Below are 57,671 nucleotides of genomic sequence, written 5' to 3' on the forward strand. Positions count from 1 at the left end.
GCCAGCCCGTCACCAGCAGCATTACCCTGGTCGCCCATTGGAGCCCTGCAGACATCGGCAGCTGGGCGATCAGCCCGAATAATGGCGATGCCCAAGGCGGCCAGCAGGTGACCATCACCCCGCCCAAAACCAGCCGGGGCATCCGCTTCAACCAGATAAGCGCCAGCGATAATTTTGCCGGTTTTTCTATAGGGGTGACCAGCGATGGGAATGCCTACGCCTGGGGCGGCAACGACTACGGGCAGCTGGGCCAGGATCCGAGTACGACGGCCACACAGTACGCGCCGACCAAGGTCCCCCTGCCTGACGGCGCAGCTACCGGGTTCACCTACACGCAGGTCGCCGCAGGCGGAACCCACGTGCTGGCCATCGGCTCCGACCAGACCGTCTACAGCTGGGGACAAAATCAATATGGCCAGCTTGGCGACGGCAGCAGGCAAGACCACTCCAAGCCACAGCCCGTCAAGGGCCCAGACGGACAACCCTTCAAGGCCACCCAGGTGACCGCCGGCTTCACCGATTCGGCAGCCATCGACCTGAATGGGCGCGTCTACGTCTGGGGCAGCGAAACCAAGGACCAGGACACCTATAGCGCGCCCAAACTGACACCGGCCCTGGCCAAGGATCCCAGCGGCTCCGACAAGGGGCTGAAGGCGGTCCAGGTAAGCGCAAGATACAGCTTCCTCATGGCCCTGGACGCCGACGGCAACGTATACACCTGGGGATACAACAACCACGGACAGTTCGGCAACGGCCAAAGCACAGGAAAATACAGCACCGCATATGCTACCGACCCAGCCCCCGTGCCCGATCCCAAGAACGCCAGCAAGACCTTTAAGGCCAGGATGATCAGCAGCGGTGAAGTCCACGCACTGGCCATCGGTCAGGACGGCACAGCTTGGGCATGGGGAATGAACGCGGATGGCCAGATCGGCGATGGCACGCTGACCGACCGGTCCACACCCACGCAGGTAAAAAACCCTGCCGATGCCAGCCAGGGATTCCAGGCCGCACAAATCATCGCCGGAGCCACATATTCGCTGGCTATCGACCAGAGCGGCACAGCCTGGGGATGGGGAGAAAACACCTTTGATCAGTTGGGCAGCAACCAGGGCACCTCCGAGCTGCTCGTCCCCTCACAAGTGTCACTCCCCGCAGGCCAGGACAACGCAGGCAAGGGGTTCGCGGTCGCGCGGATCAGCGCAGGATCGGCTTGTTCCCTGGCCATCGGTCAGGACGGCAACCTCTACAGTTGGGGATACGACTTCCGTGGGCAACTCGGCACGGGCAGCAACAACGGCACGAAGATCATTACGCCGACGCTGGTGGCGCTATATCCGCCGCCGCTGATTACCGGCGTCAGGTTCGACCAGACACCCGCCGGCAGCCTGCAGCAGAACGCGGACGGGTCGGTCACCCTGACCACGCCAGCCCACAATCCGGGACTGTCTGACGTGATCGTGGACTGGTCCCTGGGTCCCGCCAACCAGACCCCGACCCACCTCAGCTATACCTTCAAAGGCATTCTGCCCCTCACAGGCAACACGGGGGTACTCCTCCTGCTCGCCTCAGGCCTGCTTGCCGCCGCCGGCGCCCTGGCAGCCGGACGCCACAGGCATGAATTCACTTCGCTCGAGTAAACGGCCGGGCCGCATCCCAAGAACGGCCCGGCCATGATGGGTGGCTCCGCACCCCCCAACATCAGGGAGCCACCCATTTTCATTTTTACCTCTGCGCCTAGAGGAAAATATCGGCGTCCCAACTTGACATAATATTTTTTACTCGTTTTATCCGAGTGTTGCTCCCCTCCAGACCCGAACCTGCATGCTAGCGTTCTTTCTAGCTACCGGGAACGTGCCCGGCATGCGACCGATGAAAAAACTTGGGGTTTTCATCATCGGATTGCCTTACCTTGGGAAAGGGGTTTGTAGCGATCATGTGCCATCCGGACGTGTCTTCCCGGTCAGCCATTGTTGTAGACATTTTGAAAGTTATTGTCATTCTTCCAGCCAGCATGATTTTCGGCGGGCTCACTGCGGCCGACGCCATCGCGAAACCGATCGGCCCGGCCCAGCCGACCAGACTGGAAGAAACCGCAGCAGACCAGAAAACAGACGCATCCGTCGGTACCGCAGCCAGCCGTGCTCAGTCAGGTTCAACTTCGTACCAGGTCGTCTTCAACAGCGCAGACGGCAGCAGCATCGACTCCCAGAACGTCAAGGACGGTGCTTTGGCCAGCCGTCCCGAACAAGACCCGACCAGGGACGGCTACCTGTTCGACGGCTGGTTCGCCAAAGACGCCAAGGGCGACTCCAAGGTGGCCTACGACTTCACCCAGCCCGTCACCACGGATCTCACCCTGACCGCCCACTGGACCAAGGGCACCAGCGCCTGGAGCCTCTCCCCCGCATCCGGGAAGACCAGAGGATACGCCAAAATCACCCTGACCCCGCCCACCAAACCAGACATACGCTTCAGCCACATCATCCCGGCAAAAGAAGAAGGTTCCCAGGCCATCGCCTCGGACGGCAACCTCTACCGGTGGGGAGACAACAACTACAAATTGGAGACTCCTGAAGACGAAAAGCGCACGCCAAGCCTGGTCAACCCGCCGACCGGCGTCCACTTCACCCAGGTCAGCACAGGCTACTCCCATTTCCTGGCCATCGGTTCAGACGGCAATCTCTACAGCTGGGGGCACAATGCCGACGGAGAACTGGGACGCGAAACTGTCAGCACAACACCAAAAGACAACCCCCAGATAGACAATCAGCCGAAGCTGGTCACTCCACCGGCCGGCGTCCACTTCACCCAAGCATGTGCAGGCAAATGGCATTCCCTTGCACTGGGATCGGACGGCAACCTCTACAGCTGGGGAGAAAACAAGTACGGCGAACTTGGACGTGACACGGGTTCTGCCATATACGACGTCAAGCCAGGCAAGGTGAACTTGCCGAAGGGCATCACAAAAATCACTCAAATCAGCGCAGGAACCTTCTACTCCATGGCTCTTGACTCGGACGGTGACCTTTACAGCTGGGGCGACAACACTTATGACGAGCTGGGACGCTACGCCGGCGGATATCCCTTCCGTGACCGTTCACCGCGCAAGATGATCATGCCAGCAGGCGTCAAGAAATTCACTTGGATCAAGGCTGGAGAGTGGACATCCCTGGCCACCAGCTCAGACGGCAGTCTCTACAGCTGGGGATGGAACGAATATGGCCAGCTAGGACGCAACACCGCCCCGGCGAGGCAAGACCGCACGCCGCGCAAAGTGACCATGCCGGCAGGCGTCACGAAATTCACCCAGGTCAGCACAGAACACAGACATTCCCTGGCTTTGGGTTCGGATGGCAACCTCTACAGCTGGGGACTAAACGATTGCGAACAGCTGGGCCGCGACACCGGGTCAGCCAAATACGACGTCAAGCCGGGCAAAGTGCCTACACCAGCAGGTGCCGCACAATTCACCGAGGTCAGCGCCGGCTATTCCCACTCCCTAGCCATTGGCTCCGACGGTAACCTGTACAGCTGGGGCCAAAACAAGTATGGCGAACTGGGACGCCCCACCAGCGGCAAGTACGACAGGAGCCCCGGCATGGTCGCATTCCCCGAGGATCCCAAGCCCGTTAACGTGAGTTTCGGCGGGGCACCCGGAACCAACCTCGACCCCAACTCGGACGGCACCTGGAGCGTCACCACGCCCCAACATGACCGTGGCAGAGTTGATGTAGTCATCACCTGGAAGATGAACGGTGAGCGTCCAGATGCGCATCTGTCCTACAGATACCTGGACAATTACCTGATCATTTTCGACCCCGACGGTGGCAATGGGTTCGGTTTCCAAATCGTGACCGAGGGAAACCGACTGAAACCCCCCGCCAAGGATCCAACCAAGAATAAACACCTGTTCGACGGCTGGTTCGTCGGCAACATAGCCTATGACTTCAGCAGGCCGGTCACCGGCACGGCGACTCTGACCGCCCACTGGAGCAGTGCCGACAGCAACAGGTGGAAGCTCGACAAGGACAACGGGCCTGAGACCGGTGGCCAAACCGTCACGCTGACCCCGCCACCGGAACGCGGTATCCGGCTCAGCCAAGCCGATGCAGGAGACCTCCATTCCGCTGCCGTGGGCTCCGACGGCAGCCTCTACACCTGGGGGGACAACGACAGCCATGGGCAGCTGGGCCGCGACACCGCCGGCAAGCAGGACAGCCACCCGAGCAAGGCGGATACCCCTGCAGGCGTCAACTTCATCCATGTCAGCGCGGGCTACGGATTTTCCGTGGCCCTGGGCTCCGACGGAAGCCTCTACAGCTGGGGAGACAACGCCCACGGCGAGCTCGGGCGCACAGTCACCAGCGGCACCCCAGCCAACAGACCCAACAAGGTTGAGACCCCGGCAGGCATCACCTTCGTCCAGGCGAGCGCAGGAGGATCTCATGCCGTGGCTCTGGGCTCGGACGGCAACATCTACACCTGGGGTGACAGCGGCACCGGCCGGCTGGGACGTACCGTCACCAGCGGCTCCCCCGCTGACAAACCCGACAAGGCTGACACCCCGGCAGATGTTACTTTCACCAGTGTCAGTGCAGGCCAGGGCCACACGGTGGCCGTGGACACACAAGGCGAGATATACACCTGGGGAGACAACACCCACGGCGAGCTCGGGCGCAACACCACCAGCACTCCGGCAGACAAGCCCGGCAGAGCCGACACCCCGGCAGGCGTCACCTTCACCCAGGCCAGCGCAGGCGGAAGCCACTCCGTGGCCGTGAGCGACGACGGCAGCCTCTACACCTGGGGCAATGCCGCCAACGGACGCCTGGGCCGCGACGCCAACAGCACTCCGGCAGACAAGCCCGGCAGAGCCGACGCCCCGGCTGGCGTCACCTTCACCCAGGCCAGCGCAGGAGGCAAGCATTCCATCGCCTTGGGTTCCGATGGCAGCCTGTACACCTGGGGCGACAGCGGCAAAACCTCGGCAGGCAGGCCCAACAAGGTGGATACCCCGGCAGGGATCACCTTCACCCAGGCCAGCGCAGATGCATCGTACTGCCTGGCCCTGGGATCTGACGGCAACCTCTACAGCTGGGGGGACAACGCCAAGGGCCAGCTGGGCCGCGACACCGGCGACACCTGGTCCGCCAGTCCAGCCAAGGACAACTTCCCCGAACTAGGCATCCCCACGCATGTCCTGTTCGACAATGTTGAAGCCTCCGACCTGACCAGGAACCCCGATGGCACCTGGACGGTTGCCACGCCGGCGCATATGCCCGGCATATCAACCGTCACCATCGAATGGAGGCTGAGCGGAGCAGACCAGACCCCCGACACCAGCAACACGTATCGATACAACTCCATCAGCGTGTTGCCTAGGGCCGGCGGAGGCGGCCTGGTCCCCCTGCTGATCGCCGGGCTGCTCGCTTTCGCATGCGCCGCAGCAGCCAGGCGCCACCGGCTGGAAACCCTCAGCCGACAACAATAAAGACTTCCCTCGTGTAAGCAGGTCCGGGTTATCACTATCCCCAAACACAGGCCCGGACCACACGGGTGGCCCCAACTCCCCCAACGCAACGGGGCCACCCATATTCTTCCGCCAGACAGCTTTGGCATCGCATGGCGGCATTGCCGGAATGGACAATATGTGTAGCGCTACAATTATCATCAGCAATGCCGCCGACTCCGCCATCGCAGGCCTGTCCGAACGGCACCGCAAGGAGGAGCCATGACCGACGCGCGCCATCAATCCCAGTCCATGCAGAACCGTCCCGGGTCGGATGCCCACTTCAACCCATCGCAGGTCCGTCTGACCCCCGGCAGCATCTACGCCGATGCACAGCAGGCCGGCGCGGACTATCTGCTGAGCCTGGATCCCGATCGCCTTCTGGCCCCCTACCAGCGCGAGGCAGGCCTAACCGCCACAGCGGATCCATACCCCAACTGGGAATCCATGGGTCTGGACGGCCACATCGGCGGCCACTACCTGTCCGGACTTGCGGCCTACTGGCAGAGTCTGCAAACCTGGCCCTTCCTGGAGCGCGCCACCCGCATGCTGACCGGCCTGCTCGAGTGCCAGGAGGCCTCGGGCGACGGCTTCCTGGGCGGCATGCCTCACAGCGCCGAGCTCTTCCGGAACCTGCGGGAGGGTCACGTTCAGGCCCAGTCCTTCGATCTGCTGGGCGCCTGGGTGCCCCTCTACAACCTGCACAAGCTCTTCGCCGGCCTGCTGGATTGCTGGCAGTCCTTCCAAACCAAGGCCGCCTCCGAAATGGCCCGCGTCATGGTCCTGCGCCTGGCCGACTGGTGGTGCGACCTGGCGGACAATATCGACGAACAGGATTTCCAAACCATGCTGACCTGCGAGTACGGGGGCCTGAACGAGGCCTTCGCCCGCCTCTATCAGCTGACCGGAAAGGACCGCTATCTCCACCAGGCCCGTCGCCTGACCGACCGCCCCTTCTTCGAACCGCTGGCCGCAGGCAAGGACCAGCTGACCGGCCTGCACGCCAATACGCAAATACCCAAGGTCCTGGGCTACGAGCGTCTAGCCGAGGTCACCGGAGACGAGACCTTCCGCACAGCCGTGGACACCTTCTGGCATGGGGTGGTGGACAAGCGCACGGTCTCCATCGGGGCCCACTCCATCTCCGAGCATTTCAATCCGCCGGACGACTTCTCGGCCATGGTCACCTCCCGCGAGGGCCTGGAGACCTGCAACAGCTACAACATGGCCAAGCTGGCCCTGCGCCTCTACGACCGCACCGGACAGGCCCGCTATCTGGACTTCTATGAGCGGGTCCTGGTCAACCATCTGGTCTCCACAGTGGGCATCCGCGAGCATGGCTTCGTCTACTTCACCCCCATGCGACCCCGGCACTATAGGGTCTATTCCAGCACCCAGCGCTCCTTCTGGTGCTGTGTGGGCACCGGCCTGGAAAACCACGCCCGCTACGGTGCCATGATTTTCGAGCGCCGGCCCGGAAAGAAATCCAGCCAGGAATCCGAGTCCCTGGCGGTCAACCTCTTCATCCCCGCCAGCCTGGACTGGTTCCAGCGCGGACTACAGGTCAGCCTGGCCTACGCTCCCGGCCCTGGAGCCACCAACCTGGGCCGTCTGGATCTGGAGGCCAGCGACAAGAGTCAGCAGACCTTGGACCTCAACATACGCCATCCCTGGTGGCTGAAGGGCGCCGAGTACCGGATCGCGCAAGGCCAGGCGGACATGACCGTCGAGCCAGCGACGTCCGGTTCGGATGGCAGCCCCCGCTTCGACCACCTGCATCTGACCTGGACCGGCCAAGTGAGCCTGGAGCTGAGCCACCAGGTTCGGGTGACCGCCGAGCCCCTGCCGGACGGTTCGGACTGGGTCAGCCTGCTGCGCGGTGTCAAGGTCATGGCCGCCCGCAGCGACGATACCGACCTGATTGGCCTGAAGGCTGACGACTCCCGTGCCGGGCACATCGCCTCCGGCCCCCTGCGTCCGCTGGGCGATCTGCCCGTGCTCCAGGGAGCGCCCCAGGACTTCCTGCTGCCCCACCCCCAGGATGATGGCGCCATAGAGGTGGCCGTCTCCAGACCCAAGACCGGAAAACAAGGGTGGACCGATTCACGCCTGCTGCTGGTCCCCTTCACCTCCATCGAGGCCTCCCGATATTCGGTCTACCTGCCCTGGGCGCAGGATGGCGATACGGACCGCGTTCACCGGGCCCTGGAAGAGACCGATGCACAGGAGCAGGCCCACGAGCTGCAGGTCTGCGACCGGGTGGACTGCGGGTCCCAGCAGTCCGAAATCGACCACGAGTATCAGGGCAGGAATGACCGGCAGGAGCTGATTGAGGGAATCAACACCCGTCACGCCCTGGCTGGGGGCTGCTTCTCATACCGTCTGCGAGATGCCACCGGCGGAGCGACAATGCTGGAGGTGACCATGCGGGACCAGGACAGCGCCGCACCCTACTCCTTACGGACGGAAGGCCTGGAATTGGGCGAGCCCGTAAGAAGCCAGGAAAACGGCAGAATACTGGACCACTACCCCCTGACCGGTCGTGGATTGGACGCCCTGCCCGACCGGGCCGTCAGGGTACAGGTCCAAGCCGGAGACGAAGGTCCCACCCCTGACCTGCTGACACTGGCGCTGATTCGCGGTTGACGAGTTCAAGACTGGGCTGTGCTACCAGCCTCCACCAGCGTGAAGGGAAGGTGCACCTGCTCAGGCTGATGTCTGCCGGGTGGATCCTTCATCCGAGCCATGAGCAGTCGCAGGCACTCGGCCGCCACCCGGTCCGTATCTACGCGGATGGTCGATAGTGAGGGTGTGAGGAAGCGGGACACTTCCAGCCCATCGAAACCAATCAGGGCCACCTGCTCGGGTACTCGCACCCCATGTTCCCCCAGCGCGTGCAGAGCCCCGATGGCCACCACATCCGTCAGGGCGAAGACCCCGTCAAAATTCCTGCGACGAGCCAGCAGTACGGCCATGGATTGATCCGCGCTGCCCTGTTCCCAGTCGCAGTCGACCACATCTTCAGGTCCTAGGCGAATTCCATGGACTTGTGCTGCCTGCATGGCCCCCAAGAGCCGCTGGTCTTGCCCTAGGCTGGACTGAGCCAGTTGGTCTGGGGCTTTGTAGGAAGCTCCAAGAACCAGAATCCGCCGGTAACCATGGTCTATCAGATGCTCCACTGCCGCCTGGGCACCCTTGCGGTTAGGACTGCGCACGGTGTCCACGGACCGGTCCAGTTGAGGACCGTCGAAAACCACCAAGGGATAGCGCCGATTGAGCGCGGCAATAGAGTCAGCAGACAGGGCCGGCGCAGACAGGATGGTCCCTTCGCAGAATTGTGTGGCGATGTCTGCCACCATGGATGACTCGTAGCCGGCCATCTGCCTGGTCTGCTGGATCAGTGTCTGATACCCCATGCTGACGGCCTGATCTGATACCGCCGCCGCCAAGGCCGCCGAGAAGGGCGAACGATCCAGTTCCACAGTGGAGAAGCCGATGATTCCGGACCTGCCCGAGCTGAGCCGCCGGGCCGCCAGATTGGGCCGGTACTCCAGACGTTTCGCTGCCTCCAACACTCGACGCGCCGTGGCGGGCTTGACCGAGGATTTGCCCCGTAGGGCATTGGATGCCGTCATCCTCGACACCCCGGCCTCGCCGGCCACATCATCCAAAGTCGTCACTATAGCCGTCGCTTCCCTCGCGCCTGATTCGTCAGCCCATTCTATCGCCGGGCAGAAGATGGCTTCAGGGGAGGGAAATACGGGTTGCGGTACGATATTTGCTCGCTTTGTCTTCAGTGAGGCAGTAAACAGGAGCACTGTGCTGGCACGGAGCCCGAAGCAGGCTTGACCTATATGGATCCGATATCACAAACGGCGTCGTGTGTTCTTGTTTTTTCAGGTAGCATGATGAATGTAGTGGTGTTGGGGAGTTGGCTGGGTTTCGATATGGCTTGTACGGCTGGCGCTGGGGCGGCTTGAGGACTGGGGAACTGGACGGCTTCCTGACGGATGGAACGTTGTAAGCAGGGATTCATCGGCACCTTCCTGGGGATGTTCGAAGCGGCTGTGTCCGGTGTGGGCGAAAGGTTGTCGGCTTATGCATCAGGGTACCCGTCTGCGTCGCGCCTCGGCGACGACGATCCTCCTGCTGGGCCTGCTGGCAGGCCTGGGCGCCGCGACCGCCGACGCGGACGCTCCCCCATCCATCAAGGGGGGCCGCCAGACCCCCCACACAGCTGGACAAACCCCCGGCATCCCCACCGGCAGCGCAGCCAGCACCCCACTGCCCTCGCCCTCGCCCTCGCCAATACAAACCACCACACCATTAAGCCCAAGAACAAGCCCAGGAACCCCATCATCGACGACGGGAACACCCGACAACACAGGATCTGCTTCAGCCAAGCCATCCGATACCGCTGATCAAACTTCGCATGTGGTGCGCTTCGACCCGGATAACGCGAGCACGCCTACCCAATCAACTGTGGAAACCGGCACCCTCGCATCCCCTCCACGGCAGAACCCTGTGCGTGGGGGCTTCCGGTTCGACGGGTGGACATACAACGGCCAGCCCTATGACTTCCGGACCCCCATCCTGCAGGACACGACCCTGAAAGCCCAATGGGCCAAGGCCACGGACTGGACGCTGAGCCCGGACCACGGGCCCGCCACCGGCACCCGGCTGACCATCAAGCCACCCAGCCCGCAGGAGCCCTGCTATGTCAACGTCCAAGCCGCAGGAGAGCAGATCCTCGGCCTGACCGGGGACGGCCGCATCCACACCTGGACACAGGACCACACACCCAAGCAGGTGCCCGCCCCCGCCCAGGCCGCCGCCGGGTTCCGTTACCTGCAAGGCCGCAGCAGGCAGCCGCCGGCAGGCCGCACTCGGATCCGACCAGCGGATCTACACCTGGGACAGCAGACAAGCGGCACCCACGCTCCTCGACACCGGCAAGAACACCCGGTTCACCAGCATCAGCATCAACGACGACCGGCTCCTGGCCGTGGACCGGCAGGGACAAATCCACGCCTACCAGGCCAGCGATGCCGATAGCCGGAATCCGAAACCGAAACCCGCCGAACAGGAAACAACCAGCCTGCCCGGACAGGCGCAAGCCGTCCTTGCCGTCGCCTCCGCCAGCCGGACCCTCATCGTGGACGCGAACGGGCAAGCCTGGACCTGGGACACAAGCAACACACGCAACATCAAGCCCGAACGCATCAGGCAGGACCCGGGCATGCGCACCGTCCAGGCGCAGGCCCTCAACCAGGGGTTCCTCCTCCTGGACGAGGACGGGCAGGCCTATCACCTGGCCTATGGCAAGAGCAGCCCCACAGCCGTCAGTCTGCCCAACAGCGAGCAGATCGGCAGAATCAACAGCGGCGAAGAACAGACCATGATCGTTGACAAAGACGGCCACATCTGGGCTTGGAAGCCGGGAAGCAAGCCCATCCGGGCGGACGATGGGAGCAGGCAGTACATGCAGGCCGCAAGCACCGGCAGCAGGGTCACCGCCGTCGACCGGCAGGGTGGAATATATAGGCAGGGCCAGCCCGGCAAGCCCGTCAGGCCCGACACCATCTCCGAGTCAACCCTGGAAACAGCCAGCATGGACGGCCAGCCGCTCACGCTTGCCAGGAACAACGGCTCATGGCAGACGGACATGCCCGCCCGCAAGCCCGGACCAGCCATCATCACCATCACCGGCAAAGAAGACAACCGGCCCTTCACCAGAAGCCTTACGTACACGGTCGACCAGCCGCTGACGCGGGACGTCGAACCACGATCCACATTTACGGTCCGATTCGACACGGGCGGAGGAGACCCCGGACCAGCAGACCAGCATTTCCCCGCCCCGTACGGCAGGGTGAAGCGGCCCTCCCCCGATCCGGCGCGCGAATGCTTCCTGTTCGACGGGTGGTTCATCAGGCAGGCCGCCTACGATTTCAGCAGGCCCGTCACCGACAACCTCACCCTCACCGCCAAATGGACCAGCAAAAACCCCAACACCTCCTGGAGAATCAACCCAGACCGGGGCAGCCAGCTGGGCAACGAGGCCACCACCATCACCCCGCCGGACAGCACCAGCGGCATCAAATTCAACCAGATCAGCGGAGGAAAAGACTATACCTATGGTTTTTCCTTGGCGGTGGGCAGCGACGGGAACGCCTACGCCTGGGGAAGCAACCAGTACGGGCAGCTCGGCGACGGGACGACCGCCGACCGGGCTACGCCGGTCATGGTGAAAAAGCCTGCAGGCGTGCCGACCGACTTCACTTATGTACAGGTCGCTGCAGGCGGCTACCACTCGCTGGCCATCGGCAGCGACGGATACACGTACGCCTGGGGATTAAACTGGGCTGGCCAGCTCGGCAATAACACCAGCGGTGGCTATATGACTGTTCCTGTGCGGGTGTGCGATCCCAACAGCCCCTACGATGCGAGCAAAGGACTGAAAGCCATGCAGGTCAGCGCCGGACACGATTATTCTCTGGCTATTGGTAGTAATGGATACCAATATGGTTGGGGATGGAACGGTCTAGGCCAGCTCGGCAGCATCATCAACACCAACACAAGCAACCCGAATCCTATCCCCATGCAGGTGCTGCTCGATCCCAATGATGCAAGCACAGGACTGAAAACCATGCAAATCAGCGCCGGAGACTCGCATTCGCTGGCGATTGATCAGGATGGAAGCGTCTGGGCATGGGGGTTCAACTATCATGGCGAAATCGGCAACAGCATCAACAACAGCATGGAAAACAAGGCGAATCCTATTCCCATGCAGGTGCTGCTCGATCCCAATGATGCAAGCACAGGACTGAAGGCCAAACAAGTGAGTGCGGGGGGCAATCATTCGCTGGCGATTGACGAGAACACAAATATCTGGGCATGGGGGTTCAACCATAACGGTGAACTCGGCAACAGCATCAACAAGGGCACCATCGACCCGAATCCTATCCCCAGACAGGTGCTGCTTAATCCCAATGATGCAAGCACAGGGCTGAAAGCCAAACAAGTCATCGGCGGAGGCAATCATTCACTGGCGATTGACGAGAACGGAAACATCTGGACATGGGGAAGCAACGAATATGGTCAGCTCGGCAACGGCAGCATCGGCAGTTGGACTTCGAATCCTACCCCCAAACAGATGATGCTCGAACCCAATAATGCAAGCACAGGACTGAAAGCCATGCAGATTAGCAGTGGATACTATCACTCCTTTGCAGTCGACGCGAACGGACGTGCACTGGCATGGAGTAGAAACAATACTGGCCAGCTTGGAAATCCTGAGGCAGGAAATCCGAGCCCAACCCCGGTGCCGGTGGTGTTCAACCTGTCTCCGGTAATCAACGGCGTTACCTTCGATACCAGCCCCGCCACGGATCTGACCCCTGTCAGCAACAGCAACAGCGTCACTGTGCTCACGCCCGAACACCTGCCTGGCCCGGTCACGGTCAGCGTCGCCTACACGATGGGCGGTGCAGGACGCACCCTGACCGACACCTCCCTGACTTACACATACCTGCCTGCAGGAGTGCTTCCCCGCGCCGGAGGGGAGGGCATCCTGCTCGCCCTGGCCACCGGCATGACCGGCATGGGAGGGGTCCTGGCATCACGCCAACACCGGCGGGAAACACACCAACTGTCACATGCTTCGCACGAGCAAGACAGACCGGGTGGCGGATCAATCTTCCCGCCCCGGCTTACAGGGGGCGCACGGAGGCAAGTGTCACTGAAGGCTCAATCCCCCAGTGAGCCGACACCCCCTTGCGCCCCCACCACACATATGTTTACTTCTTCCAGACCGGCATCGGCATCATGTACACGGCCATAAAACAGGCTGGTTCGGGATTGCCAAATCAGACTCGATTCTGAGCGTCTCCCGACTCCCATCTGCTGACGTACAACCGGCAGACCCCTACAATCTGCGGGCCAGATTAGCTCATGTCCAGCCACAGGACAGCAAATCCAGGACGCCTATTTCCACATATCAGACTACGGTTTCTTCACCTGCACCATCCTTGACGACTCGAGATACCGACCACCAGTCAAACCAAGTCAGGCCTGACCACACGGCATTCCGCGCCTTGACCGCCCGTATCAGACCCGCCAAAATCCAACGATAACCCAGCAGGACTGCCATAACCTACCCCGCGCCGGTCTGGCCAGCACTCGCCTGGTCGGCGCTTGCGCCATCCCTGCACCCTAGGAACACTGATTAACGAAGCAATACTTATATGTATATGCTGTTTACCTTTGTCGGTCAGGCGATTAGCTATATCCTATGAATACGGTTAGGCATAGTGACCAATCGAGCCTTGGTTAACAGTTCGATACATTTCTCATGAATTGCTCCGCGCGTGTTTCTTTTTCCAGTAGCATAATAAGTGCAATGTTGTTGGGGAGTTGATTGGTTTTCAATGTGGTCTGAATGGCTCCCTGACGGATAAGGCGTTGTAAGCAGGGGTCATCGGCACGTTTGGGGATGTCGGAAACGGTCGTGTCCGGTGTTGACGAGGGGGTTTCGGCTTATGCATCTGGTTACCCGTCTACGTCGCGCGTCAGCGACAATGATCCTCCTGCTGGGCCTGCTGGCAGGCCTGGGCATTACATCCGCCAACGCGAACGACACCGCGTCCGCCGGCCCTGCGGACGCTTCTGTGCCCATCAAGGTGGAGGGAGGTAGTCAGACCCCCCGCAAAGCTGAGCAAACCCCCGCCATTACCCCCGGCAGTGCAACCAGCACCCCCCTGCCTTCCTCCTCGCCACTGGAAACCACATCACCACTGACCCCCACGACATCGAGCCCAGCCACCTCGTCATCGCCGACGAACGATACAGACAGCGCAGACCCCACTTCAAACGAGCCATCCGATACCAGTGAGCAAGCTACACACGCGGTGCGCTTCGACCAAACCGACGGCAGCAAGCCTACACAATCAACTGTGAAAACCGGAACTCTGGCTGTCCCTCCGGAACATAATCCTGTACGTGCAGGCTTCCTATTCGACGGATGGACCCACGACGGCCAGCCTTTCGACTTCCAGACCCCTATCCTCCAGGACACGACCCTGAAAGCCAAGTGGACACAAATAACAGATTGGACGCTGAGCCCGGACCACGGGCCCGCCACCGGAGCACAGCTGACCATCAGCCCGCCAGACAGGCAGGAGCCTCAGTTCGTCAGCATCCAAACTTCAGGAGACCAGATAGTCGGCCTGACCGGCGACGGACGCATCTTCACATGGACGCAGGACAGCACGCCAACACAGGTTTCCTCCCCCATCCAGGCTCCCGACAGGTTCCACTACCTGCAAGCCGCAGCCAACGACCAATGGCAGGCGGCACTCGGATCCGACCAGCACATCTACACTTGGAACAGCCAACAGGCCACGCCCACCATCCTTGACACCGGCCAAAACACCCAATTCACCAGCATCAGCATGAACGGCGACCGGCTGCTGGCCGTGGACCGGCAGGGACAGGTCCACGCTTTCCGAACCAGCCAGGCCAATAGCCAAAATCCGAACTCAAAGCCCATCGAACATGAAACAACCAGCCTGCCCGGGCAGGCGCAGGCCGTTCTTGCAGCCGCCACGGCCAGCCGGATCCTCACCCTGGACGCGGACGGGCAGGCATGGGCCTGGGACACGAACAAGGTTGGAAGAGCCAAGCCCGAGCGCATTGAGCAAGACCCGGGCTTGCGCATCGTCCAAACCCAACCCTTCAACAAAGGGGCCCTCCTCTTGGGCGCAGGCGGGCAGGCCTATTACCTGGCCGACAACACCACCAAGCTCGTAGCCACCGGCCTGCCAGAACAGCTGAAAGCCAGCCGGATAACCGGCAACGACAGCCAGGCCATCATCACAGACAAGGACGGCAAGGTCTGGGCCTGGGAGCCCGGCGAAACACCCATCCGTGCCGACAACGGGAAGCAGGCCTACACGCAGGCCGCCGCTACGGGCGGCAGAATCACCGCCGTGGACAGGCAAGGCAACGTATACCAGTGGAGCCTGGACAAGCAAGGCCGGCCCAGCAAGCCGGCGAGAATCAACACCACCCAGGCGCCCGCCCTGGAATCAGCCAGCATGGACGAACAAAAATTGACTCTCAGCAAGAAAGACGGCTCCTGGCAGACGGCGGTGCCCGAACACCAGCCTGGACCAGCCGCCATCACGATCGCCGGTAGGCAGGACGGCCAGCCCTTCACCAGAAGACTCGACTACACAGTCGCCCAGACACTATTTAGGGACTTCCGGCAGGCATCCGTCTACACAGTCGGCTTCGACTCAGATGGCGGAAGCCTGAAGCCGGACCCACAGCAGGTGTCCTACCCGCTCGGAAGGGTGCAGCGTCCCACACCCGACCCGGTGCGCGAAGGCTATCAGTTCGACGGATGGTTCAGAGACAACATCGCCTACGACTTCAGCAAGCCCGTCACCCAGAATTTCACCCTCACCGCCCACTGGACCGTCAAAGACCCAAACAACGTTTGGAGGATCAACCCCAACAAGGGCAGCCAGCTGGGCAGGCAGCAGACCACCATCACCCCGCCCGCCAACAGCCAGGACATCAGGTTCAACCAGATCAGCAGCTCAAAAAGCGACGGAGTGGCGACTTCATTCTCTTCGACGGTCGGCAGCGACGGGAACGCCTACGCCTGGGGTTACAACAGTTCCGGCCAGATTGGCGACGGGACGAGATCACAGCGGAATTCACCGACACCAGTGAAGAAGCCCGATCGCACAACATATCCGGACCGGCCGGCGGATTTCACCTACGTGCAGGTCACCGTCGGAGGCAAGCATTCGCTGGCCATAGGCAGCGACGGATACGTGTACGCCTGGGGAGACAACGACTACGGTCAGCTCGGCAACCGCACCACCGGCGGATATTCGGCCGTCCCCGTGCGCGTATTCAATCCCGCCACACGTTCCAACGTGAACACGGGGCTGAAGGCCATACAGGTCAGCGCCGGAAACGGGGTTTCGCTGGCCATCGACACGGACGGGAACACCTGGGCATGGGGACGCAACGACTATGGCCAGCTCGGCAACGGCACCACCAGCAATTCCAGCCTTCCCGTACGCACACAATACCCCGCGAGCGCGGGCACGGTGCAGGCCGTACAGCTGAGTACCGGGTATTATCACACCGTGGCCATCGACACGAATGGGAACACCTGGGCATGGGGACGCAACATCGAAGGCCAGCTCGGCAACGGCACCGGAAGCTATTCGAGTGTTCCCGTACGCGTGCAATACCCCGCGAGCGCGGGCACAGTGACAGCCGTACAGGTCAGCGCCGGCGGCTATCATTCGGTGGCGATCGACACAAAAGGAAACACTTGGGGATGGGGAGGAGACTGGTTTGGACAGCTCGGCAACGGCACCAACGTTAACAGCGTGACCGTACCCGTACGCGTGCAATACCCCACGAGTGCGGGCACGGTGACAGCCATACAGGTCAGCACGGGAACCTGGCATTCGCTGGCGATCGACACGAACGGGAACACCTGGGCATGGGGACGCAACTACAATAGCCAGCTCGGCGACAACACCACGAGCGATCGGTATACCCCGGTGAAAGTGCTTGCTTCTGCACAGTCCACGAGCTCGGCCGGCCCCTGGCTAAATGTCGTGCAGGTCAGCGCCGGACGCTTACATTCCCTGGCCGTCGACAAGGAAGGGCACGCCAGGGCATGGGGACAAAACTCCTCCGGCGAGCTCGGCAACACCGACATCCCCACAGGAGACTCCCCCAGTGCCAGACGCATGGCCCCTGTGTCGGTGATGTTCCCCCTGCAGCCGGTGATCACAGCCGCCAGGTTCGACACCAGCCCCGCCACCAACCTGACCCATGTCATCAACAGCAACAGCGTCACCGTGCTGACACCTGCGCACCTACCTGGCCCGGTCAGGGTCAGCGTCGACTACACGATAGGCGGAGTAGGGAACACCCTGACCGACACATCCCTCACCTACACGTACACGCCTGCCGGCGTGCTCCCCCAGGCCGGAGAGGAGGGCATCCTGCTCGCTCTGGCCACCAGCATGACCGGCATGGGCGGTGTCCTGGCTTCACGCCGCCATAGGAGAGAAACACACCAACTGTTGCACACTTCGCACCAGTAAGACCGGCCGGACGGCGTATCAATCCCCACGCCCCCGGCCCAACTAGGCGGGAGCAGGGTGGAAAAGTGCCATCTAAGGCTCAACCCCCAGGGAGCCGACACCCCTCCCGCGCCCCCACCATCCATATACTTGCTTCTGCAAAACCGGCATAGGCATGATACGAGCAGCCACGCAGCGGGCCAGTTCGAGACAGCCAAATGAGCCTGGGCTCCGACCGTCTCCCGGCTCCCGCCGGCTCGAGAACGTGCTGATGTCAACTGGCGGACCCACAAACAGTTCGGGTCGGATTAACCCATGCCCAGCCACAGGACAGCTAAACCTAGGCCACATATTTCTTTACAAGAGACATCGAATGCTTCGCCCCCCCCCCATCCTTGGCGACTAGAGCACACCGGCCACCAGTTGCGCATGCCTGGCCCGGCCCTGCGGCAGTCCGCGCCTCGACAACTTGTAGCTGACACATCGAATCCTACGGTAACCCAGCAGGACTGATCCAGTCGGAAACTGTCAAAGACCTTGAGTGGATAGCATCGATAAACTGCCACGCAAGGCCTTGGATGCCGCCATCCGCGGCTCCCCGACCTCACACCGGCAATCTCCGTCCAGAGCCGTCACCACCCCGCCGCTTCCCCCGCAACTGACCTGCCGAACCAATCCACTCCTGGACAGACAGAGAGCTTGGGAATCGGAGCACCAGGTAACGAAGCGATACCCACCTGCTGTCTCTTTTGCAAAAGAGGCGATTAACCAGGGATACGCTCAGGCATGGGGATCAAACAAGTCCTGGACTATATTTCGAAGCAATTATTGTGAGTTACACCATGTGCGGTGCTTTTTCGGGTAGCATGACAATGTTGTAGGGCAATTGGTTGGGTTTCAATGTGGCTTGAGGGGTCACTTCCTGACGGATAGGACACTATAAGCAGGGGTCATCGGCACACTCTCGGGGTTGTTGGATGTAGACGTGTCCGATGTGGGCGAAAGGTTTTCGGCTTATGCATCTGGGTGCCGGTCTACGGCGTATCTCGACGATGATGATCGTCCTGCTCAGCTTGCATGCGGGCCCTGCAGCGGCATCCACCGACGCGGACGGTGACGCACCCCCCACTCTCCCCAGCAGCGCCACCAGCACTCAAGTTCCCTCGTCATCGTCCCTGAAAACCGCATCACTGCTAACCCCTGCAACAACTTCAGATGCCCCATCAACGTCGACGAGCATTCCGGACAGCACAGAATCGGCTACTTCAGCCAAGCCATCCGATAAGACGGACAGTCAAGCCATGCATACTGTGCGCTTCGACCCGGCCGATGGAAGCACACCCACCCAGGCGACCGTGAAAACCGGGACTCTCGCCGCTCCCCCGCAAGAGAACCCTCAGCGCCCCGGCTTCCGGTTCGACGGATGGACACTTGACGGCCAGCCCTTCGACTTCCAAACTCCCATCCTCCAGGACACGACACTGGCCGCAAAATGGACCAAACCCACGGACTGGACGTTGAGCCCGGACCACGGACCCGCCACCGGCGCCCGCTTGGCCATCAACCCGCCCGACAGGCAGGAACCCTACTACATCAGACTCCAAACTGCAGGCGAGCAGACTGTCGGACTGACCGGTGACGGCCGCATCTACACATGGACGCAAAACAACATACCTGAACAGGTACCTTTTCCCATCCAAGCCGACGACGGGTTCCATTACCTGCAGGCCGCAGCCGGCAGCCTATCGCAGGCAGCGTTGGGATCCGACCAGCACATCTACACCTGGACCAACCAACAGCCCAAGCCCGTGATTCTCCACCCCAGCACGAACATCCAGTTCACCAGCATCAGCATGAACGGCGGCCGGCTCATCGCGGTGGACCAACAGGGCCGCGTCCACGCTTTCCAAGATGACCAAGACGAGAGCCGGAATCCGACTCCAAAACTCGCCGAACAGGCTACAACCAGCCTGCCCGAACAGGCGCAAGCCGTCCTCGCCGTCGCATCTGGCAGCCGAACTCTGGCACTGGACTCCGACAGACAAGGCTGGATATGGGATACGACCAACAATGAAGAAACCAAACCCATAAGCATCAAACAAGACCCCGGAATCCGCATCATCCAGGCCCAAGCCCTCAGCAAAGGGTTCCTCCTCCTGGACGCGGACGGGCAGGCCTATTACCAGGCCGGCAACACGGCCAGCATGACCCCAGTCAGTCTGCCGGACGGCGTGCAGACCAGCAGGATCGCCGCAAACGGGGATCAGACCATGATTACCGGCAAGGACGGCCACGTCTGGGCCTGGAAGCCCGGCAAGACGCCCACCCGCGCAGACAACGGAAAGCAGCGTTACATGCAAGCGGTCCGCATCGGTAGCAGAATCACCGCCGTGAACAGGCAGGGCAGCCTATACCAGTGGAACCTGGACGATCAGGGCCAGCTAAGCAAACCAGACAGATTCAACACCACACAGGCGCCCACCCTGGAATCAGCCAGTATGGACGGCCAGCCGCTTACACTCACCAAGAACAACAACTCCTGGCAGGCGGACACACCCGCCCGCCAGCCAGGGCAGACCACTATTCTCATCGTTGGCAGGCAGGACAGCCAGCCCTTCACCAGAAGCCTCAACTACACGGTCGACCAGACCCTGACCAGAGACGGCCAACTGGACTCCACATACACGGTCCATTTCAACACGGGCGAAGGAGGCCCGACCCCCCAGGACCAGAGCATCCAGCCAGTCTACGGCAGGATCCATCGGCCTACCCCCGACCCGACGCGCGCAGGCTACCAGTTTGACGGATGGTTTATCGGGCAGGTCGCCTACGACTTCAGCAGTGCTGTCAGCAAGGACCTGACCCTGACCGCCCACTGGACACCCACCAAACAGAACAACCAGTGGAGCATCAGCCCCGACAAGGGCAGCCAGCTGGGCAAGGAAACCACCACCATCACCCCGCCAACCAACACCAGCCGGGGCATCAGGTTCAGCCAGGCCAGTGGCGGAGGATACCTCTTCGCTGATCAGACGGGGTATTCGCTTGCTGTGGGCAGCGACGGGAACGCCTACGCCTGGGGCAACAACAAGTTCGGCCAGCTCGGCATCGGTACGACCGCCCGGCAGAACACACCCGTCCCGGTGCCGAAGCCTGCAGACGCACCCACGGATTTCACCTACGTGCAGGTCGTTGCCGGAGGCTATCATTCGCTGGCCATCGGCAGCGACGGGTACGTGTACGCCTGGGGGCTCAACGACCACGGGCAGATCGGCAACAACACCACATCCAATTCGTCGCTACCTGTGCGCGTGCACGGGCCAAACAACTCCGGTGAAGGCCTGAAAGCCATCCAGGTAACCGGCGGAGCCTGGAACTCCATGGCGCTAGGCGCCGACGGCACCGTATACACCTGGGGCAGCATATCCAAAGGATACGATCGTAACGGCTCAAGCCAGCAAACCTTCCCCGCTGCAGTCAAAGACTCATCGGATGCCAGCGGCGTCTTCCACGCCGTACAGATCAGCACCGGCTGGTCCTTCGACATGGCCATCGGCCAGGACGGTTACGTGTACGTCTGGGGCTACAACACCAACGGCCAGTTCGGCAACAACACAAATAACGGGACCAGTGCCAACATCTTCAACCCGACGCCCGGCCGCGTGTTCGCCTCCAGCAAGTCCACGGCTGCAGCGGGCCCCTGGCTGAAGGCGGTGCAGGTGAGCGCTGGATACTGGTATGCGCTGGCCATTGACACGGACGGGAACACCTGGGCATGGGGACAAAATACGTATGGTTCACTCGGCAATGGCACCAGCAACGGAGAATACGATGCAAATCCTGTCCCCGTGCGTGTAAAATACCCGGTAACTGCAGGCCCTGTGACAGCCAAGCAGGTGAACGCTGGAGGTTATTATGCGCTCGCCATTGACACGGACGGGAACACCTGGGCATGGGGGCGCAACGATTTTGGCCAGCTCGGCGACAACACCACCAGCAATCGGTATACCCCGGTAAAGGTGTTTGCCTCCGCGCAGTCCACGAGCTCGGCCGGACCCTGGATGAACACCGTGCAAATAAGTGCGAGATGGCAGCATTCACTGGCGATTGGCACGAACGGATACGCCAAGGCATGGGGAGACAACCAGTACGGTCAGCTCGGCAATCCCAATGCAGGAAGCCGGAGTCTTGCTCCCGTTCTGGTAGCGTTCAACCTGCAGCCGGTGATCACCAGCGTCACCTTCGACACCAGCCCCGGCACAAATCTGATTCGCGGCGATGGCAGCAGCGCCAGCGTGACCACGCCTGCACACCTGCCGGGCACGGTTACAGTCAGCGTCAAATACACGCTGGGCGGCGCAGGAAACACCCAGACCGACACCTCCCTCAGATACACGTACCTGCCCGCAGCGCCTACAGTCGTGCTTCCCAGTACCGGCGGGGCAGGCATCCTGCTCACCCTGGTCACAGGAGTCGTGAGTATGGGCAGTGTGCTGGCCTACCATCACCACAGGAGGAAACAGCATCGGCTGTCGCAAACTTAGCATGAGTAAGACCAGCCAGGGGCGGGTCAATCTCTCGGCCCTGGCTTACCGGGGGCGCACGGAGGCAATCGTCATACAAGGCTCAATCCCAAGTGAGCCGACACGCCTCCCGCGCCCCTCCCACCACACTTAATGCTTACTTCTGCCGGATCGGCATCATGCAGGCAGCCTCGCAACAGGCCGGTCGGGACAGCCAACTTAGTCAGAATTCCGACCATCTCCCGGACCCCATGCACTGGCGGTCAATGGCAGGCACAATCTTGGAGATTGAGATACTGGCAACAGTACGATGTCTGCTCACTTTTTCATCAGTGAGGCAGTAAACAGGAGCACTGCGCCGGCACGGAGCCCGAAGCAGGCTTGACCTATATGGATCCGATATCACAAACGGCGTCGTGTGTACTAGTTTTTTCAGGTAGCATGATGAATGTAGTGGTGTTGGGGAGTTGGCTGGGTTTCGATGCGGATTAAAGAGTCGCTTCCTGACGGATGGGACGTTGCTAGGCAGGGATTCATCGGCACCTTCCTGGGGATGTTCGAAGCGGCTGTGTCCGGTGTGGGCGAAAGGTTGTCGGCTTATGCATCAGGGTACCCGTCTGCGTCGCGCCTCGGCGACGACGATCCTCCTGCTGGGCCTGCTGGCAGGCCTGGGCGCCGCGACCGCCGACGCGGACGCTCCCCCATCCATCAAGGGGGGCCGCCAGACCCCCCACACAGCTGGACAAACCCCCGGCATCCCCACCGGCAGCGCAGCCAGCACCCCACTGCCCTCGCCCTCGCCAATACAAACCACCACACCATTAGGTTCCGCAACACCGAGTCCAAGCACTCCATCATCGACGACAATCAATAAAGACGGCACAGACCTCGCTCCGGCCAAATCAGCCGAAAAGACAGATACTCAAACTTCCCTTACGGTGCGCTTCGACCCGGCCGACGGAGGCACGCCCACACGGGCGAGCGTGGAAACCGGCACCCTAGCATCCCCTCCGCAACACAACCCTGTGCGTGGGGGCTTCCGGTTCGACGGGTGGACGCTTGACGGCCAGCCCTACGACTTCCGGACCCCCGTCCTCCAGGACACGACCCTGACTGCAAAATGGACCAAGGTCACGGACTGGCGGCTGAGCCCGGAGCACGGGCCCGCCACCGGCACCCGGCTGACCATCAGCCCGCCCAGCCCGCAGGAACCCTGTTACACGAGCATCCAGGCCGCAGGCAGCCAGACTGTGGGCCTGACCGGGGACGGCCGCATCCACACCTGGACACAGGACAGCATTCCCGAACAGGTGCCCGCCCCCGCCCGGGCCGCCGCCGGGTTCCGTTACCTGCAGGCCGCGGCAGGCAGCCGCCGGCAGGCCGCACTCGGATCCGACCAGCGGATCTACACCTGGGACAGCAGACAAGCGGCACCCACGCTCCTCGACACCGGCAAGAACACCCGGTTCACCAGCATCAGCATCAACGATAATCGGCTCCTGGCCGTGGACCGTCAAGGCCGGGTCCACGCCTACCAGGCCAACGATGCCGACAGCCGGAATCCGAATCCGAAATTCACACAACAGGCCACGACCGGCCTGCCCGAACCGGCGCAGGCCGTCACCGCCGCCGCCTCCGACAGCCGGATCCTCATCGTGGATTCGGACGGGCAGGCCTGGACCCGGAACGCGAACAACACGGTAAAAGCCAAGCCCGAACCCATCAGGCAGGAACCGGGCACGCGCATCATCCAGGCCCAGGCCCTCAACCAGGGATTCCTCCTCCTGGACACTGACGGGCAGGCCTATTTCCTGGCCGACAGCACAACCAGCACCACAGTTTTAAGCCTGCCAGGACAGCTGAAAGCCAGCAAAATCACCGGCAACGACAGCCAGGCCATCATCACGGACAAGAACGGCAAGGTCTGGGCCTGGAAGCCCGGCCAGACACCCATGCGCGCCGACAACGGGAACCAGCCATACACGCAGGCCGCCGCTACGGGCGGCAGAATCACCGCCATCAGCAGACAGGGCGGCATGTTCACGTGGAGCCTGGACGGGCAGGGCCTGCCCGGCCAGCCAGCCAGACTCAGCACCACCACAACACCCATCCTTGAAACAGCCAGCATGGACGGCCAGCCACTGACACCCGACAAGACCGGCGACGCCTGGCAGACGGAGGTTCCCGCACGCCAACCCGGACAAGCCACCATTGTTATCACCGGCAAACAAGACGGCCAGCTTTTCACCAGAAGCCTCACCTACACGGTCGACCAGCCCCTGTTAAGAGACACGAGACCGGCCTCCACCCACACGGTCACCTTCGACACGGCAGGAGGGAGCCCGACACCCGGCCCCCAGCAGGTCGCCTATCCCTACGGCAGGGTCCAACGACCCTCCCCCGACCCGGTGCGCGAAGGCTACCAGTTCGACGGATGGTTCATCAACAAAGTCGCCTACGACTTCGGCAAACCCGTCACCGACAACCTCACCCTCACCGCCAAATGGACCAGCAAAACCCCCAACACCTCCTGGAGAATCAACCCCGACAAGGGTGGCCAACTCGGCCACGAAACCACCACCATCACCCCACCAGACAGCACCAGCGGCATCAGATTCAACCAGATCAGCTCCGGCGGATACGTTATGAATGATCTGATGGGGTTTTCGCTGGCTGTGGGCAGCGACGGGAACGCCTACGCCTGGGGATACAACGGCTTTGGCCAAATCGGCGACGGGACGACCACCAACCGGGCTACGCCGGTCATGGTGAAAAAGCCTGCAGGAGCGCCGACCGACTTCACTTATGTGCAGGTCGCTGCAGGCGGCTACCACTCGCTGGCCATCGGCAGCGACGGATACACGTACGCCTGGGGGAATAACGATTTCGGCCAGCTCGGCAACAACACCACAGGGAATTCGTCAGTCCCTGTGCGCGTATACAGCCCAAACGGCTCCGGTACAGGTCTAAAAGCAATCCAGGTCTCCACCGGAATGCGAAGCTCCATGGCGCTGGGTGCCGACGGAACCGTGTACACCTGGGGAAGCTTATCCGCAGGCAACGGTCAATACACAAGCCAGCAGACCGTCCCCGCCGCGGTCATGGACCCTGCTGATGCGAGCGGGGTCTTTCATGCCCTGCAGATAGGCACTCAATGGTCTTTTAATCTCGCCATCGGCCAGGACCATTACGTGTACGCCTGGGGCTACAACAACTACGGCCAGCTCGGCAACAATACGAGCGACGGGCTTAATACCAATACCGCGCACCCAACACCCAAGCGTGTATTCAGTTCCAGCCAATCCACGGCTGCTGCGGGCCCCTGGCTGAAAGCGACCAAGGTGAGCGCCGGCGGCTGGCATGCGCTGGCCATCGATGAAGACGGGAACACCTGGGCATGGGGGCGCAACATCGCTGGTCAGCTCGGCAATGGCAGCAACAGCGGCGATGACCCGAATCCTATTCCCCAAAAGGTGCGATACCCGACGGATGCGGGCACAGTGACAGCCATACAGATCAGCGGCGGAGACAGTCACACGTTGGCTATCGACACAAACGGAAACGCCTGGGCATGGGGAATCAGCAACTACAATCAGATTGGCGACAACGCCGGGTACAACCGGTATTCTCCTGTAAGGGTGTTCGCCTCCGCGCAATCCACTAGCTCAGCCGGCCCCTGGCTGAAAGCCGCGCAAGTAAGTGCCGGCTACTTTCATTCTTCGGCAATCGATACGGACGGATATGCCAGAGCATGGGGAGACAACCGATATGGCGCAATCGGCAATCCCGACGCAGGAAGCCCGAGCCCGGCTCCCATGCCGGTGATGTTCAACCTGTCTCCGGTGATCAGCGGCGTTACCTTCGATACCAGCCCCGGCACGGATCTGACCCCTGTCAGCAACAGCAACAGCGTCACTGTGCTCACGCCCGAACACCTGCCTGGCCCGGTCACGGTCAGCGTCGCCTACACGATGGGCGGTGCAGGACGCACCCTGACCGACACCTCTTTGACATACACATACCTGCCTGCAGGCGTGCTTCCCCGCGCCGGAGGGGAGGGCATCCTGCTCGCCCTGGTCACCGGCATGACCGGCATGGGAGGGGTCCTGGCATCACGCCAACACAGGAGAGAACAACACAAGTTGTCAAACATTTCTCACGAGTAAGACAAGCCGGGTGGCGGATCAATCTTCCCGCCCCGGCTTACAGGGGGCGCACGGAGGCAAGTGTCACTGAAGGCTCATCCCCCAAGGGAGCCGACACTCCTCTCGCGCCCCCACCACATTTATCATTCAATCGCCCGACAGCAATAGTGAAAACAGCTGCTTTTACCGCGCGCGGCCAGTCGGTTATCTTGCATCAGGAACAAAACCCTAGGGCCGGTCTACTCCTGGCTGGCAAGCTTGAAATAGATGGTTTTCAGTCTTAATCAGAGGCAGGTTGCTGCAGTCGGCGACCCCAAGACACTGAAGCGGTCCAAACTAGGTCTGCCTTACAGTCTTCTATCGCCGAACAAATGCTGAACTTCACAATGGAAATGAGAATCAATAGAACGATACTTATACGCCGTTTTCAGTAGTGATGCAATTACTCAGAAATACAAAACCGATTACCACATGGTCGTCTATGGCGAGATCACCCATCACGATCCGTATCGTGTGTTATCTGTGGGCTAGGTGGTATGGTGAAAAGCGGGGAATGTCGAGAAGACGACTGGCTTTTGTCGTGGCTTGTGCAGTTTGCTGCAGAGGCTGGTATTGAGCTATGGACGGCTTTCCGACATGAAGAACTTTGAATAGGCAAGCGGCGTTTGTTCCGCTTGGTGTTTGTGAAGGGGTTTTGGTTTCATGCATCTGGTTTCCCGTCTGCGTCGCGCGTTGGCGATGACGACCGTCCTGCTGGGCCTGCTGGCAGGCCTGGGCGTCGCATCCGCCCAGGCGGACGCTCCCATACTCACCGGGGGGGGGGTCGTCAGACCCCTCGCGTAGCTGAGCAAACCCCCGCCACTGTCCCCGGCAACGCATCAAATATTCCACTTTCCTCGCCATCGCCGATACAAGCCACCCCACCGTTGAGCCCAGCAACGCCAAGCCCGCACACCCCGTCACCGCAGACGAACACACATGAGGGCACAGGCTCCGCTCCGGCCAAGTCAGCAGGGAAGACGGCTGATCGCGCCACGCACACGGTGCGTTTCGACCCCGCCGACGGCAGCAAGCCCACACAGGAGACCGTGAAGACCGGCACCCTCGCCACTCCCCCGCAGCAGAACCCTCAACGTGATGGCTTCCGGTTCGACGGATGGACGCTTGACGGCCAGCCCTACGACTTCCAGGATCCGATCCTGCAGGACACGACCCTGAAAGCCCAGTGGACCAAAACCACGGACTGGACGCTGAGCCCGGACCACGGACCCGCCTCCGGCACCAGGCTGACCATCAGCCCGCCCGACAGGCAGGAGCCCTACTACACGAGCATCCGCACGGCAGGAGACCAAACCGTCGGCGTGACCGGCGACGGCCGCATAAACACATGGACACAGGACCACACACCCGTGCAGGTTCCCTTCCCGGCCCAGGCTCCCGACGGGTTCCGTTACCTGCAGGCCGCGGCAGGCAGCCGCCGGCAGGCGGCACTCGGATCCGACCAGCGGATCTACACCTGGGACAGCCGACAGCCCGCGCCCACGCTCCTCGACACCGGCCAGGACACCCGGTTCACCAGCATCAGCATCAACAATGACCTGCTCCTGGCCGTGGACCGGCAGGGACAGGTCCACGCCTATCAGGCCGGTCAGGCCGACAGCCAAAACCCGAACCCGAAACCCGCAGCACAGGAAACAATCAGCCTGCCCGAACCGGGGCAGGCAGTTCTTGCCGTCGCCTCGGGCAGCCGGATCCTGGCACTGGATTCGGACGGGCAAGCCTGGGCATGGACCGCAAGCAACACCGGCAACGTCGAGCCCGAACGCATCAAGCAGGACCCGGGCATGCGTATCGTCCAAGCTCAATCCCTCAATCAAGGGTCTCTCCTCCTAAGCGAGGACGGGCAAATCTACTACCTGGTTGACAGCACAACAAAACCGACAACCGTCAGCCTGCCAGAGGGCATAAAAGCAAGCAGGATCAGCACCGACAAGAATCAGGCCATCATCACCGACAAGGAGGGCCACGTCTGGTTCTGGAAGATAGCCGGAACTCCCATCCGTGTGGACAACAGCAACCAGACATACACGCAGGCCGTCCTTGCAGGTGACAGGATTACCGCCGTCAGCAGGCAAGGCAGCATGTTCGCATGGAGCCTGGACGGGCAGGGCCGGCCCGGCCAGCCAGCCAGACTCAGCACCACCAAAACACCCATCCTTGAAACAGCCAACATAGACGGCCAGCCGCTGACACTCAACAAGAGCAACGATGCCTGGCAGACGGATATGCCCGCCCACACGCCAGGAGAGGCCACCATTGTTATCACCGGCAAACAAGACAACCAGCCCTTCACCAGGAGCCTTACGTACACGGTCGACCAGCCTCTGACCAGAGACATCCGACAGGACTCCACATATACGGTCAGCTTCGACACAGCCGGAGGAAGCCAGGCGCCCCAACCCCAACAGGTTCCCTACCCGTACGGGCGAGTGCAGCGGCCCTACCCAGACCCGACGCGCGAAGGCTACCAGTTCGACGGATGGTTCACCGGCAACACCGCCTACGACTTCAGCAAACCCGTCACAAAAAACATCACCCTCACCGCCCGCTGGACCAGCAAAAAACCCAGGACAACATGGACCATAAACCCCGACAAGGGCAGCCAGTTCGGCAACGAAACCACCACCATCACCCCACCAGACAGCACAAGCGGCGTTAAATTCAACCAAATTAGTAATTCAATTGGATCTGTCGCCATGCAAAATAGCGTTTCCTTGGCTGTAGGCAGTGACGGTAACGCGTACGCATGGGGAGACAACAGGTCTGGCCAGCTCGGCAACGGGACGACCACCCAGCAGAACACGCCGGTCCAGGTGAAAAAGCCAGCAGGCGTGTCGGCTGACTTCACCTATGTACAGGTCAGCGCCGGATACTGGCATTCACTGGCCTTGGGCAGCGACGGATACGTATACGCCTGGGGAGACAATACATATGCCCAGCTCGGCAACAACACCAGCGGCGACTATTCAACTGTTCCCGTGCGTGTCTGTGATCCTTCTACACATTCCAACGTAAATACGGGACTGAAGGCCATACAGGTTGACGCCGGAGGCGAGCATTCACTGGCAATCGACAAGGAAGGTAATGTCTGGGCATGGGGCCGCAACGGGAACGGTCAGCTCGGCAACGGCACCAGCAGCAGCTACTCGAGTGCTCCCGTACGCGTGTGCGATCCAGAACATCCTACGGATGCAAGCAAAGGGCTGGTGGCAATAAAAGTAGCTGGCGGAGGAGCTCACTCATTAGCGATTGACAGGGACGGGGATACCTGGGCTTGGGGATTCAACAGTTACGGCCAGCTTGGCAACAATGTCACGAGCGGCTTCGAAGGTGCGAATCCTGTTCCTGTGCGCGTGCGCGACCCGAACAATCCCGACGATACAAGCAAAAACTTAAAAAGCGTTCAAATCAGCGCCGGTTTTGAACATTCCATTGCTATCGATGCCCAAGGGAACACCTGGTCATGGGGATGGAATTATTGGGGCGAGCTCGGACAGAATACGACGAATCAGGATATTCTTTCCCCCGCTCGAGTATACAATCCCGACAATCCCAGTATCCCTTTCAAAGCCAGCCAAGTCAGTGCGGGATACGACACTTCCCTAGCCGTTGACATCAATGGAATTGCATGGTCGTGGGGACGAAACACTTATGGCCAACTTGGCTATACTAATTATGACGATTCTCGAGGCCACAACCAGCCAGCAAAGGTGCGAAATCCTGCATCCCCAAATAACACCGATCTAAGCCTTGACAGCACTCTCGTCAGTGCTGGAAACTGGCATTCCCTGGCTATCGGCAAGGATGGATACACATATGGATGGGGATATAACAAGTATGGTCAACTCGGCAACAACAGCAACAAAGATGCCTATGTCCCGATGTTGGTGGAGTTTAACCTGGCTCCGGTGATCAGCGCAGCCAGGTTCGACACCAGCCCTGGCACACACCTGACTCCTGTCAGCAACAGCAACAGCGTCACCGTACTCACCCCTGCACACGTGCCGGGCCCGGTCACGGTCAGCGTGAACTACACGATGGGCGGCGCAGGACAGACTTTGACCGACACCTCTCTCAGATACACGTACCTCCCTGCGAGCGTTCTCCCACGGGCCGGAGGGGAGGGCATCCTGCTCGCCCTGGCCACCGGCATGACCGGCATGAGTGCGATGCTGGCCTCACGCCGCCACCGGAGGGAACAACACAATCTATTGCACGCTTCGCACGAGTAAGAAAGGCCTGGGGCGCATATCAATTTCCCCGCCCCAGGCCAGAACAGGGGGAGCAGGGAGGCCAGTGCCACTTAAGGCTCAAACCCCAAGAGAGCCGACACCCCTCCCGCGCCCCCACCACACTTCCGAAAGCGGAACAAGGCAGAGCATCAGGCAATAGGGCTTACAACCCCACTCAGCCTGGCCGCTGGTCATTTTTTCTTCCTCCTCCCTCCTCATAATTTTGCGAGCCGCCGCCTGTGTCCAATCATCGGGGTCATTGCCGCCGAGCACTCGGACATGGCTTGTGTGTGTTGCTTGCTAATCCGGTGGTATGGTGAAAAGCGGGGAATGTCGAGAAGACGGTTGGCTTCCGCCACGGTTCCTGCAATCCGATACAGGGCTGGCGTTGACAGGCAGCACAGCTTTCCGACAGTAGAACTTTGAATAGGCAAGCGGCGTTTGCTCCGCTTGGTGTTTGGTGAAGGGGTTTTGGTTTCATGCATCTGGTTTCCCGTCTGCGTCGCATCCTGGCGATGATGATCGTCCTGCTGGGCCTGCTGGCTGGCCTGGGCGTCGCGTCCGCCCAGGCGGACGCTCCTGTACTCACCGGGGGGGGGGTCGTCAGACCCCTCGCGTAGCTAAGCAAAACTCCGGCATTCTCCCCAGCAACGCAACCAGCACGCCACCGCCCACACCATCACCGATACAAGCCACCACACCATTAAGCCCGACAGCAAGCCCAAACACCCCGTCATCGACGACGGGAACACCCGACAGCGCAGACTCCGCTACGGCCAAATCAACCAAAAAGGCGGATGATCAACCTTCGCACACGGTGCGCTTCGACCCGGCCGACGGCAGCACACCCACCCAGGCGAGCGTGAAGACCGGCACCCTCGCCACTCCCCCGATACAGAATCCTGTACGTGATGACTTCCGGTTCGACGGATGGACTCATGACGGCCAACCCTTCGACTTCAGGACCCCTATCCTCCAGGACACGACCCTGAAAGCCAAGTGGGCCAAAGCCACGGACTGGACGCTGAGCCCCGACCATGGGCCCGCCACAGGCGCCCGGCTGACCATCAGCCCGCCCAGCCCGCAGAAGCCTTACTATGCCAACGTCCAAGCCGCCGGAGAGCAGATCCTCGGCCTGACCGGCGACGGCCGCATCCACACCTGGACACAGGAGGGCGCACCCGTGCAGGTGCCCTCCCCAGCCCAGGCCGCCGACGGATTCCGCTACCTGCAGGCCGCGGCAGGCAGCCGATGGCAGGCCGCTTTGGGATCCGACCAGCACATATACACCTGGACCAGCCAACAGCCTGCGCCCATCATCCTCGACACCGTCAGCAACAGCCAATTCACCAGCATCAGCACCAACGATGACCTGCTGCTGGCCGTGGACCGTCAAGGCCGGATCCACGCCTTCCGAACCGGTCTGACAGGTAGCCAGGATCTGAACCCGAAACCCGCCGAACAAGCCGCGACCGGCCTGCCCGGGCAGACGCAGGCCGTCACCGCAGTCGCCTCCGACAGCCGGATCCTCGCCCTGGACGCGGACGGGCAGGCCTGGACCTGGGAGACGAGCAACACCGGGAAAGCCAAGCCAGAACGCATCAGACAAGACACGAAAATTCGCATTATCCAAGCCCAAAGCATCAAAAAAGGATTCCTCCTGCTGGACGCGGACGGGCAGGCCCACTACCTTGCCGATAGCACCACCAGTCTCACAGCTGTCGGCCTTCCGGAAGACATGAGAGCCAGCCGGATCAGCGCCAACGACAGCCAGGCCGTCATCACCGGCACGAACGGCCAGGTCTGGGCATGGCAGCCCGGCAAGGCACCCATGCGCGCGGACAACGGGAACCAACACTACATGCAGGCCGCCGAAGCCGACAGCAGGATTATGGCCTTGGACAGGCAGGGCAGCATGTTCACGTGGAGCCTGGACCATCAGAGCAATCCGGGCAAAACAGCCAGAGTCGACACCTCCACTGCATCTACCCTGGAATCTGCCAGCATGGACGGCCAGCCGCTCAAACTCAGCGAGAAGGATGAATCCTGGCAGGTGGACATACCCGTCCGCAAACCTGGGCCAGCCGCCATCACACTCGCCGGCAGGCAGGACGGCCGGCCCTTCACCAGAAGCCTCAACTACACGGTCGACCAGCCGCTGACCAGAGATACCGAAACAGAAACGGGCCACACCGTCCACTTCAACACAGACGGAGGAAGCCCCGAACCCGAAGACCAGACTGTTCCTAACCCATACGGCAGAGTCCAACGGCCTTCACCCAACCCGGAACGAAAAGGCTACCAGTTCGACGGATGGTTCATAGGCGAAGTCGCCTACGACTTCAGCAAGCCTGTCACCAGGGACCTCACCCTCACCGCCCACTGGACACCCACCAAACAGAACAACCAGTGGAGCGTCAGCCCCGACAAGGGCAACCAGCTGGGCAACGAGACCACGACCATCACCCCGCCAGACACCAGCCGAGGCATCAGGTTCAGCCAAATCAGCGGGTCAAACGACTTAACTTATGGTTTTTCTTTGGCTGTGGGCAGCGACGGGAACGCCTACGCATGGGGCAGCAACAGCTATGGTCGGCTCGGCGACGGGACGGCCGCTCAAAGGACAACTCCGGTCCTGGTGAAGAAACCTGACCGCAAGACATATCCGGACCTGCCAGAGGATTTCACCTACGTGCAGGTCAGCGCTGGACACTATCATTCGCTAGCCTTGGGCAGCGACGGATACGTGTACGCCTGGGGATACAACAGCTCTGGCCAGCTCGGCAACAACAGCAGCAGCTCTTCGTATGTTCCGGTGCGCGTGCGCGACCCCGCCAGCCCCAACGATGCGAGCAAAGGACTAAAAGCCATACAAGTCAGCGCTGGAGACTACCACTCACTAGCCTTGGGCAGCGACGGATACGCCTACGCCTGGGGAGATGGCAGTTACGGCAAGCTCGGCAACAACAGCAGAAGCTCTTCGTATGTTCCGGTGCGCGTGCGCGACCCCGCCAGCCCCAACGATGCGAGCAAAGGACTAAAAGCCACACAAGTCAGCGCCGGACAAAATCATTCCCTTGCCGTGGGCAGCGACGGATACGCCTACGCCTGGGGAGATGGCAGTTACGGCAAGCTTGGCAATTACAGCACCAGCTCTTCGTCCGTTCCTGTGCGCGTGCGCGACCCCGCCAGCCCCACTGACACGAGCAAAGGACTGAAAGCCACACAAATCAGCGCCGGATACGGGCATTCGCTGGCCGTGGGCAGCGACGGATACGCCTACGCATGGGGATTAAACGACTATTATCATCAGCTCGGCAACAACAGCTCTAGTAATTCGTCTGTTCCTGTGCGCGTGCGCGACCCCGCCAGCCCCACTGACACGAGCAAAGGACTGAAAGCCACACAAGTCAGCGCCGGACAAGAGCATTCGCTGGCGGTCGACAAGGACGGCAACGCCTACGCATGGGGAGACAACGATAATGGCCAGCTTGGCATCAAGGGCAGCGGCAGTCCCTACCCCTACCCCATGAAGGTGCTCTCCTCCGTGCAGTCCACCAGCGCGGCCGGACCCTGGATGCGCGCCGTGCAAATAACCGCCGGAGACCATCATTCGCTGGCCATCGGCACGGACGGGAACACCAAGGCATGGGGCAGCAACAGTGACGGTCGGCTCGGCGACGGCACCACCAACACCAAATGGGCTCCTGTGCCGGTGGCGTTCAACCTGCAGCCGGTGATCAGTGCAGTCAGGTTCGACACCAGTGCCGGCACGAACCTGACCCATGTCAGCAACAGCAACAGCGTCACCGTGACCACGCCCGCTCATCAGCCGGGCCCGGTCAAGGTCAGCGTCGACTACACGATGGGCGGAGTAGGAAGCACCCTGACGGACAAGTCCCTGACCTACACGTACACACCCCTGGGCGTGCTCCCCCAAGCCGGCGGGGAGGGTATTCTGCTGGCTCTGGCCACCGGCATGACCGGCATGGGCGGGGTCCTGGCCTCACGCCGCCACCGGAGGGAAACGCACCGACTGCTTCACGCTTCGCACGAGTAAGACCGGCCGGGTGGCGTATTAATCCCCCGCCTCCGGCCAGAACAGGGGGAGCAGGGAGGCCTGTGTCAGTCAAGGCTCACACCCCAAGAGAGCCGACACCCCTCCCGCGCCCCCACCACACAATCGGTCGACCGCCCGAACGCAACAGAGGAAACAGCTCTTCTTGCCGCGCTCGAACGGTCGACTACAACCGCTTACTGTTGGTCAGCAGTCGTGGCGTAGATGGTCTTCTTGCAGGCCAAATACACGACCAGGCCCAGTAGGGAGACGGCAGCCCCGATCAGCAACAGGTTGCTGTAGTTGGCGGCCGGGCCAGTGGCGCCCATGATGCTGAAGCCCTCCAGGCTGGGCTTGCCCATCAGGCCGCCGATGATGGCAATACCGATGGAGCCTGTCACGTTCATGACCAGATCGTTCATGCCCACGCCGCGGCCCGACTGGTCCTGGGGCAGGGTATCAAGCACGGTGGAGACGATGGGCGAATACATCAGTCCGACCCCGGCATAGTAGACGCAGGCGGTCAGCGTCAGGGCCAGCAGGCCGGAATTGACCACCAGAGCGGATCCTGCGAAACCAAGGGTCATCAGGCAGGCGGCGATGATGATGGCGGGCTTGCGGCCAATCCTGTCCACGATGGCTCCCGAGGTGGTGCCCAGCACGGCGGCCACCAGGAAGGCCCAGACAACATGCAGGGAGACCGTGGTGGTCGACACCTTGTAGACGTCACGCCCGATGGCGTTGAAGATGGGAGACATGCAGTAGTTCATGAAGTAGAAGATCAGGATCAGACCGATGCCCATCAGCCAGCGCTTGTTGCGGAAGAAGTCCGGGGTGATGAAGGGGCTCCGGGCCCGGCTGATGTACAGGGCGAAGATCAGGTAGCAGACAGCCGAGGCCGCCAGCAGCCACCAGGCCGTGTAAGAGAAGAAGAGGGTCAGCAGGGCCGTGGCCAGTCCGAAGATGACGAAACCCAGCCAGTCCACCTTCTCGCCGTTGCCGCCGCCGGTGGGCAGGCTCTTGAGCAGGATGGGCAGGAAGATGATGGTGACCGCGGGAATCAGGAAGAGGTACTGCCAGGCTATGGAGCTGAGCAGGCCTGCGGCGAAGATGCCGATGGCTGCAGACACCTGGTAGCCTGCCGTGAAGATGCCGAAGAAGATCACCTTCAGTGAGGGCTTGAGGTACTTGGTGGCCACGACCAGGTAGGCCGATCCAGCCACCTGCTCGCCGGCGGTCTGGAGTAGCCGGGCCGCGATCACATTCCAGATGTTGGGGGCCATGATCGTGTTGGCCACGTATCCGTACACGGACCCGATGAACAGTATGCACAGGCCGAAGGTGACCAGCTTGCGCAGGGATACGAAGTCGCCCAGGGACCCGTAGATGAAGCAGACGATGCCCAGGACGATGCTGGGCAGGGCCGTGATCAGCGATGCCTGGTCGGGAGCGCCGGCATCCTTGCCGACCTGCTGGAAGACCAGGTTGAAGCCCTGCAGGCACAGGGTGCCCAGGACGAAGGTGATCAGCAGCAGGATCAGCGATCGTACTGCTGTCGAATCCTCGGTGGATTGCTTTTCGGACATGATGTCTTCAGTTCTCCTTCTCTTGCGTGAACTTGCCGGGGATGGCGGACCTCAGTCGGCCTGGGAGGCCAGCCTGGTGATGCGGGTCATGAACTCGTCCAGGAAGCGGGGCACGTCCACGCCGACAGCCACGCGCGTGGTCTTGTTGGGGTCGTTGAGCCGCTGCTCGTCCCCGATGGTGCGCCCGCGGGTGGCGCCTTCGGTCTCCACCTTCATGTTCATGGGCAGGGTGGTGACCAGGGTCGGATCCACGGCCACGCCCACGGCCAGCGGATCGTGCAGGCCGCAACCACCCAGGTGGGGCGAGGTGGTCTCATAGGCCTTGATGTAGAAGTCGGTCATGTCCGCCAGGAAGTTGCCTGCCGCAGTGCCCAGCTGCCGCCAGCGGGCGGTCTCCTTGTAGGTCAGCAGGGTCTGCAGGGTCACGTCCAGGCCGACCATGGTCACAGGCGCGCCGGAGCGGAAGAGCACATCGGCCGCATCCGGATCCTGGGAGATGTTGGCCTCCTGCCATGCGTCCACATTGCCCGGCACGGTCAGGGCCCCGCCCATGAGCACGATGGAGCCGATGCGCTGGGCGATCTCAGGCTCCTTGGCCAGGGCGGCGGCGATGTTGGTCATGGGGCCGGTGGGCACGTAGACCAGGTCCTTGCCGTAGGCGTTGACCGCGTCGATGATGAAGTCCACGGCCGACTCCGTCTCAGCCTTGCGGTCCGAGTCGGGGATGGCCACATCGCCGATTCCGTTCTCTCCGTGGATGAAGGCGGAGACGGGCAGCACCTCGAAGGAGTCCGCCTTGGAGGCGTGGGACAGACCCGGGTAGACCTTGACCTCGGGGTGACCCAGCAGGTCGGTGATGGCCAGGTCGTTGCGGATGCCCTGCTCCAGCAGCACGTTGCCATAGGTTCCCGTTATGCCGATCAGCTCAACTTCGGGGCTGCCCAGGGCATAGGAGATAGCCAGAGTGTCATCGACACCAGTGTCCAGATCGAGAATCAGCTTACGCATACAATGTTTCCTTTCATTGCCATGGCTGTATGGAACCATGGCCGTATGCATCCACGATGTCCTTGTGGTGGATGCTTGTTTATCATATGCGAAATTGAGCAGTTTCGCTGCCAATGACAGACGCAAGTCGTGGACAATATCCTCAGATTTTCATGTCACCGGATTACTGGACCCAGATAGCGAATCCAGCAGCCGGTTTTCCGGCTGATTCCCTGTCCACAATGGCGAGCCGGATCGACGGACCACTCCCCAGATGCCTATGATTACTCTGATTCTGCCCGGATGATCTGGCGAAAGGGGAACACATGGTTGCGACTCAAGGACGGCGGCACAATCTGCAACTGATGACCGCCCTGGGCGTGTTGGCCGGCGGCCTCTACGGCTACACCCTGACCGTCATCTCCGGGGCGCTGGTCGGCATGAACCTAGGCTCCGGCTCGGGCGGACATCTGACGGCCGGGGAACAGGGCATGGTTACATCCGCTTTGCTGATAGGTGCCGCGCTGGGATCCTACCTGGCAGGCAAGTTCAATGACCGCTTCGGTCCCAAGCACATCATCCTGGCCGGCGCCCTGCTGGCCATCCCCGGAGCCCTGCTGAGCGCCCTGGCCCCCAGTCTGGCCCTGCTGGGACTGGGAAGATTGATCATCGGGGCTGGCATCGGCATGACCTCCACCATTGTGCCCATCTACCTGGCCGATATGGTCGGCACCGCGGAACGCGGGAGGGTGGTTTCGGTCAACTCGGTCATGATTGTGGTCTGGCAGCTTCTGGCGGTCAGCGTCAACGCCATCATGGACCGGATGGGTGCCGACTGGCGGACCATGCTCTGGGCTCTGGTGCCTCCGGCCATCCTGCTGGCCCTGCTGGCCTGCTTCCTGCATGACAGCCCTGCCCATCTGATCCGCCGTGGCCAATCGGACCAGGCAGAGACCTTCCTGGAGTCCACCCGCGACCAGGCAGAGGCCCGGGTGACCATGCAGGAGCTATCGCAGCCGGCGAGCGCGAAGACCGCCAGCTTCAAGGCCCCCTGGCTCCGGCGGGTGCTGATCGTAGGCATCGGCGTGGCCATGATCAACCAGCTGACCGGACTGAACATCGTCAACTACTACGCGCCGACCATCTTCACCGACACCCTGGGCTTCGACACCTCCCTGTCCATGGTCGCCACCGTGCCCGTCATCCTGGTCTCCGCCATAGCGGCCATCATCGGAGGGCTGGGACTGATCGACCGCTTCGATCGCCGTGTCATTCTGGCTGTGGGACTTGCAGGCACCATCGTCTTCCTTGCCGCCATCGGGGTCTGCTACCGGTTCGTCGGTGCTCCCGGCAGCGGGTCACGCACGGCCGCCTGGATCATGATCGGCATGATGATGATCTACGTGATCTTCGTCCAGGGTCTGGTGGCCCCGGTCACCTGGCTGCTCCTGTCCGAGATCTTCCCCCAGCAGGTCAAGAGCCGCGGCATGGGATACGCCAACGTGGCCATGAACCTGACCAACTTCGGGCTCTCCCTGGTCTTCCCCACCCTCCTGGCACGGCTGGGTGGCACCGGCACCTACCTGCTCTTCGCCCTGATCAATGTGTGCGCCCTGGTGTTCGCCTGGGTCATGGTGCCCGAAACCCGAGGCAAGAGCCTGGCCCAGATCGAGCAGGAGGCCCGGTCCCGGGCATGAAATCAGGCATAAAAAGAGGGCGGAACCGGTCGTCGGCCCGCCCTTGTGGAATCCGATACCTCAGATTCCGATACCTCAGATGTTGAAGACCTGCTTGGCCAGCTTGGCGATGGTGTCGCCGCCCAGCTGTGCGACATCATTCTTGCACTGGTTGATCCTGCCGAAGAGCTGGTCAGCGTCGTTGTACGACAGGGGCTGCCCGATCTCCTTGGACAGATCAACCAGCTGGTCGATGGTCTCCAGGTTGCTCAGCTTCTCTACCAAGGTCTTCTCGTCCATGAATCACTCCTCTGTAAGCGGCGGTGCAGACACCGGGGGCCTTGCGCCATCGATGCCCACCTTTCTCCTCCCATCATAGCCAGTGACCGGATGAACCGGGCGCGATGAAAGGCTCATATCAGGTCGTAGGAGAAATCGTGAATCCGGTCCAGGGCCTGACGGCTCTCCTCCAGCCAGGTCATGGCCACAGGATAGACGTGTCCCAAGGACTGCAGGCGGTTGGGCCTCAGGTCATGCAGCTCGAAATCACGGCCCCTCCTGCACAGAATCTCGGCCAGCCTGAGCGCTTCGCCCTGCAGGAAGTCGTCGGCGCTGGTGTTCAGAAAGACCGGCGGCAGGTGGACCATGTCGACCATGGTCGTCAGGTCGGCCACCTGATCGCCCCCAGCCTGCACGAAGCCTCCAAAGAAGGATGGGGCAACCATGGATAGGTCATCGGTGGGCGAACCAGTTGGATGGAAGTCATCCAGATTCACCGATAAGTAAGGAGTCAGGTCAAAAAGCCCTGAGACCAAGGCAGCGCCACGGGGCCGCAGCCCGGCAGGTTTCAGCCCCAGCCTCTGCGCGAATTGGTCATCGGACTCCACTGCCAGCGTATAGAGGGCCAGGGTGCCTCCAGCCGAGTCTCCCGTCAGAAAGATGCGGTCGGGCGAAACCGGATACTCGTCCAGGTGGGTCTTGATCCAGGTCAGGGCCGTCAGCACGTCACCCAGCTGGCCCATGAAGTCCGTGCTGGGAATCAGCCGGTAGTTGACCGAGAAGACCGCAAAGCCGCGCTTGGCCAGGTGGGTGCAGAAGTTTCGGTTGAGCTCCTTGTAGCCGTACATGAACCCGCCGCCGTGGATGTCGATGTAGACAGGGATGACCCTGCCGTTGCGCAGCCGGGCATCATGAGGCAGGTAAAGGTCCAGCTTGTGGGCGCGCAGGCCATCATCCACATATGCGATGTCGTTCAGGCAGTCCACCCCCTCCGGCACCTGCCAATGACGGGAGCGGGGAGCGTCCACGCGCCCGAAGGTCAGCCTGGAGCCCAGAACGACCCGGACCATATCCGGACTGCAGCCATCCAGGTCCCCGTCGACTTCGGTCCATCCCTCCAGAAGTTCGCGTTCCTCGTCGGTTACAGTCATCTCTGCATCGTTGCTCATCATTCAGCCCTCATTACTCCAACCCGCACAGCTCCTCGCATCCGGTCCTGTGGGTTTACAGCCAATATACAATGCCGGCAAACGGACACTCTTGCCCCTGGTCGCGCTCCTGCCGGTAAAATGACGGAAACAGCGACAGAAAGGCCAAGGATGACAATCGCAAGCTACGAAGGCATATCCGCGCTCTCCCTGGGTCTGCCGCCCACCACCGCCATTCCAGCAGCCAAGGGCGAACTGCCCATTAGGGCCTTCACCACGCGACCGCCCGTCTCCTCACGACTGCGCCAGCACTTCTCCACCAGCGTCGGCAAAATCGTCATGCTGGCCCTGCTGCGGCCCGGTAGCATCCCTGTGACGGATGGCGCGCACTGCCACGAGGTGCTGGTCATGGCAGTCGGGCTGAAGACCCCCGATGTGCCGGAGGACGTGCTGGAACACATCGCCGCCATGCGCTCCTCAGGCATGGTCTTCATCACCATCCACCAGGGTGAAGAGGGCCTCGTCTGCACGCCGGCCGTCCGCCGGGCCCTGCCCACCAAGGCTGGTCATGAGACCAGGCATACGCTCCACCTGGGCAGGCCCCGCCCTGTTGATCAGACCAGCCTAACCCTGGTCGGCGATGATATGGACCAGCTCTGGGACAGCCTCTGCGCCCAGGTGACCCTGGATCAGACTGACGGCACGAATCTGGACAACCGACTCGCCGTCCGCGAGCGCATCGACCTGCTCAAGGCCCAGGAGGCCAAGCTGACCGGAGACCACGGCCGGGCCAAAACCACCCAGGACCGCAACACAGCCTTCGCCAAGCTCCAGAAGGTCCGCGCCGAACTGAAACAGCTTTCCGCCGATAACTAAACAACCGATGTTTAAGCGGCAGAGGTTTAGGCAGCAGAGCCGAGCCATGCCTAGTCTGGCAAAGCTCCAGCTCAGACTTGCCCATGCAGATCACAAACCTCATCCAAGTCATGGTCATGCTTGGACCCATGCTGACATCGATTGTCAACATCCCCATGACCGTTGCAATCTCCACAAGCCTTATCCTGGGCAGCAGCTTCCTCACCAAGCCCATCAGCATGACCCTGGGCGAGCCTGGTAGGCCTGACCATGACCCCGGGTGGCCATGCTGGTCTGTTTGGTCTTCTGAAGGGACGAGTCAGGAAAGGTCACACCTATGAAAATCATCATCGCACCCGACTCCTTCAAGGGCAGCCTGACCGCCAAGGAGGCCGCAGAGGCCATCGAACGGGGATTGCGACGCAGCCCGCTCAAGGCCGAAATGGTCCTGGTGCCCATGGCCGACGGTGGCGAGGGCACGGTCCAGTCCCTGGTCGATGCAACCGAAGGCCACATGATCCAGACCCAGGTCACCGGACCCCTGGGCCAGACCGTGAACGCCAGCTACGGCATCCTGGGCGACGGACGGACAGCCGCCATCGAGATGGCTGCGGCCAGCGGCATCCAGTTCGTCAACGAACAGACCCGGGACCCGCTGGTCACCACCACCTATGGCACAGGCGAGCTGATCAGCCAGGCCCTGGACCAGGGCGCACAGGAGATCATCGTCGGCCTGGGCGGATCGGCCACCAACGACGGCGGCGCCGGCATGGCCCAGGCCCTGGGTGCCCGGCTCCTGGACGCTGACGGAAATGATCTGACACAGGGTGGAGCGGCGCTGGCCCGGCTGGATCGGATCGACGTCTCCGGGCTGGATCCCCGGCTGGCTCGCACCCGCATTCGTCTGGCCTCGGACGTGACCAACCCTCTGACCGGCCCTGAAGGAGCCTCGGCCGTCTTCGGACCGCAAAAAGGGTCGGACCCATCCATGGTGGCCACCCTGGATGCGGCCCTGGCCCACTATGCAGCCGTCATTCGCAGGGATCTGCATCGGGAGGTGGAGACCAAGCCGGGTGCTGGGGCCGCCGGTGGTCTGGGTGCAGGATTCCTGGCCTTCACTCCGGCCGTCATGGCCTCGGGGGTCAACATCGTCGTGGAGACCACCCGTCTCAAGGAGCTGGCCCGCGGCGCCGACCTCTGCTTCACCGGCGAGGGCGGCATCGACTTCCAGACCGGTTTCGGCAAGACCCCCATGGGCACAGCCCAGGCCGTCAAGGAGTCCTCCCCCGGCTGCAAGGTCATCGCCCTGGCGGGCAACCTTGGAGCCGGGACCGAAGAGCTTTACAAGGTGGGCATCGACGCCATCTTCAGCATCAGCCCCGGGGCCGTCAGCCTTGAGGATGCCATGGCCAAGGCCGCCTACAACCTCGCCGCAGTGGCCGAGAACATCGGCAGGCTCCTGGCCTGATCAGGCTCTGGGATTGCCAAAACGACAAAGGGGCTCCGGATGCCTTGCGCGCCCGGAGCCCCTTGTCATCAGAACCCCTATAAGAACCCTGTTTGGCATGACCTTCAGCAGTCATACCGAACAGTGGAAGTCATCAGTCGAATTCGGTGATGACCGAACGGATGACCTCGCCGTTGACCAGCTGCTTGTAGGCTTCGTCGATCTGGCTCAGCTTGATGTGCTGGCTGACGATATCGTGCATGTTCAACCTGCCGTCCACAGCGAAGTCGGCGTACATGGGGATGTCGTGCTTGATGTTGGTGGAGCCCATCCACACGCCCTTGAAGCCGCGCTGGTGGACCAGCAGGTCGGCCGGGTTGATCTCCAAGGAGACCGTGGCATCAGGCTTGGTAAGACCGATCGGGTAGGCGGTGCCGCCCACGCCCAGCATGTCCCAGGCCTGCTTCATGGTGACGGGCAGACCGATGGCCTCGAAGGCCTTGTCCACGCCGCCGTCAGTCAGCTCGCGCACCTTGGCCACAGGGTCCTCGTTCTTGGAGTTGACGACGTCGGTGGCGCCGAACTTGCGGGCGAACTCCAGCTTGTTGTCCAGCAGGTCGATGGCGATGATCCGCTTGGCGCCGCAAATCCGGGCTCCCGAAATGATGTTCAGGCCGATACCACCGGTGCCGATGACAGCCACGGTGTCGCCGGGACGCACATGGGCGGTGTTGATTGCCGCTCCGGCTCCGGTGATTGTGGCGCAGCCGATGCAGGCGGCCTCATCCCACTTGACCTGGTTGTTGACCACAGCCAGCTGGTTCTCGTGAATCAGGGCCTTCTCGGCGAAGCCGCCGGTGCCGAAGGCCTGGGTTATGGGCCGGCCGTCGGGGAAGGACAGACGGGGCTTCTCGCCCGCGCCGCGCACGCACTCCTGCTGCTGAGTGCAGGACTGGGGCTGGCCCTTGAGGCAGTTGGCGCAGTGTCCACAGACCTGCTCCAGGGAGGCCACCACGTGGTCGCCCACCTTGATGCCGGACACCTCGGGGCCCACGGCCTCGACGATGCCCGAAATCTCATGGCCGATCACAGCCGGGAAGGGGAAGAACTTGTCGTCATCCTCGACCAGATGCAGATCCGAATGGCACAGACCCGAGGCCTGCACATCCACCAGGACCTCCGCGCCAATGGGGTCGTCAATGATGATCTCCTCGGGCTGGGCAAAGCCCTTGCCGATGCCGTAGGCAATCGACGCCTTGATCTTCTGAGGCATAAACCATCTCCTAATCACAATGCCGCCACCGGCATCATGCCAGGCAGGGCAAAAAACAACGTTGAATATTCCGCTGTGGCCACGGCCATCCTCAATGTATACACCGCTGCCGCAGACCACCTTCATGGTAGCAGGAAAGAAGGGTCAATCAGCATTTAGACTGGCCCGGAAAAAGGCCTCCGGCGTTTCCTCGACGGGGCCTCCAAGCATCCATAGAATGGGCTTCATGTGTGGACGATTTGCGGCTGACCTGGACTACTCCAACCTGGCCCAACGCTACGGTGCCCGACAGGCTCCGGGACTGCCCAAGCCCTCCTGGAACATCAGCCCCGGGTCTGTCATCGCTTTGGTGGCCCAAGACCGTCATGGGCAGCGGCATCTGCATCCGGCCCGCTGGAATTTGGTCCCTTCCTGGTCGGAAAGCGATCAAATGGCCTACCCCACCCATAACGCCCGAGTGGAGAGCGCTCTGACCAAGCGAACCTACGCGGACTCGGCCAGGAGTCAGAGGGCCATCATTCCGGCCAGCGGCTACTACGAGTGGACACCCGACCACCAGCCCTACTACTTCCAGGCTCCCGACGGCCACACACTGAACATCGCCGGGCTCTACTCCTGGTGGCGTGCCAGACCTGGCCAACCCTGGCTGCTGACAGCCACCATCCTGACGACGCAAGCCACGCCAGAGGCCGCCCGGGTGCACGACCGGATGCCCCTGCTGATCACCGATGAGAACCTGGACTCCTGGCTGGACCCAGGCATGGAGGGCAAGGCAATCCTGCCCAAGGCTGTGGAGTCCGGCCGTCGTGCCTCAGAAGCATTGACCATGCACCCGGTGGCACCCTTGAGGGGGGACGGTCCGGAGCTAACAGAAGCCATGGCCCTGGACCAGAGGGTCAAGAGAATTTAGGGGTTCACTGGATTCAGATGGTGAAGCCCAGCTCCCGCGCCGCTTCGGTGGGAACCGGGTCGTAGGCCCAGTACTCGCTCAGGTTGTCGTCGGAGGACAGGCTGCGAATCTCAGCCTTGTCGATGTATACCTCGCCCGACAGATGGTCGGTCTCATGCTGGAAGATGCGGGCCGGCCAGCCGTGCATGTGCTGGCAGTGCTTGCGCCCGGAACGGTCCTCCCAGCTGGCGGTGATGTCCAGCCAGCGCCGCCGAACCGCCTGGAATCCTTCCAGGGACAGGCATCCCTCGTAGAAGGCCGCAGTCTCCTGCCCGATAGGCTCATAGGAGGGGTTGATGATGACCCTGAAGGGCAGCTCGTCAATCTGGCGCGGATCGTCCTCGTCGTCGCGGACATGGTCCTCGATGACCGCGATGGCCAGGCCCAGGCCCACCTGAGGTGCCGCCAGCCCCACGCCCGGAGCCTCAAGCATGGTGGCCCGCATGGCCTTGAGCAGCCTGTTCAGAGTCTTGGCTGCCAGCTGACCCTGGTAGGGCTGGGCCTGTTGACGCAGAACGGGCTCACCCATCTGCACGATGGGCAGGAGCTCTTCTTTGCCGGCCTCGGCCAGCATGGACTCCACCCGGTTGTTGAGGTCGGCGTCGAAGGCCGCCTTTCTGCCGAACATGGATGATTCCGCCTTTCCTGGGTCGTTGGTTCAGATGGCCAGCTCGTCGGCCACGACCGAGGCCAGCCGCTGGCATACCTGGTCAGCCTGCTCCTGGGTGGCAGCCTCGACCATGACCCTGACCAGGGGCTCGGTGCCCGATGGCCGCAGCAGGACCCGGCCCGTGCTGCCCAGCATCCGCTCCTCCGCCTCGACTGCATCCTGGACCTTGGCGTTGGTGCGGGCCGCGTTCTTGTCCACACCTGAGACGTTGATCAGCTGCTGGGGCAGCTGGGGGAAGTCGGCGGCCAGTTCCTTGAGGCTCCTGCCCGAGCGCACGACCTCCTTGGCCAGGGTCAGGGCCGTCAGGGTCCCGTCTCCGGTGGTGGCGAACTCGCGGTTGATGACGTGCCCCGACTGTTCGCCGCCCAGGGTGTAGCCGCCGCGCAGCATCTCCTCAAGGACGTAGCGGTCGCCTACAGCCGTCTGGACGGTGACGATGCCCATCTGCTTCAGGGCCAACTTGAGTCCCAGGTTGCTCATGACCGTGACCACCAGCGTGTCGTTGGCCAGCTTGCCCTCGCGCTGCTTGGCGCGGGCCAGGATGCCCATGATCTGATCGCCGTTGACCATGTTTCCCTCTTCGTCCACGGCCAGACAACGGTCGGCATCCCCGTCGAAGGCCACGCCCATCACCGCATCCGAGGCCTTGACCATGGCCTGCAGCTGCTCGGGGTGGGTGGAGCCGGCGTGCTTGTTGATGTTGTAGCCGTCAGGAGAGGCGTTGATGACCACTACATCCGCTCCGGCCCGGCGCAGGGCCTCGGGGGCTACCACCGAGGTTGCACCGTTGGCGCAGTCGGCCACGATCCTCAGACCGTCCAGAGGCTTGGGCTGGGTCTTGTCGGGGGCGACAGGGGCCACGGCCTCCACCAGGTGGTCGATGTACATATTAGTGGCGGTCACCGTGTCATGGGAGACGCGGCCCACGCCCTCACCCACCGGGCGCTCCCAGTCCTGGCCCAGGACCGCTTCGATGTCGTCCTCCTTGGAATCCTGGAGCTTGAACCCGCCCCGGGCGAAGAACTTGATGCCGTTGTCTGGCATCGGGTTGTGGGAGGCGGAGATGACCGCCCCCATCTCCACGTTGAGCACGCTGGTCAGGTAGGCGATGCCCGGAGTGGGAATGATGCCCACGTCGATCACGTCGAAGCCGCCCGAAGACATGCCGGCGGCCAGGGCCGAGGCCAGGAAGTCCCCGGAGACCCGGGTGTCGCGGCCGATCAGGGCACGTCGACGGCCCGCGGACCGATCCGCTCCACGACCCAGGACACGGACCGCCGCATCGCCCAGATCCAGGGCCAGCTGTGCAGTCAGGTCTCTATTGGCTAAACCGCGTACACCATCGGTACCGAATAATCTGGGCATTGCTCTCCTCCGAACGTACCATCCTGCATGCAGGCGACAGATTCATTATGGCCCCGCCCCTGACCCGTCGCCACAAGGGCCGGGGCGGAAAGAGCGCTCAGCGCAGGCGCTCGTTGTATTCGCGGACCTTGAGGATGCGCCTGGAGGACTCCACGTTCTGGATGATCATCCCGCGCAGGGCCTTGGGGGCCTCGGCGTGGTCGGCCAGCCAGGCGTCGCCCGCCTTGACCAGGGCGGCCGGGTCGGCCTTGGTCGGGTAGAGTCCGCCTGCCGACAGCGGGTTGAGCAGGGTCTCCGCGATGTGGAAGGTCTTCTGGGTCCAGACCTGGTCCACAGCAGCAAAGAAACGGTCCACATAGGGTGTGAAGAGATCCTGGTCCCCCGAGCCGGAGAAACCGTCGGCCAGGGCCTCGATCTGCGAGTTGGTCAGGTCCTCGTTGTGCAGGGCCTGACCCCAGGCCCAGGCCTTGGCTTCGGCAGTCGGGCGGGCGGCACGGGCGCCCATGGCGAACTCGCGGTTCTCCGTGGTGTCTTTCGCGGCCAGCTCCCGGTCGATCTCCCCGTCAGCCAGCAGGTCGTGGGCGGACAGGGCATGGATGATCAGCCAGCGGGTGTTGTTGTCGATGGTCAGCCCCTCCAGCTTCAGATCGCCGCTCAGCAGACCCCGGGCGTGATCCTCGAAGTCGGCGTCATCCCCGTAACCCAGGTAGGCGCGGACAAGCTGGAACTGCTCGTCCGAACCGGGCTGGGCCTTCATGGCCAGATCCCAGAGCGTGCTGGCCACCAGCTGCAACATGGGCTGGCGGCGACGGGATGCGGTGAAGTGATGGGCGGCCTTGGAGATCTGAGACAGAGCGTAGCGGAAGGTGGTGGACTGGTGCTCGGTGGCCAGAGCCTTCAGGCTCAGGCTGATGAAGCGCTCAGCAGGGAACTGCGCATCCCGGGTCATGTCCCAAAGGCTGAGCCAGACCACGGCACGGGCCAGACGGTCCTCGATCCGGTACAGGTTCTGCGTGGCATACTCCAGGGAGTCCTGATCCAGACGCAGCTTGGCGTAGGTCAGGTCGTCGTCATTGATCAGAATCAGGGCCGGACGCTTCTTGCCAACGACCTGGGGCACTTCGGCTCCCTGGCCTTCCAGATCCAGTTCGAACCGGTCCGTGCGCACCACCTTGCCGGACTTGTCCTCATCATAGAGGCCCACCGCCAGGCGATGCGGACGCAGGACGGGATGCTCCTCGGGGGCGGTCTGGTCAATACGCATGGCGGTGATGGTCCCACGCTCGTCGGTCTGCACCTGGCTGGTCAGCGTGGTGATGCCGGCCTCCTCTAGCCAGAGCCGTGACCAGTTGCCCAGGTCGCGGCCGCTGGTCTTCTCCAGCTCGGTCAGCAGATCCTTCAGGGTGGCGTTGCCGTGGGCATGAGCCGTCAGATAGTTGTGGATGCCCTGGAAGAAGCGCTCACGGCCCACATAGGCCACCAGCTGCTTCAAGACGGAACCCCCCTTGGCATAGGTGATGCCGTCAAAGTTGACCTCGGTGTCATGCAGGTCGCGGATGGGGGCCACCACGGGGTGGGTGGTGGGCAGCTGGTCCTCGGTGAGGGCCCAGCTCTTCTCGCCGGAGCAGAAGGTGGCCCAGTCGTCGGTCCACTCGGTGGCCTCGGCGGTGGCCAGGGTCGACATGAACTCGGCGAAGGACTCGTTCAGCCACAGGTCGTTCCACCACTTCATGGTCACCAGGTCGCCGAACCACATGTGGGCCAGCTCATGCAGGACGGTCTCCACACGGCGGTTGATCTGGGCCCCGGTGGCCTTGGACTCGAAGACGTAGGAGTCGCGGAAGGTGACCAGGCCGATGTTCTCCATGGCGCCCGCATTGTATTCGGGCACGAAGATCTGGTCGTACTTGGCCCAGGGGAAGGGCAGATCCCAGGTCCTGGCATAGAAGGCGAAGCCCTTCTTGGTCACGTCGAAGAGGTATTCGGCGTCCCCGTCCAGGGAATCCTTCAGCGCCTGACGGCAGTACAGGCCCATGGGGATGGTCCGTCCATCCTCGTTCCGGTATTCGCTGGTCCATTTGGCATAGGGGCCGGCGGCGAAGGCGGTCAGGTAGGAGCTCATGACCGGGGTTGTCTGGAAGACCCAGCGGGTCACGCCCTCGGTGCGGCCGCCCTCCAGGGTCCCCTGGGCGGTGCGGCTGTCCAGGTCCTGATGGGAGGCGGGAGGCATGTTGGACAGGACCGTCCAGGATGCCGGAGCGTCCACGGTGAAATCGAAGACGGCCTTGATATCCGGCTGGTCGAAGACGGCATAGACGCGGCGGGCATCGGGCACCTCGAACTGGGAGTAGAGGTAGACGTTGCCATCCGAGGGGTCCACGCTGCGATGCAGACCCTCGCCTGTGCGCGAATAACGGCAGAGGGCCTCCACCCGCAGCTGGTTGTGCTCGCGCAGGTCGTTAAGCTCAATCCGGTCATCCCGGAAGGTCAGGGCCGGGTCCAGACGCCGGCCGTTGAGTTCGATCAGGCTGACCTGGTCGGCGATCAGATCCACAAAGGTGGACTCCCCCGGCCGGGCATCAAAGTCAATCAGGGCCGAGGAGGGGAAGGTGGCAGGCCCCTTGGTCAGGTCCAGATTGACCTTGTAGCTGACATTGGATACGACGACGGCTCGCTCTTCGGCTTCCACACGAGTCAGATTGGCTCCGGGCATGAATTTCCTTTCGCGCATGGATGCCGGTGCCCCCACCGGCATCGGCATAGGTCCTGTATGGATATGGCATGTCAAGTCTAATGCCGGCACACGCCGACGAGCCAAAAGGACGATTCCCCTCTTTTCTGACGGCGCAGTCCGGACGGGAATAGTCGGGCCTCCAGGCGGTTGTTCATGGTCGTTGCCTTGTGAGTCTGGCAGAAAGGAAGCGTCATGCAGGTCCGGACCGGGTTTACCACACAGCAGCTCAACATGCTCTGCCAGTACTCCTACGGGATCGGTCGAGGGGATGTCAAGACCAGGCCGGGCCTGCACTGGTTCGAGGATCCGACTCTGGGCAGCTACTGGGTGCTGCGCTCACGCTACTGCCCCGAAAACGGCTTCGAGGGGATGATCGCCGCCCGGAACATGGGTGACGGTCCGGACTATGCCCACTTGATCGTGGTCTATGCAGGCACCAACCTGCGCGACGACCCCCGCCACGATATCCATGCCGCGCTGACCTGCTTCCTGCCACCGCTGAATGGGGAACCAGGGCAGACGCAGCAGGCGGGCATCCTGGCCGAGCAGGCGCTTGACCTGGCCCGGCACAAGGCGGGAACCGAACGCGGGGTCCTCTTTACCGGACATAGCCTGGGTGGAGGCCTGGCCCTGATCCAGGCAGCGGAGCAGGATCTGCCCGCCAGGGTCTTCTGCGCCGCCGACCCCTGGCGGGTGCTGGACCAGGAGCAGCGTCAGCGGGTGGCCCGCCACTACGGGGACGGCAAGTTCCTGGACTACCGTCTGGGCAACGACAGGGTAACCGGAACCGCCAACCGTCTGCTGAGCGGACAGGCCGACCGCAGCGCCTGTGTGGTCTGGTGCGGCAAGGGACCCAGCAGGTTCGGACATTGGCTGGGCGACTTTGACTTCGACCAGGGCGGCGAGGTTCTGGCCGAAACTCCCATCAACATGGCCACATATCCACGGTAATATGGGAATCGGGCGGTCTCCAATGAGGGAGCGTCACCTGCCCGCAGGGATGTCATGTTGGGTGTTCAACTTCGTCCATGCAGGGCCTACACGCATATCAGAGAGGATATACGATATGAAAGCATTGATGTACTACGGCAAGGAAGATGTACGTCTGGAGGACGTGCCCGAGCCTGAGCTCAAGCCGGGAACCATCAAGATCCATCCCGCCTTCACCGGCATCTGCGGCTCCGATGTTCATCTTTACTACGATGGAGCAGTCAACGGGGGCGGAAATTCGCCCGACCACCCCCATCCCCTGACGGGAGAGACCCTGCCGGTGGTCTTCGGCCATGAGATCTCGGGTACCGTCGAGGCGATCGCCGATGATGTGCACACGGATATGAAGGTGGGCGACTCGGTGGTCGTCGAGGCCGAAATCGCATGTGGCGAATGCCCGGCCTGCAAGGCCGGCAACTACAATGACTGCGACAAGCTGGCCGGCATCGGCATCAACGGAGGGGGCGGCGGACTGAGCGAGCATATCGTGGTTCCGGCGGAGCATGTCTTCCCCGTGGGCGACATCCCCCTGGATCAGGCTGCCATGATCGAGCCCTTCGCCGTGGCCCATCACGCCATCCGTGCCATGGAACCCCAAGAAGGCCAGACCGCAGTGGTCGGAGGCGCCGGGCCGGTGGGATTGCTCATCGGCACCATTCTGCGCGCAAAGGGAGTCCGGGTGATCATGTCCGAACTCTCCTCAGCCCGTAAGGAGAAGGCCCTTCAGTCGCATTCGGCCGACATCGTGGTCGATCCCAGCAAAGAGGACCTGGCGGAGAGGGTCCGCCAGGAAACCGACGAAGCCGGGGCTGACCTGGCCTTCGATGCAGCAGGGGCAGAGCCTGTCGACCACCAGCTTCTGGAGGCCTTGAAGGCCACCGGCGGACTCATGGTCGTGGCCCTTCATGGCAAGCCCATCACGCTGAACCTGACCAAGGAGCTGGGCTTCGGAGAGAAGTTCATCCGCGGCACCATGGGATACGCGAACGATCATGCCGATGCCATCAAGCTCATCCATGACCGGAACATCGACCTGTCCACCTTCATCACCGACAGGATCAAGGTCGAGGACATCGTGGACAAGGGCTTCCGCCAGCTGCGTGAGGACGCGGAAAACCATGTCAAGATCATCGTGAGCATGTAACCGCTACTGTCTACTGATAACACTGAAGGCTCCGGCCGTCCATCTGGGCGACCGGAGCCTTCGGTATCAGTATGCGGGCAGTGGAGGTCAGTCCTGCGGCTGCACGTCGGTGGCGATGTCGGCCACCACGGGCACGATCATGGGCCGACGGTGCAGCTTGCGGGAGATCCAACCGCCCAGGGTGCGGCGCATCATCTGCTGAAGCTGGTAGGTGCCGGTGGTCCCCTTGGACATGGCATCCTCAAGCTGATCGACTATCTGGGCATTGATGGACTTGAACTCGCTCTCGTCCTCGGCCACGGCGTTCAGGTAGAGCTTGGGGCCGGAGACGACCTTGCTGGTCTCGGTGTCGACCACGGCGAAGGCGGAGACGAAGCCCTCGGTGCCCAGAATCCGGCGCTCCTCCAGCTCGTCGTCGGTCAGCTGGCCCACGGAGTCGCCGTCCACATAGACGTATCCGCAGGGCACGGACCCGACCACAGCGGCCTGGCCATGGTAGAGGTCCACCACGTCGCCGTCCTCGGCCAGGACCACATTCTGCGGATCCACGCCGGTCTTGACGGCAATCAGACCGTTGGCCACCAGGTGCCGGTTCTCGCCGTGTATGGGCATGGCGCACTTGGGCTGCACGATGTTGTAGAAGTGCAGCAGCTCGCCCTCGTCGGAGTGGCCGGAGACGTGGATGGCCGCGTTGTCGCGGTTGACCACCTTGGCGCCCAGACGCACCAGCTTGTTGATGACCTTGTAGACCTCATGCTCGTTGCCGGGAATCAGCGAGCTGGCCAGGATGACCGTGTCGAACTCGTTGATGGTGATGTCGCGGTGGGTCCCGTCGGCGATGCGGCCCAGAGCCGCCATGGGCTCGCCCTGGGATCCGGTGCACATGTAGACGATCTTCTCGTCCGGAATGCTGTGGGCGTCCTTGAGGTCGACCACGGTGTCCTCAGGCAGGTGCAGGTAGCCCAGGTCGGAGGCGATGGACATGTTGCGGACCATGGACCGGCCGGCGAAGACCACCTTGCGGCCGAACTTGTGGGCGGCGTCGACCACCTGCTGCACCCGGTGGACGTGGCTGGAGAAGGAGGCCACGATGATCTTGCGCTGGGCCTCGGCGAAGGCCTTGTCCAGGGCGGGGGCGATGGAGATCTCGGGCTTGACGAAGCCGGGGACCTCGGCGTTGGTGGAATCGACCATGAGCAGATCCACGCCGGACTCCCCCAGTTTGGCGAACTCGCGCAGGTCGGTCAGGCGGTGATCCAGGGGCAGCGGGTCGATCTTCATGTCACCTGTGTCGATGATGTGGCCTGCCGGGGTGCGCACGGAGACGGCCAGGGCGTCAGGAATGGAGTGGGTGACTGCCACGAATTCCAGGTTGAATGGGCCTACCTTGAGCTTGTCGCGGCCCTTGACCTCAACCTCGGTGGGCTTGAGATGGTGCTCCTCACACTTGGCATCGACGAATCCGAGGGTCAGCTTGGAGCCGATCAGGGGGATGTCCGGGCGCAGCTTGAGCAGGTAGGGCACGCCGCCGATATGATCCTCATGCCCGTGGGTCAGAACCAGGGCATCCACCTGGTCCAGCTTGTCCTTGATGTAGCTGAAGTCAGGCAGGATCAAATCCACGCCCGGCTGTTCCTCCTCGGGGAAGAGCACGCCGCAGTCGATCAGCAGGATGTGGCCGTTGTACTCGATCACATTCATGTTGCGGCCAATCTCGCCCAGGCCACCCAGGGGGACGATACGCATGGAACCCTTGCGATACTTGGGGGGCGCCACCAGATGCTGCTCGGTCTGGGTGCCCTTGCCGCGGGCGATGGCGCCGTTGCGGCGGCTACGGGATTCGCCCCGGGACCTGCCTGACCCCTGCTTGTTATTCTTGGAGGAGGACCGACGATTTCTGCTCTTGCCGGTCGTGTTTGATTCTTCTTGTTTTCTTGCCATACTCACTTGTGTTTCTATCATCTGTGCCCCTGCCTATACAGGGGCGACGTTGCTTTCAGGACTGATTCAGATCAGCCCGGCAGCCTTCATGCCCTTGCGGGCAAGAGCCACCTGGTCCTCATCGGGACCCAGATTGGGCAGCCTCATGGCGGTCTGGTCCAGTCTGCCGGCCGCCTTCAGAGCGGCCTTGGCCATGACGGCCTGCTGCCCCCGGCCGTTCAGAGCCTGGACCAGCGGGTCCAGACGCACGGCCAGATCCCTTGCGCCGTCCAGGTCGCCAGCATCGAAGTCGTCAGCCAGACGCTTCATGGGTCCGGATGCCACATGGGCAATGACCGAGATGACGCCGACCGCGCCCAAGGCCAGGAAGGGCAGATAGAGTCCGTCATCGCCTGAGTACCAGGTCAGGCCGGTCTCCTGGCGTTTGCGGGGCATGGAGGCCAAGTCGCCCGTGGCATCCTTGACGGCGATGATCGCATCCAACTCGCCCAGGCGCCGGTAGGTATCCAGCTCGACGTGCAGTCCGGTCCGTCCGGGCACATCGTAAAGAATGATCGGTCGCTGAGCCGACTGGCATACAGAGCGGAAGTGGGCCACCACCCCATCCTGGGAGGGGCGTGAATAGTAGGGCATGACCACCAGCAAGGCATCGGCCCCGGCCTCCTGGGTCATCTCCACCATGCGTACCGTGTGCGCCGTGTCGTTGGATCCCGCTCCGGAGATGACGGGCACATCGACGGCATCCTTGACGGCCCTTACCAGGTTGACCTTCTCCTCCATGTGGGTGACGGGAGACTCGCCTGTTGTGCCGTTGACCAGGATGCCGTCGGCCCCATCGGCCACCAGGGTGCGGGCCAGATTGGCGGCAGCCCCATAATCCACGGATCCGTCCTTATTCATAGGCGTGATCATGGCGGGGATCACCCGTCCGAAGGGTGCAGGAGGAAGCAGATGGGTAACGGTCTCGATCATATCTTCACGCTACTTGCAGATGGGGACGCTCTTGCGGATATCAGAACAGGTAGTGGTCCAGGCCCACGGTCAGTCCTGGAATGCTTCCAGCACGGCGCACGGCCAGGAGGACTCCGGGCATGAAGGAGACGCGCTCGAAGCTGTCTGCGCGGATGGTCAGCTGCTCGCCGGGGTTACCCATGAGGATCTCCTCGTGTGCGTTCAGTCCCCGCAGCCGAACGGCATGGACATGGACACCGTCAACCACCCGGCCCCTGGAAGCATCAGGCTGCCGGGTTGCGTCGGGCATGGGACCCATGCCAGCCTGGCGGCGGGCTTCGGCAATGGCGGAAGCGGTCCCCAGAGCCGTGCCGGAAGGAGCGTCGACCTTGTCGGGATGGTGCATCTCGATCACCTCGGCCGACTCGAAGTAGCGGGCCGCCATGGCTGCGAACCGGTCGGCCAGCACTGCGGAGATGGCGAAGTTGGGAGCGATGAAGACGCTGAGCCCGGGATGCCCGTCCAAGGCCTGCCTGACCTGGTCCAGACGCCCCTTGGTCCAGCCGGTGGTGCCGATGACGGAGTGGACCCCCTGCCCTATCAGGGTCAAGGTATTGTCCAGGACTGCATCGGGGCTGGTGAAGTCGACCGCCACATCCGTGTTGCTCGGATTGATCGCCGCCGGATCGTCATCCGGGCCCAACAGCATGGCCGTCTGCACATCCTGCGCGTCATTCAGAGCACGCACCACCTCGGTTCCCATGCGTCCGCCTGCACCCAGCACCGATACGCGAATCATCGGCTGCCTCCTTCTTCACCGTTCATTTCACTCAGCATTTTCGGTCTTTTCCACGACCATACCCCTCCCGCGGCTCCTGGCCCAGCCCAGCAGTGCAAGGGGGATAGCGCAGCAGGTGACCACCGCCGGAATGGTCATGCCGCCGTGAGGCCCGAACTGATCCAGGGCGACCCCGGCCAGGGTGGATCCCAGGGAGGTGCCGATGGAGCCGCCGGTGGACAGCCAGGAGAGCCCCTCGGTGAGGGCCCGGGCATCCACGTTCTCGCGCACAATCAGGTTGCCGGTGGCAAAGATGGGCGAGACGCACAGGCCGGTCAGCACCTCGGCCAGACCCAGCAGGACCAGATTGTCCATGACCAGGCGGAAGACCACGTAGCCCAGGGTCAGCAACACCAGGAAGGTCGTCAGATAGCGCCAACGGGATCCTTTGAGCCTGACGGAGCCGAAGATCAGCGCCCCGCACAGGGAGCCCAGGGCGAACAGGGCCAGCTGCAGGCCCACCGCCCCCTCGCGACCCATGGACTTGGTCAGGGCGGTCACCGAGACGTCAACAGCGGAAAAGCTCATGTTGAAGACGACGAAGATCACCACCAGCAGGAAGATTCCCGGATAGACCAGGGCCGAGCGGGAGCCCTGGTGGCCGTCAGTTTCGCTTGGCAGAACGTCCCCATGGGCATCCACCGGGGAATGATCCGCCGCAGACTGGCTGACGGCCTCCATGCGGACGACGGCCGGGGGCTCGGTGGAACGCATGGCGAAGAAGGTCAGTCCGCCGACCAGCAGGGCCAGGGCAGGCAGGTAGAGCTGGGAGACCGGGCTGACCGAGGTGGCCAGGTAGGCGGAGAGGATGGGCCCCAGGATGAAGACGCACTCGTCCAGCCCCGACTCCAGGGCATAGGCGGTGTTGAGCAGATTGGTCTTGTCGTCGCGCAGCACCCAGGCCCAGCGGGTACGCACCAGGGCTCCGAAGGCGAACTGGGTCAGGCCCATCAGGGCCGCCAGAACAAAGAGCACACCCAGGGGAACCCGGCGCATGGCTCCCACGGCGAATCCCAGGATGGCCAGAGCCTGCACAATCAGGGCGATCACCCCGACCCGACGCTGGCCGAACCGATCGAACAGGCGGGCGTAGAAGGGGGTGACCAGGGCCGCGCTGAGCGTGTAGACGGCACTCATCAGCCCGGCCGAGGTCCAGTTGTCATAGATGTGGTTCAAGGCCAGTACGATGCCCAGACCCATCATGCCCAGGGGCAGACGGGCCAGAACCGCCGACAGGCAGAAGCCGGCGGCACCCGGGTAGGTGAACAGGCGCAGGAAGGGGGATTTAGCGGCCGCCATGATCACCGTCCTTGCCCAGCAGGTCGCTCACACGGCTGGCGTAGATGAAGATGTCGTCAATCCCTTCGAAGAACTGCGGGTCGTCGGAAGGGTCGCGCCCTGCGAAGGCCGCATGGTCCCGCCCCTTGAGTTCGGCCAGCCGCTCCATGCCCTGATGGTCGTAGAAGCCCACGTCGCAGGAGGAGTCCGTATGCAGGTAGAAGCGCTCGATGCCCGCCTGGTCCAGATGCTCCAGGGTGTCCCGCCATAGGGCGCCACCCACGCCGCGTCCCCGGGCACGGCTGGAGACCAGGAAGAGTCTCAGTTCAGCCTGAGGCGGGACGGCCAGACCGCACTGCTCCTCCAGCCTGACCTCGGTCAGCTGCCACTGGCGGGCCCGGTCCAGGGTCTGGGCGCCCAGCGCCGTGGCGGACAGCTGCTGGTCCACCTGCTCCAGCTCCTCTTCGGCCTGGGGAAAGCAAGGTTCGCCACGCCCCTCGGCCAGCAGGGTCACCCCCAGGAAGTCCTGCCCATCGACAGCTATCCGAGCCCTGGTGGCACCCACCAGATAGTGCAGGATGAAATGGGCTGCGCTCAGACGGGACACACCCCCCTCGGGATCCTCCTGCACCTTCCAGGTGGCATCAAAGGTCCCCACCAGGTCGGGCATATCCGCCCAGACCATGGGTCTTATTTCCACGCTCACCCTCCTCCGGGAGGCCTGGTCGTGACTACTGGACGTTGTCATCTGTCTCATTGCTCCATTCGGGCGTGCCCGGCCCCACGACGGCCCTGGGCCGTCCGCCGATCGCCTGCTGTTCATGATTGCTGATGCGCGGCACCCATCGCCCTTATCCGGCGGGGTCTGCCGCAGACTCAGTCCTCGTCCGACTGCTCGGGGATGCCCTCGGC

At 62.3% G+C, this 57,671-nt stretch carries 32 protein-coding genes (2 of these 32 running past the window's edge); 17 read left to right on the forward strand and 15 right to left on the reverse strand.

From position 1 onward, the window contains the following. From ACUIAF_RS04195 to ACUIAF_RS04205, 3 genes are all read left to right on the forward strand, one after another. Nucleotides 1–1,640, forward strand: partial view of an RCC1 domain-containing protein gene (locus ACUIAF_RS04195; RefSeq protein ID WP_445339113.1) — the 3' end only. Its footprint begins 2,077 nt before the window's first position; the window shows 1,640 of its 3,717 coding nt (coding positions 2,078–3,717); its start codon lies off the left edge, out of view; it ends in the stop codon at nt 1,638–1,640. Between the two features lie 374 nt (nt 1,641–2,014). Beyond that, nucleotides 2,015–5,494, forward strand: a complete 3,480-nt coding sequence (locus ACUIAF_RS04200) for an RCC1 domain-containing protein (RefSeq protein WP_445339114.1) — start codon at nt 2,015–2,017, stop codon at nt 5,492–5,494. A gap of 240 nt (nt 5,495–5,734) precedes the next feature. Further along, nucleotides 5,735–8,158, forward strand: coding sequence for a beta-L-arabinofuranosidase domain-containing protein (locus ACUIAF_RS04205; protein ID WP_445339115.1), 2,424 nt, complete (start codon nt 5,735–5,737; stop codon nt 8,156–8,158). Between the two features lie 5 nt (nt 8,159–8,163). Here ACUIAF_RS04205 and ACUIAF_RS04210 read toward each other — a convergent pair whose 3' ends face one another. Continuing rightward, nucleotides 8,164–9,192 carry a LacI family DNA-binding transcriptional regulator gene (locus ACUIAF_RS04210; protein ID WP_445339116.1) on the reverse strand — a complete coding sequence of 343 codons (1,029 nt, stop codon included), beginning with the start codon at nt 9,190–9,192 and terminating at the stop codon, nt 8,164–8,166. Between the two features lie 418 nt (nt 9,193–9,610). Between ACUIAF_RS04210 and ACUIAF_RS04215 the strand changes: the two genes are divergently transcribed. The 8 genes from ACUIAF_RS04215 (at nt 9,611) to ACUIAF_RS04250 (ending at nt 34,651) form a co-directional block, all read left to right on the forward strand. Next, nucleotides 9,611–10,567: an InlB B-repeat-containing protein gene (locus tag ACUIAF_RS04215; protein WP_445339117.1), complete on the forward strand. Its 957-nt coding sequence runs from the start codon at nt 9,611–9,613 to the stop codon at nt 10,565–10,567. Beyond that, the gene (locus ACUIAF_RS04220; protein WP_445339118.1) at nt 10,518–13,352 is read left to right on the forward strand and encodes an RCC1 domain-containing protein; all 2,835 of its coding nucleotides are present in this window, start codon (nt 10,518–10,520) and stop codon (nt 13,350–13,352) included. Before ACUIAF_RS04215 ends, ACUIAF_RS04220 begins: the two co-directional genes overlap by 50 nt. A 697-nt stretch (nt 13,353–14,049) precedes the next feature. After that, nucleotides 14,050–17,652 (forward strand): RCC1 domain-containing protein, encoded by a 3,603-nt coding sequence (locus ACUIAF_RS04225; protein ID WP_445339119.1) that lies wholly within the window; start codon nt 14,050–14,052, stop codon nt 17,650–17,652. A 995-nt stretch (nt 17,653–18,647) separates the two neighbouring features. Next, a complete protein-coding gene (locus ACUIAF_RS04230) occupies nt 18,648–22,175 on the forward strand; it encodes an RCC1 domain-containing protein (protein ID WP_445339120.1) in 3,528 nt (1,175 codons plus the stop codon). Nucleotides 22,176–22,753: 578 nt separating this feature from the next. Further along, entirely contained in the window at nt 22,754–26,320 is a 3,567-nt protein-coding gene (locus ACUIAF_RS04235; protein WP_445339121.1) for an RCC1 domain-containing protein, read from the forward strand. 905 nt (nt 26,321–27,225) lie between these two features. After that, nucleotides 27,226–30,591 carry an RCC1 domain-containing protein gene (locus ACUIAF_RS04240; RefSeq protein ID WP_445339122.1) on the forward strand — a complete coding sequence of 1,122 codons (3,366 nt, stop codon included), beginning with the start codon at nt 27,226–27,228 and terminating at the stop codon, nt 30,589–30,591. Nucleotides 30,592–31,070: 479 nt separating this feature from the next. Then, nucleotides 31,071–31,211 (forward strand): hypothetical protein, encoded by a 141-nt coding sequence (locus ACUIAF_RS04245; RefSeq protein ID WP_445339123.1) that lies wholly within the window; start codon nt 31,071–31,073, stop codon nt 31,209–31,211. Nucleotides 31,212–31,408: 197 nt separating this feature from the next. After that, nucleotides 31,409–34,651, forward strand: a complete 3,243-nt coding sequence (locus ACUIAF_RS04250; protein WP_445339124.1) for an RCC1 domain-containing protein — start codon at nt 31,409–31,411, stop codon at nt 34,649–34,651. A 194-nt stretch (nt 34,652–34,845) separates the two neighbouring features. Here ACUIAF_RS04250 and ACUIAF_RS04255 read toward each other — a convergent pair whose 3' ends face one another. Then, nucleotides 34,846–36,234, reverse strand: coding sequence for an MFS transporter (locus ACUIAF_RS04255; RefSeq protein WP_110416901.1), 1,389 nt, complete (start codon nt 36,232–36,234; stop codon nt 34,846–34,848). A 51-nt stretch (nt 36,235–36,285) separates the two neighbouring features. Then, entirely contained in the window at nt 36,286–37,242 is a 957-nt protein-coding gene (locus ACUIAF_RS04260; RefSeq protein ID WP_445339125.1) for a nucleoside hydrolase, read from the reverse strand. Between the two features lie 305 nt (nt 37,243–37,547). On the opposite strand from ACUIAF_RS04260, the gene ACUIAF_RS04265 reads away from it, so the two are divergent. Next, entirely contained in the window at nt 37,548–38,918 is a 1,371-nt protein-coding gene (locus tag ACUIAF_RS04265) for a sugar porter family MFS transporter (RefSeq protein WP_110416900.1), read from the forward strand. Nucleotides 38,919–38,993: 75 nt separating this feature from the next. Here ACUIAF_RS04265 and ACUIAF_RS04270 read toward each other — a convergent pair whose 3' ends face one another. Together ACUIAF_RS04270 and ACUIAF_RS04275 are read right to left on the reverse strand one after the other, a co-directional pair. Then, nucleotides 38,994–39,197 (reverse strand): hypothetical protein, encoded by a 204-nt coding sequence (locus ACUIAF_RS04270; protein ID WP_015021464.1) that lies wholly within the window; start codon nt 39,195–39,197, stop codon nt 38,994–38,996. A gap of 113 nt (nt 39,198–39,310) precedes the next feature. Next, entirely contained in the window at nt 39,311–40,345 is a 1,035-nt protein-coding gene (locus ACUIAF_RS04275) for an alpha/beta hydrolase (protein ID WP_445339126.1), read from the reverse strand. A 150-nt stretch (nt 40,346–40,495) separates the two neighbouring features. Between ACUIAF_RS04275 and ACUIAF_RS04280 the strand changes: the two genes are divergently transcribed. After that, a complete protein-coding gene (locus ACUIAF_RS04280; RefSeq protein WP_198217733.1) occupies nt 40,496–41,200 on the forward strand; it encodes a DUF4391 domain-containing protein in 705 nt (234 codons plus the stop codon). 316 nt (nt 41,201–41,516) lie between these two features. Continuing rightward, complete coding sequence (locus ACUIAF_RS04285) at nt 41,517–42,647, forward strand: glycerate kinase (RefSeq protein WP_445339127.1); 1,131 nt, start codon at nt 41,517–41,519, stop codon at nt 42,645–42,647. 133 nt (nt 42,648–42,780) lie between these two features. Here the strand turns inward: ACUIAF_RS04285 and ACUIAF_RS04290 are convergent, their stop codons facing one another. After that, nucleotides 42,781–43,899, reverse strand: coding sequence for a zinc-binding dehydrogenase (locus ACUIAF_RS04290; protein ID WP_015021460.1), 1,119 nt, complete (start codon nt 43,897–43,899; stop codon nt 42,781–42,783). A 226-nt stretch (nt 43,900–44,125) separates the two neighbouring features. On the opposite strand from ACUIAF_RS04290, the gene ACUIAF_RS04295 reads away from it, so the two are divergent. After that, nucleotides 44,126–44,809 (forward strand): SOS response-associated peptidase, encoded by a 684-nt coding sequence (locus ACUIAF_RS04295; RefSeq protein ID WP_445339128.1) that lies wholly within the window; start codon nt 44,126–44,128, stop codon nt 44,807–44,809. 13 nt (nt 44,810–44,822) lie between these two features. On the opposite strand, the gene ACUIAF_RS04300 is transcribed toward ACUIAF_RS04295, so the two are convergent. From ACUIAF_RS04300 to pepN, 3 genes are all read right to left on the reverse strand, one after another. After that, nucleotides 44,823–45,476, reverse strand: coding sequence for a peptide deformylase (locus ACUIAF_RS04300; RefSeq protein ID WP_445339129.1), 654 nt, complete (start codon nt 45,474–45,476; stop codon nt 44,823–44,825). Between the two features lie 30 nt (nt 45,477–45,506). Then, complete coding sequence (gene glmM / locus ACUIAF_RS04305) at nt 45,507–46,883, reverse strand: phosphoglucosamine mutase (protein WP_198217726.1); 1,377 nt, start codon at nt 46,881–46,883, stop codon at nt 45,507–45,509. Between the two features lie 97 nt (nt 46,884–46,980). Beyond that, nucleotides 46,981–49,596 carry an aminopeptidase N gene (gene pepN / locus ACUIAF_RS04310; RefSeq protein WP_445339130.1) on the reverse strand — a complete coding sequence of 872 codons (2,616 nt, stop codon included), beginning with the start codon at nt 49,594–49,596 and terminating at the stop codon, nt 46,981–46,983. Between the two features lie 213 nt (nt 49,597–49,809). Here pepN and ACUIAF_RS04315 point away from each other — a divergent pair, with 213 nt between their 5' ends. Continuing rightward, the gene (locus tag ACUIAF_RS04315) at nt 49,810–50,568 is read left to right on the forward strand and encodes a hypothetical protein (RefSeq protein ID WP_198203709.1); all 759 of its coding nucleotides are present in this window, start codon (nt 49,810–49,812) and stop codon (nt 50,566–50,568) included. 115 nt (nt 50,569–50,683) lie between these two features. Beyond that, complete coding sequence (locus tag ACUIAF_RS04320; RefSeq protein ID WP_015021454.1) at nt 50,684–51,751, forward strand: 2,3-butanediol dehydrogenase; 1,068 nt, start codon at nt 50,684–50,686, stop codon at nt 51,749–51,751. An 87-nt stretch (nt 51,752–51,838) separates the two neighbouring features. Here ACUIAF_RS04320 and ACUIAF_RS04325 read toward each other — a convergent pair whose 3' ends face one another. The 6 genes from ACUIAF_RS04325 to ACUIAF_RS04350 form a co-directional block, all read right to left on the reverse strand. After that, a complete protein-coding gene (locus ACUIAF_RS04325; protein WP_198217839.1) occupies nt 51,839–53,692 on the reverse strand; it encodes a ribonuclease J in 1,854 nt (617 codons plus the stop codon). A 66-nt stretch (nt 53,693–53,758) separates the two neighbouring features. Beyond that, nucleotides 53,759–54,664, reverse strand: coding sequence for a 4-hydroxy-tetrahydrodipicolinate synthase (dapA, locus tag ACUIAF_RS04330; RefSeq protein WP_445339131.1), 906 nt, complete (start codon nt 54,662–54,664; stop codon nt 53,759–53,761). Between the two features lie 40 nt (nt 54,665–54,704). Continuing rightward, entirely contained in the window at nt 54,705–55,442 is a 738-nt protein-coding gene (gene dapB / locus ACUIAF_RS04335; RefSeq protein ID WP_198217724.1) for a 4-hydroxy-tetrahydrodipicolinate reductase, read from the reverse strand. A gap of 27 nt (nt 55,443–55,469) precedes the next feature. Further along, complete coding sequence (locus ACUIAF_RS04340; RefSeq protein ID WP_015021450.1) at nt 55,470–56,780, reverse strand: MFS transporter; 1,311 nt, start codon at nt 56,778–56,780, stop codon at nt 55,470–55,472. After that, nucleotides 56,767–57,516, reverse strand: a complete 750-nt coding sequence (locus ACUIAF_RS04345) for a GNAT family N-acetyltransferase (RefSeq protein ID WP_445339132.1) — start codon at nt 57,514–57,516, stop codon at nt 56,767–56,769. Before ACUIAF_RS04345 ends, ACUIAF_RS04340 begins: the two co-directional genes overlap by 14 nt. 119 nt (nt 57,517–57,635) lie before the next feature. Continuing rightward, on the reverse strand, nt 57,636–57,671 hold the final stretch of the coding sequence (locus tag ACUIAF_RS04350; RefSeq protein WP_445337825.1) for a UvrD-helicase domain-containing protein. The gene runs 4,005 nt beyond the window's last position; only the last 36 of its 4,041 coding nucleotides appear in the window; its start codon lies off the right edge, out of view; its stop codon occupies nt 57,636–57,638.

The organism is Bifidobacterium sp. ESL0822 (genome assembly GCF_052606675.1).

Coding starts and splice junctions, on each gene's coding strand:
- ACUIAF_RS04215 (WP_445339117.1), top strand. CDS start 9,611: ATGCATCAGGGTACCCGTCTGCGTCGCGCCTCGGCGACGACGATCCTC.
- ACUIAF_RS04320 (WP_015021454.1), top strand. CDS start 50,684: ATGAAAGCATTGATGTACTACGGCAAGGAAGATGTACGTCTGGAGGAC.
- ACUIAF_RS04315 (WP_198203709.1), top strand. CDS start 49,810: ATGCAGGTCCGGACCGGGTTTACCACACAGCAGCTCAACATGCTCTGC.
- ACUIAF_RS04285 (WP_445339127.1), top strand. CDS start 41,517: ATGAAAATCATCATCGCACCCGACTCCTTCAAGGGCAGCCTGACCGCC.
- ACUIAF_RS04270 (WP_015021464.1), bottom strand. CDS start 39,197: ATGGACGAGAAGACCTTGGTAGAGAAGCTGAGCAACCTGGAGACCATC.
- dapB (WP_198217724.1), bottom strand. CDS start 55,442: ATGATTCGCGTATCGGTGCTGGGTGCAGGCGGACGCATGGGAACCGAG.
- ACUIAF_RS04345 (WP_445339132.1), bottom strand. CDS start 57,516: ATGAGACAGATGACAACGTCCAGTAGTCACGACCAGGCCTCCCGGAGG.
- ACUIAF_RS04265 (WP_110416900.1), top strand. CDS start 37,548: ATGGTTGCGACTCAAGGACGGCGGCACAATCTGCAACTGATGACCGCC.
- ACUIAF_RS04245 (WP_445339123.1), top strand. CDS start 31,071: ATGCATCTGGTTTCCCGTCTGCGTCGCATCCTGGCGATGATGATCGTC.
- ACUIAF_RS04260 (WP_445339125.1), bottom strand. CDS start 37,242: ATGCGTAAGCTGATTCTCGATCTGGACACTGGTGTCGATGACACTCTG.
- ACUIAF_RS04255 (WP_110416901.1), bottom strand. CDS start 36,234: ATGTCCGAAAAGCAATCCACCGAGGATTCGACAGCAGTACGATCGCTG.
- pepN (WP_445339130.1), bottom strand. CDS start 49,596: ATGCCCGGAGCCAATCTGACTCGTGTGGAAGCCGAAGAGCGAGCCGTC.
- ACUIAF_RS04235 (WP_445339121.1), top strand. CDS start 22,754: ATGCATCAGGGTACCCGTCTGCGTCGCGCCTCGGCGACGACGATCCTC.
- ACUIAF_RS04230 (WP_445339120.1), top strand. CDS start 18,648: ATGCATCTGGGTGCCGGTCTACGGCGTATCTCGACGATGATGATCGTC.
- ACUIAF_RS04200 (WP_445339114.1), top strand. CDS start 2,015: ATGATTTTCGGCGGGCTCACTGCGGCCGACGCCATCGCGAAACCGATC.
- ACUIAF_RS04325 (WP_198217839.1), bottom strand. CDS start 53,692: ATGGCAAGAAAACAAGAAGAATCAAACACGACCGGCAAGAGCAGAAAT.
- ACUIAF_RS04340 (WP_015021450.1), bottom strand. CDS start 56,780: ATGGCGGCCGCTAAATCCCCCTTCCTGCGCCTGTTCACCTACCCGGGT.
- glmM (WP_198217726.1), bottom strand. CDS start 46,883: ATGCCCAGATTATTCGGTACCGATGGTGTACGCGGTTTAGCCAATAGA.
- ACUIAF_RS04205 (WP_445339115.1), top strand. CDS start 5,735: ATGACCGACGCGCGCCATCAATCCCAGTCCATGCAGAACCGTCCCGGG.
- ACUIAF_RS04290 (WP_015021460.1), bottom strand. CDS start 43,899: ATGCCTCAGAAGATCAAGGCGTCGATTGCCTACGGCATCGGCAAGGGC.
- ACUIAF_RS04300 (WP_445339129.1), bottom strand. CDS start 45,476: ATGTTCGGCAGAAAGGCGGCCTTCGACGCCGACCTCAACAACCGGGTG.
- ACUIAF_RS04280 (WP_198217733.1), top strand. CDS start 40,496: ATGACAATCGCAAGCTACGAAGGCATATCCGCGCTCTCCCTGGGTCTG.
- ACUIAF_RS04225 (WP_445339119.1), top strand. CDS start 14,050: ATGCATCTGGTTACCCGTCTACGTCGCGCGTCAGCGACAATGATCCTC.
- dapA (WP_445339131.1), bottom strand. CDS start 54,664: ATGATCGAGACCGTTACCCATCTGCTTCCTCCTGCACCCTTCGGACGG.
- ACUIAF_RS04295 (WP_445339128.1), top strand. CDS start 44,126: ATGTGTGGACGATTTGCGGCTGACCTGGACTACTCCAACCTGGCCCAA.
- ACUIAF_RS04275 (WP_445339126.1), bottom strand. CDS start 40,345: ATGAGCAACGATGCAGAGATGACTGTAACCGACGAGGAACGCGAACTT.